Genomic DNA, 54,087 nt, shown 5'->3' with positions numbered 1-54,087 from the left:
GTGAGTGGGGTGGCGTGCTGGGTGTGGGGGGGGGGGGGGGGGGGGGGGGGGGGGGGGGGGGTGGGGGGGGGGGGGGGGGGGGGTGGGGGGCGGCGTGGGGGTGGGCTTCGACGATCTTGGTGATGCGGCGGGTGACCGCCTGGACCTGAGCGGGAGCGGCGCCCACGAAGGTGGCCCGGTCGGCCACCAACTCGTCGATCTCGGCCCGGCTCAGGTTGAGCCGGCCGTCGGCGGCGAGCCGGTCGAAGAGGTCGTTCTCCAGCGCGCCCTTCTCCCGCATGCCGAGCGCCACGGCCACCGCGTGCTCCTTGATCACCTCGTGGGCGACCTCCCGGCCGACACCCCGCCGCACCGCCGCCACCAGGATCTTCGTGGTGGCCAGGAAGGGCAGGAAGCGCTCCAGCTCCCGGTTGATCACGGCCGGGTACGCGCCGAACTCGTCGAGCACGGTGAGGAACGTCTGGAACAGCCCGTCGGCGGCGAAGAACGCATCCGGCAGGGCCACCCGGCGGACCACCGAGCAGGAGACGTCGCCCTCGTTCCACTGGTCGCCGGCGAGCTCGCCGACCATCGACAGGTAACCCCGGATGATCACGGCGAAGCCGTTCACCCGCTCCGACGAGCGGGTGTTCATCTTGTGCGGCATCGCGCTGGAGCCGACCTGACCGGGCTTGAAGCCCTCGGTGACCAGCTCCTGGCCCACCATGAGCCGGATCGTGGTGGCCAGCGAGGAGGGGCCGGCGGCGACCTGGGCCAGCGCGGCGATCACGTCGAAGTCGAGCGAACGCGGGTAGACCTGGCCGACGCTGTCCAGCACCCGGGCGAAGCCGAGGTGCCCGGCGACCTGCCGCTCCAGCTCGGCGACCTTCTCCGCGTCACCGTCGAAGAGGTCGAGCTGGTCGGCCGCGGTGCCCACCGGCCCCTTGATCCCGCGCAGCGGGTAGCGAGCGATCAGGTCTTCCAGCCGCTCGTACGCGATGAGCAGCTCCTCCGCCGCCGACGCGAAGCGCTTGCCGAGCGTGGTGGCCTGCGCCGCCACGTTGTGCGAGCGGCCCGCCATCACCACGCCGGAGTACTCGTGCGCGTGCCAGGCCAGCCGGGCCAGGGTGGCGACCACCCGATCCCGGATCAGCTCCAGCGAGCGGCGCACCTGGAGCTGCTCGACGTTCTCGGTGAGGTCCCGCGACGTCATCCCCTTGTGCACGTGCTCGTGCCCGGCGAGCGCGCTGAACTCCTCGATCCGGGCCTTCACATCGTGCCGGGTGACCCGTTCCCGCTCCGCGATCGAGGCGAGGTCTACGTTGTCGACCACCCGCTCGTACGCCTCGACGACCCCGTCCGGGACCGGCACCCCGAGGTCGCGCTGGGCCCGCAGCACGGCGAGCCAGAGCCGCCGCTCCAGGCGGATCTTCTCCTCCGGGGACCAGAGGGCGACCAGTTCGGGCGAGGCGTACCGGTGGGCGAGCACGTTCGGGATCGTTGTCACGTACCTCAGTCTTTCATGCCACGGACCTGCGCCCCTCCGGCAGCGCGGCCCGTCCGGCAGCGCGGCCCGCCCGGCAGCGCGGCCCGCCCGGCAGCGCGGCCCGCCCGGCAGCGCGGCCCGCCCGGCCACGGCGGAACGGATGGTATGCGCACCGCTGGGAATCGCTCAGCCCCGTGCGAGCCGGCCCGACTCCGTTCCCTGCGCGTTCAGGAGCACGAGCACCTCGCCGTCCATCCCCGCCCGCGTGGCCTTGGCGAGCCAACTCGCCAGCGGCACGTTGTCACAGCCGATCAGCGTGCTGGGCCCGGCCGTGGCGAGCAGGGCACCCTCAGCTCCGGCGACCCACCGTCCGCTCTGACCGTTGCAGCCGTCGGAGCCCCGCCACTCGCCGTCGTCGCGCAACTCCACGTGGGCGCGGCCGCTGTCGCGACCGGCCGGCACCCATCGACCGCGGAGGTCGTCGCGGCTCACCGGCCTCAGGTCCGCCGGCAGTACGGCGGCCGGCGCGAAGGCCTGCCGGACCTCGGGAGTGATCACGGGCGGCTCTGCCAGCGACGGCAACAGGTTCGGCCCGGGAGTGGGCTTCGCACCCGGCAGCAGCCGGGCGACCTGCCGGCCCTGCCCGTCGAGCAGCACCGGGATGTCCTTCTCCAACCGGAAGGCGGTGCTCTGATGCAGCCAGGCCGGCGTGCGCCCCGGACCGGGCCGGCACTCCGGCGCGTCGGACACCAGGTGTTCGGAGAGGTCGGCGACGAAGAGGCCGTCCGCGCCGGCCCGCCACATGCCCGACGACACGCCGCAGGGACCGAACCAGGAGAGCCCGCCCTGGTCGGCGGGGGCGATCCGCAGAATCCCGCCGGCAGCGCCGGCAACCTCGGTGACCGTCCAGGAGCCGATCAGTCCGACCGGGTCCGCCTGTGGTTGGTTCGCGGTGGGTCTCGCGCCGACGGAACGCGTCTCCTCGGGGAGCGCAGGTACCGGTCCGGACCCGTTCGCGCAACTCGTCAGCAGCAGGCCTGCCGCGACCACAGCTACCAGGTATCTGCTCCGGCCCATCGCCTCTCCTCGTCCACCGGCCCGGCCGATGGATCACCAGGCGTATGGCGGGTTGGACGAAGAGCCTCGACGATCCGTTCCGGCGTCCCCCCGCACCGCTGAGACGGCTGCCGTCAACGCTCCAGGATCGCCGTCACCCCCTGGCCACCGGCGGCGCAGATCGAGATCAGCCCGCGTCCGCTGCCCTTCTCGGCCAGCAACTTCGCCAGGGTGGCCACGATCCGGCCGCCGGTCGCCGCGAACGGGTGCCCGGCGGCGATGGAGGAGCCGGTGACGTTCACCCGATCCCGGTCGATCGCGCCGAGCGGGGCGTCCAGCCCGAGCCGGTCCGTGCAGAACTCCGGCGACTCCCAGGCGGCGAGGGTCGCCAGCACCTGCGAGGCGAACGCCTCGTGGATCTCGTAGTAATCGAAGTCCTGAAGGGTCAGCCCGGCTCGGGCGAGCATCCGGGGCACTGCGTACGCCGGGGCCATCAGCAGCCCCTCGTCGCCGTGCACGAAGTCCACGGCCGCCGTCTGCGACCAGGTGAACCAGGCCAGCACCGGCAGGCTCCGTTCCCGCGCCCACTCCTCCGACGCAAACAACACGGTCGACGCGCCGTCGGTGAGCGGCGACGAGTTCCCCGCGGTCATGGTGGCCTGCTCGGCGTCCGGCCCGCGCACGCCGAAGACCGGCCGCAACGCGCCCAGCTTCTCCAGGCTGCTGTCGGGGCGGAGGTTCTGGTCGCGGGTCAGCCCGAGGTACGGCGTGATCAGGTCGTCGAAGAAACTCCTGTCGTACGCGGCGGCGAGCCGCTGGTGCGATCGGAGCGCGAGTTCGTCCTGGGAGCGCCGGTCCACGTTCCAGCGCAGCGCGGTGCGGGCCGCGTGCTCCCCCATCGACAGGCCCGTGCGCGGCTCGGCGTTGCGCGGGATCTCCGGTTTGAACGGCTGGAGCGGGCGAAGCTTCGCGGCCACCTTCAGCCGCTCGCCGAGGGTGCGGACGCTGTTGAGCTTGAGCAGGGTTCGGCGCAGCTCCTCGTTGACCGCCAGCGGCGCGTCCGAGGTGGTGTCGACCCCGCCCGCGATGCCGACGTCGAGCTGCCCGAGGGCGATCTTGTTGGCGACCAGGATCGCCGCCTCCAGGCCGGTGCCGCAGGCCTGCTGGATGTCGTACGCGGGGGTGTGCGGGTCGAGCCGGGATCCGAGCACCACCTCGCGGGTCAGGTTGTAGTCCCGGGAGTGCTTCAGCACCGCCCCGGCGACCACCTCGCCGACGCGCTGACCGGCGAGGCCGTACCGGGCCACCAGGCCGTCCAGCGCCGCGCCGAGCAGGTCCGCGATGGACGCGTCCGCGTAGCGCGAGTTGGAGCGGGCGAACGGGATGCGGTTGCCGCCGATGACCGCGACCCGCCGGATGTTCTGCACGATCCGCCTCCTCGACAGTGTTGCCCGTACCCTACTCGCCAGTAGGCTACGCCTATGACCGACAGGTACGCGAGCTTCGTCCAATCGGCGGCCGGACGCGCGCTGGTCAAGCGCCTCGGGCTGCCCGACCCGCCGCGGCTGCGCCGGCACCGACCCGGCGACCCGCTCCTGCCCGGTCCGGTCCTGCTGGGCGCGGCCGCCGACGGCCGGCTCGCCGGCCCGGTGGGCGAGCTGCTCGCCGCCGCCGGGGTCGAGCTGCGCGAACCCACCGCCGCCGCCGACGCCCGCTTCGGCGCCCTGGTGTACGACGCCACCGGCATCACCGACTCGACCGGCCTGCGGCAGCTCTACGACTTCTTCCACCCGGTGGCCCGCTCCGTCACGCCGAGCGGCCGGGTGATCGTGCTCGGCACCCCGCCCACCGAGTGCGCCACGCCGCGTGAGGCGACCGCCCAGCGGGCCCTGGAGGGGCTGACCCGCAGCATCGGCAAGGAGTTCGGCCGGGGGATCACCGCCCAACTGGTCTACGTCACGCGCGAGGCGGACGAGGGCAGCCGGGTCAGCCTCGAAGCCACCCTCCGGTTCCTCCTCTCCGGGCGGTCCGCGTACGTCTCCGGGCAGGTGATCCGGATCGACACCGGCAAGGCCACCGCCCCGGCCGACTGGGAGCGCCCGCTCGACGATCAGGTCGTCCTCGTCACCGGGGCGGCCCGCGGCATCGGTGCGGCGCTCACCCGCGTCCTCGCCCGCGACGGCGCGCGGGTGGTGGCGCTGGACGTACCGGCCGCCGGAGACGCGCTGGCCGAGGTGGCGAACGAGGTCGGCGGCACCGCCGTCCAACTCGACCTGACCGCGCCGGACGCCCCGACCCGGCTCGCCGACCACCTCGCCGGGCGGTACGGCCGCGTCGACGCGGTCGTGCACAACGCCGGCATCACCCGGGACCGGACGCTCGGCCGGATGGACGCCGACCGCTGGGACCAGGTGATCGACGTCAACCTCTCCAGCCAGGAGCGGATCAACGACGAGCTGCTGGCGCGCGAGCTGATCCCGACCGGCGGGCGGATCATCGCGGTCTCCTCGATCGCCGGGATCGCGGGCAACCGCGGCCAGACCAACTACGCCACCAGCAAGGCGGGGGTGATCGGGCTGGTCGACTCGCTCGCCCCGGCGCTGCACGGACGGGGGATCAGCGTCAACGCGGTGGCGCCCGGCTTCATCGAGACCCGGCTGACCGCCCGGATCCCGCTGGTGATCCGCGAGGCGGGACGCCGGATGAACAGCCTGGCCCAGGGCGGTCTCCCGGTGGACGTCGCCGAGACGATCGGCTGGCTGGCCTGGCCCGCCAGCGGCGCGGTCAACGGCAACGTCGTACGGGTCTGCGGCCAGAGCCTGCTGGGGGCGTGATGAGCGACCACACCACCGAGCCGCCCGCCGGCGGATGGGCCACCGTCGAGCTGGCCGGGATGCCGGCCGCCGGGGCGCTCTACCGCCGGGCGCTCACCGGCGCGCTCCCCGGGACGGGTGGGCGGCGGGCCACCCAACCGCCGCCGGTCCGGCTCACCGTCTCCGGCGTGCCGGTCGACCTGCGCCACCTGGCCGAGTACGACCGGGTCTGCGGGTTCCGGCTCACCGACCGGCTGCCCGCGACCTATCCGCACGTGATGGGCTTCCCGCTGGCCCTGCGGCTGATGACCGCGCCGGAGTTCCCGGTGCCGCTCACCGGCGTGGTGCACGTGGCCAATCGGATCACCGTGCACCGCCCGATCCGCAGCGACGAGACGCTCGACTTCTCCGCGTACGCCGAGAAGCTGCGCCCGCACGACCGGGGGCGGCAGCTGGACGTGGTGCTCGTCGGGGCGAGCGCCGGGGAGGAGGTGTGGCGGGGCGTCTCGACGTACCTCAGCCGGGAGCGGCGGGGCGGCGGCGGTGAGCGGCGGGACCGAGGCGCGTCCCCACCGCCGCCGGCCCCCTCGGCGACCTGGCGGCTGACCCCGCGCGTCGGCACCGACTACGCCCGGGTCTCGGGTGATCACAACCCCATCCACACCTCGCGGCTCGGGGCGCGGCTCTTCGGTTTTCCGCGCCCGATCGCGCACGGCATGTGGAGCAAGGCCCGCTGCCTCGCCGCGCTGGAGAACCGGCTGCCGGACGCGTTCACCGCGTCGGTGGCGTTCAAGCTGCCCGTGCCGCTGCCCGGCTCGGTGGCCTTCACCGCCACTGCGGCGGACGCCGGCTGGACGTTCGCGCTGCACGACGCCCGCACCAACCGTCCGCAGCTGGTCGGAGCCGTGCACGGCTAGGAATGGCGTCTTTTGCCGGGGAAGCGGCCCTTTCTTCCGGTCTGCCCGGAAACATGAGGGCATGGACGGCGTCCTCGACCTGCTCCGGGAGACGATCACCTCACCGTGGGTGTACCTGATCCTCGTCGGAGTGACCGCGCTCGACGCGTTCTTCCCGGCCGTGCCGAGCGAAGCCGCCGTGATCACCGCAGCCGTCGTCTCCGCCGGCGGCGGACGGCCCAACATCATCGCCGTGGTCGCCGCGGCCGCGATCGGCGCGCTCATCGGCGACCACATCTCGTACGCCATCGGTCGCGGCGGTGGGGCCCGCCGTCTGGCCCGCCTGCCGGAACGGAGCCGGCGACGAACCGGCTCGGAGTGGGCCCGGCGCGCGGTCGACCGGCGGGGCGGGGTCATCCTGACCACCGCCCGCTACATTCCGGGGGGCCGGACCGCCGTCACGCTCACCATGGGTGCGGTCCGATATCCGCGCCGCTCCTTCCTCCTCTTCGACGCGATCGCCGCCTCCACCTGGGCCGTCTACTGCGGCCTGCTCGGCTACTTCGGCGGCCTGGCCTTCGAGCGCGACCCGATCAAGGGAGTGATAGCCGGCGTCGGCCTCGCGGTCGCCATCACCCTGGGCATCGAGGCCATCCGCGTGCTGCGCCACCGGGTCGCCGCCCGCCGCGCCGCAGCCCGACGGCCCCCCGCCCGCTGAGCCGCCGGGCGGCTCGGAGCAGGTCGGCTCAGAGCAGGTCGGCGTCGTGCACCAGGATCGCCGCCTGCACCCGGTTGGTCAGCCCGAGCTTGGCCAGGGCGCGGCTGACGTGCGCCTTGACGGTGGCCTCACTCATCCCGAGCCGGCGGGCGATCTCACCGTTGGCGTGCCCGCGCGCCACCTCGCGGACGATCTCCAGCTCCCGGCCGGTGAGCAGCTCGAGCCGGCCGCGGGCCGCCTCCCGCCGGGCCGGGCCCCGGTCAACGAAGGAGCTGATCAGACGCCGGGTCACCGTCGGGGCGAGCATCGCGTTCCCCGCCGCCACCGTCCGCACCGCGGCGGCCAACTCCCGGGGCGGGGTGTCCTTCAACAGGAAGCCCACCGCCCCGGCGCGCAGCGCCTCGTGCACGTACTCGTCGAGATCGAACGTGGTCAGCATGACGACCTTCGGCCCGGCGGCCACCACGGCCGGTGCGGCGGTCAGCCCGTCGGTACCCGGCATCCGCACGTCGAGCAGCACCACGTCGGGCCGGAGCCGTTCCGCCTCGACCAGCGCCTCGGCACCGTCCGCCGCCTCGCCCACCACCGTGATGTCCGGTGCCGCCTCCAGGATCAACCGCAGCCCCGAGCGGACCAGGTGCTCGTCGTCGACGACCAAAACCCGGATCACGGCGTTCCCGTCACCGGGATCAGGGCCCGGACCAGGAACCCGCCCGCCGAGGGCCCGGCCTCCAGGCGGCCGTCGAGCAGCTCCACCCGCTCCCGCAGACCGAGCAGACCCAGGCCCGCGCCGGGCAGACCCGGGCCCGCGCCGGATCCGGACGGCCCGCCCACCGGCGCCGTGTTGCGGACCACGACCTCCACCCCGTCCCGCAGGTACCGCAGGCAGACCGTCGTCTCGGCGTCCGGGGCGTGCTTGCGCACATTGGTGAGCGCCTCTCGGACCACCCGGTGCACGGTGCGGGCCACGGTCGCCGGCAGGGCACGCGGGATCCCCTCGTCCTGCCGCTCGATCCGCAGGCCGGCGGCCCGGGACTCGTGGACCAGGTCGTCCAGCGCGGCCAGCGGGTCGTCCTCGTACCGCGGCGGGCTGAACCCCGGCGGGGTGTGCCGACGCAGCACACCGAGCACCTCCCGCAGGTCGGTGAGCGCCTGCCGGCCGGTGGACCGGATCAGCGCGGCCGTCTCCACGGTCGCCGGGTCGCCGGCGGTGACCTCCAGTGCGCCGGCGTGCACCACCATCAGCGACACCCGATGCGCCACCACGTCGTGCATCTCCCGGGCGATCCGCGCCCGCTCCTCCGCCCGGACCCGCTCGGCCCGCTCCTCCTGCTCGCGTTCCAGCCGTTCGGCCCGATCCCGCAGGGCGGTGAACACGTCGCGCCGGGACCGGACCAGGAGCCCGGCGACGAGCGGGAACGCGACCAGCCAGGCGGCGGTGGCGGCCGCGTTGGCCGGGGTGGCCGTGGTGATCCGCCGTACCCCGCCCACCGCCAGCCCGACGAGAATCCCGACCGCCATCACCAGCACGGCGCCCACGACGTACGCCGTCAACCGGCGTCGGTCCCGCAGCCGGAGGCCCGCCTGGAAGGAGGCGACCAACCCCGCCGGCCAGGCGGCGAGCACGAGCCAGCCCAGGGCAGCGACGAGGAACAGCGGCCAGCGGCGCGTCCGGACGGTGGCGACCGCCCAGCCCGAAGCCACCGCGATCACCAGCAGCAGGCCGCCGGGGAGCGACGAGCGGAGACCGAACGCACCGGCACCGGACGCCAGGACGGCGGCGGCGACAACCACGGCGGCCACCGGCGGCGCGTACCGGTCGACGACGCGCCGGGGCACGACGGTGCTGAAGGCCACGAGCCGAGCCTATGGTCCGTACGCCGGTCGGGGCACCCGGGCAACCGCGGGACCCGGGTCGGTTGGGGGGTCTCCCCGATCGCCCTCAGGGCCGGGCGCTACCAAAGTCGCACCCGCGGGCTCACCAAGGGCCGATGGCAGGAGCGGACGGCCGCACCAGCATCAGAGTCATGGACCTGCTCGATCTTCTGCACCAGACCATGTCCTCACCCTGGGTGTACCTGGCGATCTTCGCGATCGCGGTGCTCGACGGGTTCTTCCCGATCGTGCCGAGCGAGACAGCGGTGATCACCGCGGGCGTGTTCGCCGCGTCCGGCGCGCCGTACCTCCCGGCCGTGGTCGTGGTGGCCGCCGCCGGCGCGCTCGTCGGCGACCACGTGTCGTACGCCATCGGCCGGGCCGGCGGATCCCGGCTGTTCGACCGGTTGCCGGCGGGCGGGAAGCGGCGGGCCGGCGTCGAGTGGGCTCGGCGCGGCATCGCCCTGCGTGGCGGGCTCATCCTGACCGTCGCCCGGTACGTGCCGGGCGGACGGACGGCCGTCACGCTGACCATGGGCGCGGTCGGATATCCGCGTCGGCGCTTCCTCGCCTTCGATGCTCTCGCGGCGGGCTCCTGGGGCCTCTACTCGGCCCTCGTCGGTTACCTCGGCGGGCTCGCCTTCGAACAGGATCCGCTGCGTGGGCTGCTGCTCGGCCTCGGGCTGGCGCTGACGGTGACCGTCGTGGTCGAGGGGGTGCGTGTGCTCCGACGACGTCGGGCGAAGCCAGCGCGGTCGATCCCTCCGGCGGCCGACCGGTCGCCGGAGGCGGTGCGGTGACGGCGTCCGGCCGTGCCGGGTTCGCCGCCGTGGCCTCAGCCGGCGGACGGGTGCCAGGTGACGCCGTTGAGCAGCTGGTCCGCGCCGAGCCAGGCGACGTTCATCATCCGCGTCGCGGTCCGCTCCGGGTCGGCCTCCGGATGGTCGGCGAGCCAGTCGGCCAGCGACTCGCTCGCGCCCACCAGGGCGTACGCGACCACCTCCAGCTCGGTGCCGGCGATCTCGCGCCCCTCGGCGCGCAGCGCGTGATCGAGCATGCCGGCGACCACCTCGACCAGCCGGGCCCGCATGGCGGCGAGCTCCCCGGCGAACGGCTGCTCGCCGCGGGCCTGCCGGTAGAGCACCGCCCACCCGTCGCGGTGCGCCCCGACGAAGCCGAAGAACGCCCGGAGTCCTCTCCAGAGCCGCTCGTCGGCCGGCAACTCCGGTGCGGCCGCACCGGCGATCGCCTCCGTCATCCGGGTGCCCTCGCGCTGCAGGCAGGCGACGAAGAGCTCCTCCTTGGTGCCCAGGTACGCGTAGACCATCGGTTTGGAGATGCCGGCGTCCTCGGCGATCTCGTCCATGCTGGCCGCGTGGTAGCCGCGCCGGGAGAAGACCTTGACGGCCGCGTCGAGCATCTGCTGCTCGCGTACGGCCCGGGGCAGGCGCTTGAAGCTGGGTGCGCTGGACACCTTGCGAGCATACCTACCCGTGCGTAAGGTTACGCCGGAGTAACCAAAGTGGCCTGCCCGGAAGGTGATTCGCATGACTGACTTCGACCCGGCCAACTTCGCCAACGTCGGCCCCAAGGAGTTCGCCCAGCTGGTCAAGTCCACCTCGGACGACAAGATCGCCCAGGTGATGTCCGGCGAGATGCGCGGCAAGGTCCTCGGCGAGGTCTTCAACCGGATGCCGTCGCTCTTCCGGGCCGACCGGGCCGGCTCCACCAACGCGGTCATCCACTGGGACATCACCGGCCGGCCGGACGGCGGCAGCGACACCTACGAGGTGGTCATCGAGAACGGTGCCTGCACCGTCTCCGAGACCCCGCAGCGCGAGCCGAAGCTCACCCTCACCATGGGCCCCGTCGAGTTCCTCAAGATCGTCTCCGGCGGGGCGAACCCGGTCATGATGTTCATGACCGGCAAGCTGAAGGCCAAGGGCGACCTGGGCCTGGCCGCCAACATCGCCAACCTGTTCGACATCCCGAAGGCCTGACATGCCCGAGTTCTCGCTCGACCTGTCCGAGGAACAGCGGGACCTCCGTGACTGGGTGCACGGCTTCGCCGCCGAGGTCGTGCGCCCGGCCGCAGCCGAGTGGGACGCCCGGGAGGAGACCCCCTGGCCGATCATCCAGGAGGCCGCGAAGGTCGGCCTCTACGGGTTCGAGTTCCTCGCCACCTGCTGGGCCGACCCCACCGGGCTCTCCCTCCCGATCGCCAGCGAGGAGCTCTTCTGGGGTGACGCCGGCATCGGCCTGAGCCTCTTCGGCACCTCACTCGCCGTGGCCGCCATCTACGGCGCCGGCACCCCGGACCAGCTCGTCGAGTGGGTGCCCCAGTGCTTCGGCACCGCCGACGAGCCGGCCGTGGCGGCGTTCTGCACCACCGAGCCGGAGGCCGGCTCCGACGTCGGGGCGATGCGCACCCGCGCCGTGCACGACGAGACCACCGACGAGTGGGTGCTGACCGGCCAGAAGGCGTACGCCACCAACGGCGGCATCGCCGGAGTTCACGTCGTCACCGCTGCGGTCGACCCCGCGCTGGGAGCCCGAGGGCAGGCCGCGTTCGTCGTACCGCCGGGCACCCCAGGGCTCACCGCGACCCGCAAGCTGCGGAAGCTGGGTCTGCGCGCGTCGCACACCGCAGACGTCTTCCTCGACGACGTACGGGTGCCCGGGCGCTGCCTGCTCGGCGGCAAGGACGCCCTGGACGAGCGGCTGGCCCGAGCCCGCTCCGGGCAGCGGGCCTCGGGCCAGGCGGCGATGCGTACGTTCGAGCTGTCCCGCCCCACCGTCGGCGCACAGGCGCTCGGCGTCGCCCGCGCCGCCTACGAGTACGCCCTCGACTACGCCAAGGACCGCGTCCAGTTCGGACGGCCGATCATCACCAACCAGGCGGTCGCGTTCGCGCTGGCCGACATGAAGATGGAGATCGACGCGGCCCGGCTGCTCGTCTGGCGCGCCGCCTGGATGGGGCGCAACAACCGGCCGTTCGCGGCCGGCGAGGGCTCGATGTCCAAGCTCAAGGCCGGCGAGGTGGCCGTTTCGGTGACCGAGAAGGCGGTGCAGCTGCTCGGTGGCGCCGGCTTCCTGCGCGACCACCCGGTCGAGCGGTGGTACCGGGACGCGAAGATCTACACCATCTTCGAGGGCACCTCCGAGATCCAACGGCTGGTCATCGCGCGCGCGATCTCCGGCCAGCGCATCTGAGCCCGTAGCACCACCGCTCAGTCCCTTCCCCGGCATCCTCGGCTGCACCTCGCCGGGCATCCCAATGCCGGTGCGCTGCGGGTCGTCCGTCGCCCGCCCGCGATGCGGCTCCCACCTACCGTGCCGACTTCGTCACTTGACGCACCCGCTCGTTGTGCCGAGTCATGGTGCCCCGGGCATGATCAGGACAGACACCCGGACGGGAACGCCTTCCTCCAACCCGTCCTGCCACACCCCTAGGAGGTCTGCGGCATGGACCTGCCCTTCATGGTCACCACGATGACCCGGCGAGGGCTGCTCACCCCCGGCCAGCCGATCCGGATCGCCTCGCAGCTCAACGCGCTGCGGCGGTGGGGTTGGAGCCTGGCCGGCGAGCTCCGCCAGGCCGCCGCCCGTGACCCCGGCCGGACCGCCGTCATCGACGAGCACGGCACCGAGCTGACCTACCAGCAGCTGCTCGACCGGGCGGAGCGGATGGCCCGTTCCCTGCGGACCGGGCACGGCCTGCAGGCAGGTGAGCGGATCGGCGTGCTCTGCCGCAACCACCACGGTCTGATCGAGACGATCGTCGCAGCCACCCTGCTCGGAGTCGACGCGGTGCTGGTCAACACCGGGCTCTCCGCCGCGCAGCTCGCCACCGTCGCCGAGGAGCAGCGCCTCCGTGTGCTGGTGCACGACGACGAGTTCACCGAGCGGGTGCTGGGCCTGCCGCCCGAACTGCCGCGCCTCGACGAGCGCGCCCGCGAGGAGCTGGTCGCCGGTGCGCTCCCCGGCGACCTGCAGCCACCCGAGCGGGACGGGCGGATCATCGTCCTCACCTCCGGCACCACCGGTGCGCCGAAGGGCGCCCGCCGCCCCACCCCGAGCGGCTTCGGCCCGCTGGTGTCCATCATCGACCGAATTCCGCTGCACACCCGGGACCGGGTGATGATCGCCGCACCGATCTTCCACACCTGGGGGTTCGCCGCCCTCCAGGTCTGCTTCGCGCTGCGGGCCACGATCGTGCTGCACCGCCGCTTCGACCCCGCCGCCACGCTGGCCGCGCTGGTCGCACACCGGTGTGACGCGCTCTTCGCCGTACCCGTGATGGTGCAGCGGCTGATGGAGGTGCCACCGCCCGCGCCCCGGCCCCAGCTCAAGGTCGTGGCGGTGAGCGGCTCGGCGCTGCCCGGCCGGCTCGCCACCGGGTTCATGGACGTCTACGGCGACGTCCTCTACAACCTGTACGGCTCGACCGAGTGCTCCTGGGCCTCCATCGCGGGACCGACCGAACTGCGGGCGGCACCCACCACCGCCGGCCGACCGCCGCACGGCACCCGGGTGTCCATCCTCGACGCCGCCGGGCGACCCGTGCCGGACGGGCAGGTCGGCCGGATCTTCGTCGGCAACGAGATGCTCTTCGAGGGCTACACCTCCGGTGCGAGCCGGGAGAGCCGCGACGGGCTGCTCGACAGCGGCGACCTCGGGCGGATGACCCCCGAGGGCCTCCTCTTCGTCGACGGCCGGGCCGACGACATGATCGTCTCGGGTGGCGAGAACGTCTTCCCGTCCGAGGTGGAGAACCTGCTCGCGCAGCTGCCCCAGGTACGCGAGGTGGCCGTCATCGGCGTGGCCGACCCCGAGTACGGCCAGCGCCTCGCCGCGTTCCTCGCCCTGCACCCCGCGGAGACGCTCGACCCGGAGGCCGTACGCGAGTACGTCCGGCACTACCTCGCCCGCTTCGCCGTACCGCGCGACGTGGTCTTCGTGAAGTACCTGCCGCGCAACGCCACCGGCAAGGTACTGGCCCGGGAGCTGCGCCGCTACTACGGCTGAGCGGGGCCGAGCGCCGGCGTGCTCGGGGACCGGAGAGGTCGAACCGGCGCGCCAGACGGGCCCCGACCGGCGGGTGGACGGCGTGCTCGCGCACCAGCCAGGCAGGCAAGCCGGCCGTCAGGCCCTCCGCAGGGTGCTCGGTGCCCCGTTCACCGGCCGGGTCTGCCGCATCTCCGGGCTCAGCCGGGGATCTCGACCTGCCCCTCGGCAGCGGCGGCGGCGATGTCGGTGCGGTGCTGCGAGCCGGCCAGCCCGATGGCGCGTACCAGGTCGTAGGCGGCGTCCCGGGCGGCGGCCAGGTCGGGGCCGGTGGCCGTGGCGGAGAGCACCCGCCCACCGGCGGAGAGCAACGCCCCGTCGTCGGCCCGGCGGGCGGTGCCGGCGTGGATGACGCCGGGGCGGTCCGCGCCGGTGATCACGTCACCGGTACGCGGCGTGCCGGGGTAACCGGGGGACGCGACCACGACGGTCACCGCGGCGCCGTCCCGCCAGCGCAGCGGCGGGTGCTCGGCCAGCGTGCCGGTCGCCGACGCGTGCAGCAGCCCGGCCAGCGGCGTCTCCAGCAACGCGAGCACCACCTGCGTCTCCGGGTCGCCGAAGCGGGCGTTGAACTCGATCACCCGGGGGCCGTTCGCGGTGATCGCCAGCCCGACGTAGAGCAGACCGGAGAAGGGCACGCCCCGACGGCGCAGCTCGGCCAGGGTCGGGTGGACCACGTCCCGCATGACCTCGTCGACCAGGTCGGACGGGGCCCACGGCAGCGGCGCGTACGCCCCCATGCCGCCGGTGTTCGGGCCGGTGTCACCGTCCCCGATGCGCTTGAAGTCCTGCGCCGGCAGCAGCGGCACCGCAGCCTCGCCGTCGGTGACCACGAAGAGCGAGACCTCGGGGCCCGCCAGGTACTCCTCGATCACCACCCGACCGCACTCGCGCGCGTGCTCCTCGGCGAGCGCCCGATCGTCGGTGACCACGACGCCCTTGCCGGCGGCGAGCCCGTCGTTCTTCACCACGTACGGCGCGCCGAACTCGTCCAGGGCGCGGGCGACGCTCTCCGGATCGGTGCAGGTGTAGGCGCGGGCGGTCGGCACACCGGCGGCGGTCATGACGTCCTTGGCGAACGCCTTCGACCCCTCCAGCCGGGCCGCCTCGCCGGACGGTCCGAACACCGCGATGCCCTTGGCCCGAACGGCGTCGGCGACCCCGGCGACCAGCGGCGCCTCGGGCCCGACCACCACGAGGTCGACCCCGGTCTCCACCGCGAGCGCGGCCACCGCCACCGGATCCGTCGGTTCCACCGCGCGCAGCTCGGCCACCTCGGCGATACCCGGATTGCCCGGCGCCGCGATCAGCTGCGTGACCGCCGGATCGGACGCCAACCCGAGCGCGAGCGCATGCTCACGCCCGCCACCACCAACCAGAAGAACCCGCACGCCCCCAGATCCTACGCACCCCACCCCCACCCCCACCGCCGCCTGTCGCGTGATCAAGAGGTTTGCGTCAGCGATGGCGCGATTGCTGACGCGAATCTCTTGATCACCGGCGGCGGGCGGGGGGATATGCGTTGATTGCTTGGCGGACGGTCCAGGGGATGTAGTCGGGGCGGAGCGTGTCGGCCCAGGTAAAGCGGAGGACGGTCCAACCGGCGTTGACGAGACGGTTCTGCCGGCGGCGATCGGCGAAAACCGCGGCCGGAGTGTCGTGCGCCTCTCGGCCGTCAGCCTCGGCGATCACCTTCGGCCCGCGCCAGCCGAGGTCCCCGACCCCGAGCAGGTAGCCGTCGTCATCGCGTACCTCCAGCTGAAGGGTGTCCGGCGGCACCCTGCCGTCGACACACCGCAGCCGGGCACGCGTCTCCAGCGGCGACTGCGCCCGGCCGTCCGCCTCGGCGAGGTGACAACGCGCAGCCGCCGCTCCGCGCCGCCCTCGGATCAGGGCCGAGACCAGTCCCAACTCCTCGGAGGCGAACCTGCCCGAGTTGAGCGCCGAGTCGAGAACCGATACCGCGGCGTAGCGGTCGGTTCTGAGGATGACGTCGGAGACCGTACGCATCGCCGTGGTGACCGGGATGCCGGCGACCGTGGACAGGTCACGCGGCCCGACGGTCAGCTGATGTACGACCAGCCACGGCACCGGCACACGCTGGGGCCGAGGTTGATCCACCGGTACCGACACGTGGACCTCGGAGGTGCGACGTAGACCCGCGACGCCGTGCAGTTCCAGTGCCGTGTCGAGGACGGCGAAGGCACCCGGCCCGAGGCTAGCGACAGCGGCCCGGATCAGAGCGCGACGCCGAGCTCGCGGGTGCGACTCTCCGTCGAGGAGGAAATACCCACGCAACAGCCGTACCCATCGACCGGATCGGCACAGCTGTCGGACCTGATCTCTGCTCAGGCCCGCCCGAAGCGCCTGCCCGAGGCTGACCAGACCGTCCTGCTCGGCAGCCACCTCGCGAAGCATGTCATGTGGTGTCACCACCCCACGATGCCCAGTTATCCACAGCGCCCGAAACGCCTGTGGATAACCACCCACCCCCTGTGGACAAGCCTCCGTCCCCCGTCCCCGCCCCTCCCTCCGCCGAATCAGTTGATCAAGAGGTTTGCGTCAGATCGAAGCGCAATCTTGACGCAAACCTCTTGATCAACGGGGCGGACCGGCGGGGCGACCGCCGAGGGGCCGGGGGCCGGGCGGGTTAGGGGATTAGGGGGTGTTGGACTACGTTTTCTTCGCGGCCGGGGCCTACGCCGATCACGCTGACCTGCGCGCCGCAGAGCTCCTCGACGCGGGCGATGTAGCGGCGGGCGTTCTCCGGCAGCTCAGCCACGGACCGGGCCTTGGTGATGTCCTCCCACCAGCCGTCCATCTCCTCGTAGATGGGCACGGCGTGGTGGAAGTCGGTCTGCGTCATCGGCATGTCGTCGACCCGCTTGCCGTTGATCTCGTACCCGACGCAGATCGGCACCTTCGGCAGGCCGGTGAGCACGTCCAGCTTAGTGATCACCAGGTCGGTGACGCCGTTCAGGCGGCAGGCGTACCGGGCCACGACCGCGTCGAACCAGCCGCACCGACGTTCCCGGCCGGTGGTGGTGCCGTACTCGTGGCCGATCTTGCGCAGGTGCGCGCCGTTCTCGTCGAAGAGTTCGGTGGGGAACGGCCCGGAGCCCACCCGGGTGGTGTACGCCTTGCTGACCGCGATCACCTTCGTGATGGCGGTCGGCGGGATCCCCGCACCCACGCAGGCGCCGCCGGCCGTCGGGTTCGACGAGGTCACGAACGGGTAGGTACCGTGATCCATGTCGAGCATGGTGGCCTGGGCGCCCTCCAGCAGGACCGTCTCACCCCGGTCCAGCGCGTCCCAGAGCAGCCCGCGGGTCTCCGTGATGTACGGCTTCAACCGCTCGGCGTACGCCAGGTACTCCTCGACGGTCGCCTCGACGTCGATCGCCTTGCGGTTGTAGACCTTGAAGAGGATCTGGTTCTTCTCCCGGAGCGCGAGCTCCAGCTTCTTGCGCAGGATGCCCGGGTCGAGCAGGTCCTGCACCCGGATGCCCATCCGGGCGACCTTGTCGCCGTAGGCCGGGCCGATGCCCCGGCCGGTCGTGCCGATCCGGGACGAGCCGAGGTAGCGCTCGACCACCCGGTCCAGCGCCCGGTGGTGCGGCATGATCAGGTGCGCGTCCCCGGAGATGCGCAGGCGGGAGACGTCCACGCCGCGCTCGGCGAGACCGTCGATCTCGGTGAGCAGCACCTTGGGGTCGACCACCACACCGTTACCGATGACGATCTTCGCGGTCGGGGAGAGCGCGCCCGAGGGCATCAGGTGCAGCGCATACTTCTGGCCGTCCGGGGTGATCACCGTGTGGCCGGCGTTGTTGCCGCCGGAGTAGCGCACCACGTAGTCGACCCGCTCACCCAGCAGGTCGGTAACCTTGCCCTTGCCCTCGTCGCCCCACTGAGCGCCGATGAGCACGATCGCTGGCATCTTCTCCGCCTCCAGAAGGCTCGGGTGCCAGGTGGCGACCGGTTGGCGAGCCCGGGGTGTCAGGCTAACAAGAGGTTACGGCGCGTCCGGCAGGGGTCGCGTCGAGAGGCAGGAGGCTCCTTCCGTGTACGACGTGGTGCTGCTCACCCTCGGTTCGGCGCGGGACGCCGCCGCGGGCTGCGGCAGCGGTGGAGCCTGTTGCGGCGGTGCCGACGAGGCCGCCGAGGAGAAGCCGGAGCGCTGCGAGACGCCTCGGGTGCCGGTGCTGGCCTGCGCGGACGCGCTGACCAGCCGCGGCGCCCGGGTGGAGATGGTCACCGCCCGCTCCGACGCGGAGATCGACGAGGTGCTGGCCCGGCTCGACGGCCCGGCCCGCCCGGACGGCCTCACCTGGCCGGACCCGGACTCGAAGACCCGGCTCGTGGTCGCCACGGCCAGCGACGCGCAGCTGCGCGCCGTGCTGCGCCGGCTGGTCCGGCGGTACGCCCCACCGCCGAGCCGCCGCCCGGAGGAGCTGCCCGGCAACCGGACGGTGCCCGACCTGCCGCCCGTCGGCGTACTGCCGCTGGATCCGGCCGGCAGCACCGGGCACCGTGACCTGGTCGCGCAGCTCGGGCTGCCGCGCGATCCGGCGGAGGTGGCCGCCGCGGTGCTCGACGGCGCGCCTCGCCGGCTGGACCTGCTGCGCAACGACGGTGGCTCGGTGACCCTGGACGGCGCGCTGATCGGCGCGGCCGACGACGCCGGTCGGCCGCTGCACTGGCGCGGGCGCGTCGAGGTGGACGACACCCTGCTCTCCGACGGCGACGAACCGCTGCTGGCCTGCGCGATCGGCAATGCCGGGGGGTATGCGACGTTGGACGACGTGACGCTGCTGGGCCGGCCGGACCCGACCGACGCGCTGGTCGAGGTCGCGGTGGCAGTGCCGGTGGTGACCCGCTCCGCGTTCGGCCGCAAGCGGGTACGCCTCGAGGTGCGCCGGGCCCGGGGACGGGCCGTGTCCGTGCTGCCCCGGGACGAGAAGGTGCCCTTCCTCGACGACGGCGCCGAGGGCGAGCTGAACCGGAAGCGCTCCTGGTGGACCGAGCCGGGCGCCTGGGCGGTGTGGGCCGCCTGACTCCCCGGCGCGCGCCGCGCTGACCAGCCATCGGCGACCGTTGCGCCTATCCTCGGCAGGAGACCTGGGGAGGGACCGTGGTGGACGACAACGCCGACCGGGTACGCGTACCCGGCCAGCAGCCGGTGCCGGAGCGGGACATCGAACCCCCCTGGCCCTCGGATCCGACCGAAGCCACCGCCGCGCCCTGGGCCACCGTGGGCGCGCCGACCTCCGCCGACGTGACCGCAGCCCGACCCGACGCACCGACCGCCGATCCGCTCCCCGGGCAGCCAACCTCGCACACGCCGACCGGGGCCGACACGGCCCAGCCGATCGCCGGGGCGGACGCCTACCCCTCGTTGACGAGCGCGCTGCCGCCGCACAACGGCTGGGCACCGCCCGGCGTCGCCTGGGCCCCCGCCCAGCCGGGCCGGCAACCGACGGCGGCCGACCCGCAGGTCGCCGGCACCGCCGCGACGCGCGACAGCGCCGGTGGCAGCACCCTCGGTACGGCGGGATCGGCCGGCGATGGTGACCGTTCCGGCGACAGCCCCCCTCAGCCCGGCGATCGTCTCGGCGAGGGCCAGCTCGCCGCCGCGGGACGGAGCAACGGCTCCACGGCCGGGCCCCACGCGGCGTTACACCCCCCGGCAGCGAAGCTCTCCCCCACGGCCGGTCCTGCGGCGACGAACGGCGTCCCGGCAGCTGCCGAGCACCCGCAGCTGCCCGGCACCGGGACGGCGAGCGGCCGGTCGACGGGCGCCCCGGCGGCGAGCAGCGGCTCCACGGCCGGAGCGGCCGCATCGGACGACGGGCACGGCACGGGCGCGGCGGCGGCCCGTGGGCCGGGCGGCGACCGCGCGGCTGCCGGTGGCGTCGACCTCAACCTGCCGTTCTCGCTCGACCCGGCCCCCGGTCTGGGTAACGGCCGCGCGGTCGTCGATCAGCCCTCGGGGCCGCCCGGGGCGGCCCGGCCAACGCCGTCGGCCACGGCCCAGCCGTCGGGCGGGGCGGCCGGCGGCGGGGCCGGCACCGACGTGGCGACCCGCACGCCGGGCACCGGTGGGTCGGCGTCGACCGACGAGGGGCACCGACCGCCTGGCACCCCCAACGGATCGGCCGGCTCCGGCCGGGCCGGCGAGTCCCCGTGGGCGTACCCGCCGCAGCGGGTCAGCGCCGACACCGAGCCGAACGGGTCCACAACCGCACCGGCCGCCCCCGCGGTTCCGGCTGCGGCCGGCCCCGCAGGCACCAACGACGACCCGACCGCGGCCGGAGGGCCCGGCGCGAGCCCGAACTCCGCCGACCCCGCCTGGTCCGACGTCGAGGAGGTCGAGCCGACCTCGGGGGACACGCCGGCACCGCCCGGTCCCTTCCCGCCCGATTGGCAGCCACGGCAGTGGCAGCAGGACACGGCCGGAGTCGCGGCGCAGCCGTACCAGCCGCAGCCAGCCGGGCCGGCCCCGACACCCGCCGGCTACCCGTCCGCCGGCCCGACACCGACGGCGGAGGACTTCGCCCGGCGGCGGCAGGTGCGTCCCGCCGACCCGCTCGCCACGATGGGCGTACGGGCGGTGGTGAACAAGATCGGCCTTCGGCTGCCCCCGGGGCGGCACGAGCAGGAGCTGAAACGGGACATCGAGACGGTCCGCCGCAACTTCGGCGGCCTGCGCCAGGTGACCGTGGTCAACCCGAAGGGCGGCGCCGGCAAGACGGTGGCGATCCTGCTGCTCGCCATGACGTTCGGGCAGAAACGCGGCGGCTACGTGCTGGCCTGGGACAACAACGAGACCCAGGGCACCCTCGGGATGCGGGCGCAGCAGGACTTCCACTCCCGTACGGTGCGGGACCTGCTTCGCGACCTCGGCCAGTTCCAGGCCGCGCACGGGCGGGTCGGCGACCTGTCACAGTACGTCCGTTCGCAGGGCGAGGGGATGTTCGACGTGCTCGCCTCGGACGAGTCGGCCACCGGCGGGGAGATGCTCACCGCGTCCGCCTTCGCCGAACTCCGCGAGGTGGTCAGCCGGTTCTACAAGCTGATCTTCGTCGACACCGGGAACAACGTCCGGGCGCAGAACTGGCAGGCCGCCATGGACGCGACGGACCAACTCCTGGTCACCATGTCGGCGCGCAACGACTCGGCGGAGACGGCCGCCCGGATGCTCGACCACCTGGAGCAGAGCGGCCGGCAGCGGCTGGTCCGGCAGGCGGTCACCGTGGTGTCGATGCCCCCGTCCCGAAAGGACATCGACCTGCCCGCGATCCAGGCGCACTTCGCCGCCCGAACCCGATCGGTGCTGTTGGCACCGTACGAGCGGCTCATCGACAGCGGCGAGCCGATCCGGTACGCCGGCCTCTCCACCGCCACCCGCGACGCCTGGCTGAAGATCGCCGCCGCGGTGGCCGAGGGGCTGTAGGCGCACGCCGGCCCGCGGTGGCCGGCGCGGCGCGCACCGGCCACCGAAGCGGGTTCAGTTGCTGGACAGGGCGTCCGCGGCGGCCGGGTCGCAGTCGCGGAGGAACTGGGCGCACCGGGCCGCCTCGTCCGCCTCGCCGATCTCGTCGGCGGCACGGGAGAGCACGTAGAGGCAGCGGAGGAAGCCCTGGTTCGGCTCGTGCGACCACGGCACCGGGCCGTGCCCCTTCCAGCCGCTACGCCGCAGTTGGTCGAGGCCGCGGTGGTAGCCGGTGCGCGCGTACGCGTACGCCGGGACGGCCTGACCCGCCGCGAACGCGCGGGCGGCGAGGGCCCCCCACGCCGCGCTGTACGTCGGGTACCGCGCCGCGACCTCGGCGAACGCCTCGTCGCCGCCATCGGTCTCGGCGGCGGCCAGCGCGGCGTAAGCCTCGTCGTGCGCGGGGAGGAGGGTGGCCGGTGGCTCCGGCATGAGGTTCTGCATCGCCCCATTCAACCCGCTTCGCACTGCGACACGCGAGCGGGTCGGCCCAGCTCGCTGGCTGAACGGCTGAGGAGTTGGTCACGCCTGCGGCCTATGCCGAAGGAGAGTGTTTTCCGTTACAACTATTGGTCCGGAGCCTCCCCAGGACCCGGTTACGCAGGAGCCCGACGGCCGCGGCCGTCGGGCTCCTGTCGGTCCGGGCGGAACGCGGGTGAGCTGCGGACACGGAGATCGGCGGCGCGTCGCGGTGGCGGCCCTTCCGAGCCGGTGGTCGTCCCGCCGCCGTTCGCGGGCCTGGACCGGCGGGGGCAGTATGGCCAGGTGCCCACGCCACCACCCGCGGATGTCATCGAACCGCAGCCCACGAACGAGATCGAGACCCGCGACGAGTTCGACCGGCGGCTGGCCGGTGGGGACCTGACCGGCCTGACCGTGCAGGGCCTGCGTCTCGACCTGGACCCGCCGCCCGACCTGACCCGCGTCACGGTGACCGGGACGCTCTTCGTCGGCTGTCGCTTCGCCTCCCGGGAGGTCGGCGCCGACCTGGTCCGGCGCGGCGCGAACGTGGTCCCACCGTTCTCCGGGCTGCCCTACCCGACCCAGCCGAGCCACCTCTACAGGCCGGAGGAGCTGGCCGCCGGCTTCGCCGAGGCAGGGTTCACCGGGATGTACGACACCCGGGTGTACGCGCACTTCCGGGCGCACGGCGGCGCGCTGCCGGACGTCCGGGAGGCGCTCGGCCAGCGACTGCACGACCACGGGGTCGACAACGCGCTCGCCGACGCGACCCGCGCCTGGTTGGCCGCGCACGGGCCGCAGTCGGTGGTCGGGGTCATGGGCGGGCACGCGGTGCCGCGCGGCAGCGTGCCGTACCGGATGGCTGCCGTGCTCGGCTGGCAGCTGGCACGGGCCGGCCGGCTCGTGGTCACCGGCGGCGGTCCGGGCGTGATGGAGGCCGCGAACCTCGGCGCGTACCTCGCCGACCAATCGGCGGAGGAGTTGACCGGAGCGATCGACCTGTTGGCCGCGGCACCCGACTTCACCGACCACGACCGCTACACGAAGGCGGCGCTACAGGTGCGCGAGCGCTACGCCCGACCGCCGGTGCCGCGGCAGCGCGGTGTCGACGACCTGGCGTGGGCGCGGGCGGGTGGACTCGCCGTGCCGACCTGGCTGTACGGGCACGAACCGGCGAACCTCTTCGCGGGCCGGATCGCCAAGTACTTCTCGAACGCGATCCGCGAGGACACGATCCTCCGGCTGGCCCGGGGCGGGATCGTCTTCGCGCCGGGGCGGGCCGGCACCGTGCAGGAGGTGTTCCAGGCGGCGACGAAGACCTTCTACGGCACCGACGGCTCCAGCGGGGCGTACGTCTTCCTCGACCGCACGTTCTGGACGACGGAGCTGCCGATCGAGTCGCTGCTGCGCCCGCTGCTGGCCGCCTCCCCGTTCGGCGATCTGTCGCCGACGATCCACCTCACCGACGACGTCCACGAGGCCGTCCGGGTGCTGACCGCGGGGTAGCGAGGGCGACCGGCGGAATACGCCGACGGCCGGCCCCGGGTGGGGGCCGGCCGTCGTGGTACCCGTCCTACTTGCTCATCTTGGTGCCGGTCGAGCGCAGCGCCTCGCAGGCCTCGACGACCCGGGCGGCCATGCCGGCCTCGGCGGCCTTGCCCCAGACCCGGGGGTCGTAGAGCTTCTTGTTGCCGACCTCGCCGTCGACCTTCAGCACCCCGTCGTAGTTGCGGAACATGTGGTCCGCGGCCGGGCGGGTGAAGGCGTACTGGGTGTCGGTGTCGATGTTCATCTTGACCACGCCGTAGTCGAGCGCCTCGCGGATCTCGGAGAGCAGCGAGCCGGAGCCGCCGTGGAAGACCAGGCTGAGCGGCTTCTCCTTGTTGTACTTCGCGCCGACGGCCATCTGGATGTGGTTGAGCACCTCCGGACGCAGCTTCACGTTGCCCGGCTTGTAGACGCCGTGCACGTTGCCGAAGGTCAGCGCCGCCATGTAGCGGCCCTTCTCGCCCAGGCCGAGCGCTTCGACCATGGCCAGGCCGTCCTCGACGGTGGTGTAGAGCTTGTCGTTGATCGCGTTCTCGACGCCGTCCTCCTCGCCGCCGACGACGCCGACCTCGATCTCGAGGACGATCTTGCCCTTGGCGGCCTCGGCGAGGAGCTGCTCGGCGATCTCCAGGTTCTCCGCCACCGGCACTGCCGAGCCGTCCCACATGTGCGACTGGAAGAGCGGCTCCTCGCCGCGCTTCACCCGCTCCTGCGAGATCCCCATGAGCGGCCGGACGAACTTGTCCAGCTTGTCCTTCGGGCAGTGGTCGGTGTGCAGGGCGATGTTGACCGGGTAGTTCTTCGCCACCTCGTGGGCGTACGCGGCGAAGGCCGCCGCGCCGCTGACCATGTTCTTCACCGACGGGCCGGAGAGGTACTCGGCGCCACCGGTGGAGACCTGGATGATGCCGTCGCTCTCCGCGTCGGCGAAGCCCTTGAGCGCCGCGTTGAGCGTCTGCGAGGAGGTCACGTTGATCGCGGGGTAGGCGAACCGGCCGTCCTTGGCGCGGTCCAGCATCTCGGCGTAGGCCTCGGGGGAAGCGATGGGCATGTCGAACGCTCCTTCTTACCGCTCTCGGCCGTGCTGGCCGCTGTTGTCCATTGGTACGCCGGACCGCACTGTCCTCCGCCGGGCAGTATCCCGCAGTGCGGCCGGCCGGCCGTCACCGACCCTGTGTGGGTCCACCGGTCGGTGACCGTCGGCGCCGGTGGTCACCGGCGCCTCCGCCGGTCCGGGAGCACGACGCTGATGAACCAGGTGACCACGGCCATCACGATGGCACCCCAGAACGCGGCCCAGAAACCGTCGATCCGGAACGGGAGGTCGAGCGCGTGGGCGATCCGATCGGTCAGCAGGAAGAGCAGCGCGTTGACGACCAGCGCGAACAGGCCCAGGGTCAGCAGGTAGAAGATGCAGCCGACGACCTTGATCACCGGCTTGAGGACCGCGTTCACGAGGCCGAAGATCAACGCCACGACGACCAGGGTGAGCACGGTGTTGGCGCCCGACCGGCCGCCGACGTGGACCCCGGGCACCACCACCGTGGTGATCCAGAGCGCCACCGCGGTGATCGCCCACCGGATCAGGAAGCCCACGGCCCCATCCTGGCATCGGCGGCACGCCCCGGTGGGCCGATTCCGTCGACTCGGCCTCGCCGTGCGGACGCGCCGGGAGCGGTCCCGCGGCAGGCGTGGGTGGTCGCCGGCGGACCACCCACGCCCTCGATCCGGGTGACGCCCGAAGCGGCGAGGCCCGTGTCGTCAGCGGAGCCGGTTGACCCCGTCCGGATTCGCCGCGGCCCACCGGTCCAACCGGTCCTCGCGCAGCGCGTCGAGGAAGGCCGGTGCGGCCCGGGGATCGGCACGCAGGCGTGGGACGTCGTCGACCACCGGCAGGCTCAGCCCGACCGGCTCGACCGACGCGAGCTCCGGCACCACTCGCAGCAGGTCCGGCACCGAGGCGCCGGCCACCGTGAGGTCCGGTCCGACCGCGGCGAGAAGTCGGGAGATCTGCACCGGGTCCGTCAGCACGCCCTTCTCCCCGGCCTGTCGCACCAGGCCGGCCACGAGGCGCTGGGCGTTGCGGTCGCGGTCCTGACCGCCGTCCGGCAGCCCACGCCGCTGCCGCAGCAGGTCCATGGAGGCGGGGCCGTCGAGGTGTTGACAACCGGCCGGGAAGACCCGACGGGTGTGGACGGAGCGCACCTGCTGCGGCAGGCAGACCTCCACCCCACCGAGCACGTCGGTCACCTTCCGCAGCGCCGGGAAGGTGAGGACAACGCCGGCATCGACGGGTACGCCGATCAGCTCGGCGACGACCCTCCGGGTCAGGTCGTACCCCTTGCTCCGGTCGGGGTGTTCGCGCCCGGCGCCGTACGCGAAGGCGGCGTTGAGCTTGTCCCGACGGAATCCGGGGATCTCCACCTCCAGATCCCGGGGCAGCGAGATCAGATAGGGCCGGCTGCGATCGGCGGGAAGATGCACGATCATCACCGAGTCGGCCGCCGGTGCGGCCGCGCCCGATCTCGTGTCGAGGCCGAGCACCAGCAGGTTCAACGCTCCGGTGGGCAGCCCCGTCGACGGCCCGGCGACGGTCGTGGCGTCCTGCGGATCCGGGCGGGGCGCGAGCTGCGGTATCCCGACTCCGAGCGCGCCGAGCACGGCGAGCGCGACACCCGCCGCCCCGAACCGCTGCCTGCGGCGGCGGCGCACGACGACCGCCCGGTCGATCGCCGCGCGTACCGGGCCGGCCGGCGGGGTCAGCGCCTCGTGCCGGGCGAACGCGGCACGCAGCTCGTTCTCGGTCACGAGCAGACCTCCACGTACTCGTTTCGAAGGGTCGCCAGGGCGCGGGATATCGACGAGCGCACGGTCCCGACGGCGCAGCCCAGGATGTCCGCGATCTCCGCGTCCGGCAGGTCCTCGTAGTAGCGCAGCACCAGGGTGGCCCGCTGTCGGCGGGGCAGCCTGGCCAGCCAGGACCAGATCTCGTCCCGGTCCACCGAGGACTGGGCGTGGTCGGTGCCGACGGGTGTCGACTCGTCGGGCTCGGCGCGCAGCAGCACCCGCCGCATCCAGGAACCGCGCCGCCAGTCGATGTACTGGTTGGTCAGCATTCGGCGCACGTAGCGCTCGGGCGAGTCCGCCCGGGCCACCCGTCGCCAGTGCAGCTGGACGCGGACCATCGTCTCCTGCACCAGGTCCTCAGCCTGATGCGGGTCACCGGTCAGCATGACCGCGTACCGCAGCAACGCGGCCAGACGCGAGTCGGCGAAATCCTCGTACGTCACCACACCTCCCGGTCTCCTGCTCCTGATGACGGGTACGGGTGGGCGGAACGTTGCGGTGATCTTGATCAGCCGTTCGGTTGATATCCGCGGTGGGCGGCTGACCTGGGACAGCGGCGGACCTTAACGGTTCCTTAAGATCGGTTGGCTGCTTCTTCAGCCCCCGACACACGAGGGAACCCCCAACATGCTCAACCACTCCACCCGGCGCTTGCTCGCCGGGCTGGGCGTCGCAGGCGCGTTCGTCGCCGCCTCCGCCACCCCGGCCGTCGCCGCCGAGGCACCCTTCAAGATCACCGCCCAGGACGTGCTGGTCGCGCCCGGCTTCGTGAAGCAGGGCTGGATCTATGTGAGCCCCTCCGACACGGAGAGCGAGCCCGCGTTCGGTCACACCACCCTGGACGTCGACCTTTCCAAGGTCGCGGACTTCGCCGTCGTCGAGCCTGCATGGGGTTGGACGTGCGACGTGTCACCGACCAAGCTGCACTGTGAAACCGACCTTGCGGAGAACGAACAGCCCTCCTTCGACTACAACGTCACCGCGAAGGACGACGCCGAGCCAGGGCAGCAGGGCGACCTGACGGTCACCCTCACGTCCGGCGGCAAGTCGGCCACCGGTACCGCGGGCATCACGATCGCCGAGGGCGTCGACCTCGTCAGCGACGAGAAGATCGAAGTCAGCGGGGCCCCCGGTACGCGGGTGGGAGTGCCGGCGGTCGTCCGCAACGTCGGCGAGGCCGCAGTCGACGGAGCGGTTCTCGTGGTGCAGGCCGAGTGGCTCGCCGGTTACGGCGGCGATTTCTCGAACTGCAAGTCCAGCGACGAAGGCGCGATCACCTTCTGCACCTTCGACACGAAGATCGAGCCGGGCAGGTCGTATCAGCTCTCGGAGGGGCTTCCCCTCAAGCTCCGGCCGGAGGTGCGGACCGGAGCCAAGATCCCCGCCCACCTCGACTGGTGGACCACCGACGACTGGGCACTCACCAGCTGGCCTGAGTCGGACGTCAAGCCCGGTCAGGGCGACGAGCTCCGCCTGGTCGAGCAGAAGACGCTCACTTCGCGCACGCCGCAGACCGACGTGGAAGGCATGAACAGCAGCACCATCGCGACCGTCCGCGTGACCGGCGACAATCCGGCGGACCTCGCAGCCAAGGGTGCCGCCGCGACCGGCAAGAAGGGTGACATTGTCACCGTCGAGCCGAGCTTCACCAACCTGGGCCCCGCCGTGCTGGAGTACCAGGGGCAGGGGACGCCGGAGATCCGGCCGGAGGACCTGCCCGTCCGGATCTCCATTCCGGAAGGCACCACGGCGGTCGGGGCACCCTTTGACTGCGTGCCCTACCTGCCGAATGAGGAGTGGGACCCGTGGAACGCGGGCTGGGGCGAACCGGGCGCGAAGGAGTACGCCTGCCAGGTCACCGAATCGCCGGAGGGCATGAACAACCCGTACGGCTTCGAGCTGCGCATCGACGAGGTACGTGCGGACGCTACCGGCACCATCACGACGAAGCTGGCCGGTGACCCGAAGTCGCAGAACGACACCGCGAAGATCATCATCAACCCGACCAACCCGGGTGGCGGCGACGGCGGACAGGGTGGCGGCGACGGTGACGGCGGTTCGCTGCCGATCACCGGGGAGTCCACCGCCCTGATCGGCGGCATCGGTGCCCTGCTGCTCGCCGCCGGTGTCGGCGGCTACGTGGTGGCTCGCCGCCGCAAGACCCGCTTCGTGGCCTGATCCGTAACACCACTGGTGCCCCGCCGACCGTCCGGTCGGCGGGGCATCGCCGTTCCCGGCCCGGCGGAGTCTCGGCAGCCCGGGGGCCCGGGCCGGCAGCGTGAGCTGCGACGGCCGACACAGGTGTGACGTCGAGCACCGGACGTTCCGGACGGCCACCTAGACTACGGACGTGCCGTCGCCGCCGGCGACTGAACGCCCCCACCGGTAGATTCGGAGGTCGCTCGTGCCGACGCCCACCACCACCCTGGCCCTGGGCCCTGACTGGCTCGACCCGGAGTGGTTGATCTCGACGTTCGGGCTGCTCGGCATCCTGGCCATCGTCTTCGCCGAATCGGGTCTGCTGATCGGCTTCTTCCTGCCCGGCGACTCGCTGCTCTTCACGGCGGGCCTGCTGACCGCGGACGGGCAGTACATCACCTACCCGCTCTGGCTGGTCTGCCTGCTGATCACGATCGCGGCGATCGCCGGTGACCAGGTGGGGTACGCGTTCGGCCGCAAGGTCGGGCCGTCGCTCTTCCGCCGGCCGAACTCACGGTTGTTCAAGCAGGAGAACGTGCTCAAGGCGCACGAGTTCTTCGAGAAGTACGGTGCCCGCTCGATCGTGCTGGCCCGCTTCGTGCCGATCGTGCGGACGTTCACGCCGATCGTGGCGGGGGTCAGCCGGATGAACTACCGCACCTTCGTTACCTACAACATCATCGGCGGGGTGCTCTGGGGCACCGGTGTGACGGTGCTCGGCTACTTCCTCGGCCAGATTCCGTTCGTGAAGGAGAACATCGAACTCATCCTGATCGCGATCGTTGCGATCTCGGTGATTCCGATCGCCATCGAACTGCTCCGGGCGCGGATCGCGGCCAAGCGCGGCACTTCCGCCGCGGAACGGGCCGCCGCCGAGGAGGCGATTCGGGAGACCCGACAGCACTACGGCAAGCACTGACCGGAGAGCCGCCGACCGCCGGCCGTCCGGCGCCGTCCCTGTTGAGGGAGGGCACCGGACGATCGGTAAGGCTCAGCGAGCCTTCTTGGTGGCCCGCTTCCGCGGCGGGGTCAGCAGATCGGCGATCGTGGCGATCGCCGACGGCACCAGCCGGTAGTAGGCCCACACACCGCGCTTCTCCCGCTCCAGCAAGCCGGCCTCGGTGAGGATCCGCAGGTGGTGGCTGACCGTCGGCTGCGAGAGGCCGAGCGGCGCGGTCAGGTCACAGACACACGCCTCGCCCTCGGGAGCCGATTGGATCAGGCTCAGCAGCCGCAACCGGGCAGGGTCGGCGAGGGCCTTGAGGACCCCGGCGAGACGCTCGGCATCGGCACGTTCGATCGGCTCGCCGGCGAGCGGCGAGATCTGAGGCATAGTCATTTCAGCCAACGCAGTTCCCACGTTTTCCATCCTTCCACCAGGAGCATCGATCCGCCTGCATATCAGCAGATCCGAATCGGCAGACTTTTACGCCACAAGGCCGAGGTCAGCCAACGTAAAGGCCGCCCGATAAGGCAGTCCGGCGGCTCGCACCGCGTCGCCGGCGCCTCGATCAACAATAACCGCCACACCGATGACCTCGGCCCCGGCCTCGCGTAGCGCCTCAACCGCGGCAAGCACACTCGACCCCGTCGTCGATGTGTCCTCGACCGCGAGTACTCGCCGACCCGCGACATCCGGACCCTCGATCCGTCGCTGCAAACCGTGCGCCTTGCCGGCCTTGCGCACCACGAAGGCGTCCAGAGGCCGGTCGGTCGGAGCAGCGGCGTGCAGCATCGAGGCCGCGACCGGATCGGCGCCCAGGGTCAGGCCGCCGACCGCGTCGAAGTCCCAGTCGGCGGTGAGGTCGAGCATCACTCGACCGACCAAAGGTGCCGCCTGGTTATGGAGCGTGACGCGTCGCAGATCGACGTACCAGTCCGCCTCGATGCCGGAGGAGAGCACCACCCGGCCGTGAACCACGGCCAGATCGGTGATGAATTTACGCAGGTCGTCGTGGTCCCCCATGGCGATAGAGGGTACTGCTCAAGTCTGTGAGCCGCGTGCGGGGTCCACCGGTATCCATCGCTCGGGCGACCGATGCATGGCGATGTACGACTACTCTGCGCGATCGGACCCGACCCGATCGCCACCGGCCCGGCGCAACCCGGACGGTGCCGGCGCCTCGCGACCGGTCAGCGTTCCTCGCGGCCGATCCGGCCCCGGGTACCGCGTGCGACCGCGTGCAGCAACCGCCGCGGCGCGTGGCGCAGACCGGCGACGGCGAACTTGTACCTCCACGCCGGAACGCTTACCGGCTTACCTTTTCGCAGGTCACGCAAGGCTTCGTCGACCACGTCGTCGGCGCGCAGCCACATCCACTCCGGCGTCTTCGACATGTTGATGCCCGCCCGCTCGTGGAACTCCGTTCGCGTGTAGCCGGGGCAGAGCGCCATCACCCGTACGCCGAACGACCGGGTGGACTGCCCGACCGACTCGCTGAAGTTGGTCACCCACGCCTTGCTGGCCGAGTAGGTCGAGCCGGGCATGACGGCACCGAAACCCGCAACGGAAGAGACATTTATCACTGCCCCACGTCGCCGCTCGGTCATTGTTCGCAGTGCGGCGAGGGTCAGGCGCATCACCGCGTGCACGTTGAGCCGCAGCAACCGGGCCTCGGCCTCGGCCGACGAACGCAGGAACGGCTTGTTGAGGCTGATCCCGGCGTTGTTGACCAGCAGGTCGATCGGGGTCCCGCCGGCCAGCCGGCCCTCCACCACGGCACAACCGTCGTCCGTGGACAGGTCGGTCGAGATGATCTCCACCTCGCGCCCGTGGTGCTCCCTCGCCTCGGCGGCGACCTCGGCCAGCCGATCGGCGTCGCGGGCGACCAGCACCAGGTGCCATCCGTCGGCGGCCAGCCGACGGGCGAACGCCGCGCCGATCCCGGCGGTCGCACCGGTGACCAGGGCCCGCTGCTCGGTGGGCGCGGAGTGCAGCGTCACTGGCGGTCCTCAACTGGCGGGTGCGGCGGCATGATCGGTAGCGATTGCTGCGGGTGCGGTACGGGTCGGGTGGGGAACCCGGGGTGTGCGACCGGCGCGGGTCGACGGTGGAACCATGCGTTCGCCGCCGGCAGCGCCAGCAGCGCGGCTACCACAAGGTAACCGAGTGTTTGGCCGACCGAAAGCCCCCCGCCCAGTGGGATCCACCATCCCGGATAAGCATCGGCGATCAGGCCGAGGAGTTCGGTGGACGCCGGATCGTCGGCGCCCGGCTGCAGCGGCACCGACCGCTGGCCGACCAGCAGCGCCAGGCCGCAACAACCACCGAGGACTCCGAGCCCGCAGACGACCCAGACCGCCACCCGGGCACCGGCTCGCCCGCTGCCCAGACCGAGCGCGAGACCGGCGAGGAGCACTCCGACCAGCAGGCTGACCACCGCGGAGACCACGGCGGTGGTGTGCAGCAGCGCGACCGTACCGCCGACCTGATCGGCGGAGGCGGCGGTGCCGGTCGCGGCGGCGCGGAACCGGTCCACGGTGCCGCCGACCACCAGCAGCCCGGCCACGGCATACCCGATGGCGACGACCGCCATCAGCAGCAGTGCCGCCATCGCCAACCTGACCGTCGTGGGACGGCGGGCCGGAACCGGATGCGGGTACGACACGACGGGTCCCTCCGATAGGCGTCGACTGCAACCTATCGGAGGGACCCGTCATCGTCGGTCTTCTCGGGCCGTCAACTCATCGGCGGCGGCGGGGTCGTGCCGGGCCGGTCCGACGGAGGCGCCTGGTCGCCGGGCTGACCCGGGACCGGGGGCTGACCGGCCGGCGGCTGACCCGGAGTAGCTGGATAGCCGGGCGTCGACGGGTAGCCGGGGTCGCCGGAGGACGGGTAGCCGGGCTGGCCCGGAACCTGCGGGTAGCCCGGGTAGGCGGCGCCTGGCACCGGCGGCTCCCAGGCGGGCTGCGGCTTGCGGAAGAACTCGTTCGCCTTCGGAAGCGCGAGCAGGATCAGCGCGGCGAGCAGCGCGAGCACCCCGATCAACGAGAGGGCGGTGCTGAGCGGAGTGAACCAGCCGGGCAGCGCCGCGTCGAGCTGACGCTGGACCTCGTCCGCGCTCGGCGCGTTGGCGCTGGTGCCACCGGTGGCACCACCGGTGAAGCCACCTGCGGCGCCGCTGACCAGGTTGCCGCCGCTGCAGCAGATCATGATGCCGCCGAGGACCCAGGTCGTGATCCGGGAACCGTTCTTGCCACGGTTGTTGAGCAGCGCCAGCACCACCAGGCCGACCGCGATGAGCAGCGCGAAGATCGCGCCACCGATGCCGATCGCGTAGGTGATGCCACCGACGGCGTCGGCGGCCTCGGGATCCGTGCTGGCGTACGCGTCGCGCAGCACGTCCCGGATGGTGCCGATGGTGGACAGCGTGATGATGAGGCCGACGAGCTGAAGAACGGCGAAGAGGATCAGCAGATAGCTGGAAATCGTCACTACGCCCGGCCGTGACCGGGCCGGCGTGCTGGGGGAATCGACCACGATGCTCCTTCCCTAGGTCGGGTCCACACCGTATCGGCAATCGGCCAGCGCGGCAGGCCGCGACGCCACCGCGCGGCGTCCGACGTGATGCCCAGGGGGCCCGGCTCAGTAGCCACGCCACTCCATCCGGGCGTACTCGAGGACCCGGGGTCGCAGCAGGGTCGACGCGGGCACCACGATGCGATCCCGGTCGGCGGGGAAGGTGGCCGCCGCGGCCAGCGTCGCCGGGCTCAGGAAACGCAGCTCCGGCGCGTCGGGCGGCAGCGCCAGCGCGGGCGCGACAGCGTCCGGGGCGGCGAGCACGAAGCCCCAGTCGCCGAAGGACGGCACGTCCACGTGGTACGGCACGGTGGCGAAGCCGGCCTCCCGCACGGACGCCTCGATCGACCAGTAGGACCGGGGCGCGAAGTACGGGGATCCGGCCTGCACGACCAGCCTGCCGTGCTCGGCGAGCACGGCCCGGATCAGGGCGTAGAACTCGACCGTGTAGAGCTTCGCGGTGGCGGTCTCGTCCGGGTCGGGCAGGTCCGCGACCACGGCGTCGAACCGGCGCGGATTGCCGCGCAGCCATCCGAAGGCGTCCCCGTTCACCACCTGGACCCGCGGATCGTCGAACGCGTCCGCGTTGAGCCGGCGCAGCTGCGGCTCGGCACGCGCCAGCGCCACCACAGCCGGATCCAGATCGACGACCGTGATGTGACGGATGTCGGGATAGCGGAGCAGCTCCCGTACAGCGAGGCCGTCGCCCGCGCCGAGCACCAGCACCTCGGCGCGCGGGCCGTTCAGCACCGGATGCACGAGCGCCTCGTGGTAGCGGTACTCGTCCACCGAGCTGAACTGGAGGTCACCGTTGAGGTAGAGCCGCAGATCGGTCCCCGCGTGGCCGACCTCGCGTACCGAGCGGGTCAGCACGATCTCCTGGTAGCGGCTGCGCTCGGCGTGCACCACCGGATCGCGGTAGAGCTGCTGGCGGGCGGTCACCTCGAAGTCGTGCGCGGTCACCCAGGCGTACCCGAGACAGAGGGCGACCGTCAGGGCGCCCGCGCCGAGCGCGACCCGAGACCGGAATCCCAGCTCCTTGCGGAAGACCGTGCCGACCAGGGCGAGCCCGGCCAGCGCGTTGACCGCGCCGACGACGATCGCTCCCTTGAGCTGACCGAAGACCGGCAGCAGCAGGAACGGGAAGGCGAGACCGCCGAGCAGCGCGCCGACGTAGTCGGCGGCGAAGAGGTCGGCCACCGCGCTGCCCGCCGCCTGTCTCCTGATCCGCTGCAGCAGCACCATGAGCAGCGGGATCTCCGCGCCGATCAGGAGGCCGAGCAGGAACGCGGTGCCGACGAGCGCCGGGCCGTAGAGGTCCAGCCAGGCGAACGCCGCGTACAGGCCGAGTACGGAGAGGCCGCCGAGCAGCGCGAGGGCCAGTTCGATCGCGGCGAACGCCGCGGCGGCCCGGGATTGCAGCGGCTTGGCGGCGAGCGCGCCGACCCCCATCGCGAAGACCATCACGCCGAGCACGATCGACGCCTGGCCGACGCTGTCCCCGATGAGGTAGCTGCCGAGGGCCACCAGGGCCAGCTCGTACACCAGGCCGCAGGCTGCGCAGACGAAGACCGCGGCGAGCACCGCCACCCGAGCCACCCGCCGCCGGGGAGGCTCCGGCGCGCCGGTGGTCACCGAACCCCCGGCGTACGTCCGGACGCCGCGCCCGTCCTGGGCGCCACCCCGGCTCGTTCCCGACGCCGCTGCACCAGCCCGACGGTGACCAGCAGCACGGTGACCAGCAGCATCCCGGCTGCGGCGAGCAGGTAGCCCCACCGGTCCCGCCACAGGTCGTTACCGGCGGCCGGCAGCGGCGGTGGCGGACCGGCCGAGGTGGCCGTGGTGACCGGCACCGGAGACACCCCGCCGGCCTCGGCGAGCAGCAGCGGCAGGCTGACGGCGGCCCGGGTCACCGCCCAGCCGGGGTCGTCGAGGAACGCGTCCTCGGTGAGCCCGAACCGCTCCAGCCCGGAACCGACGGCGAGCAGGCCGCTCGGATCCAGGTCGGCGGAGCCCTCGACCGTCACGTACGCGTAGTCGTTCGACTCACTGCTCTCCGAGACGTAGGTGACGTCCGCGACGACCCGCACCCAGCTCGGACACCGAGGGTCGCCCTCGACGCCCACCCCTTCGCCCAGGTTGGAGCCGGCACTGACCACCTCGGCGGCGGCCTGAAGCGTCCAGCCGTAGCAGATCCCCTGCACGGCGGTCGCCTGCTGAAGGATCGGCACGGTGTCGGCCCGCTCAGTGCTGGTCGGCGGGGCGACGGCGAGACCGTCGTCCCCGCTCAGCGCGCCGGCGACGCAGATGCCCACCAGCACGACCACGCCACCGAGGCCCGCGGCGATCTTCCACCCGATTCGTCTCGCCGGTCCGCCCGTGGCCTGCCGTGCCGGTCGACCGCCCGCCATCAGCTGATCGCGGCAGCGATGATCGCGCCCGTGGCCAGGTGCACGACGGCCGAGACCCAGACCGCCGGGTGCGGCTCCGGGTCGACCAGGATCTGCCCCAGTCGTCCCGGGGTGAGGGCGTCGAGCAGGAGGAACGCGGCCGCCATGATGACCAGCCCGAGGATCCCGTACGCGGTCGCGCCGACGATCCCGAGCACGAAGTCGTCCTCGCTGGCGGCGATCGCGGCGACCACGATCACGCCGACGGCGGCCAGATTCGAGGCGAGCAGCACCGCGGCGTTGCGGTTGCGATCGGTCCAGATCAGCTCCTTGAGCCGGCCGGGGGTCGCCAGGTCGACCAGGACGTAGCCGATGCCCATCAACAGCACGCCGATCATCCCGTAGGCGAGGGTGACCAGGAGGTCGGTGACGAGGGTCTGCACGGGCGCTCCAGGGGTGAGGGGGGTTCGGGTTCACCGCTACTTGCCGGCGCCGGGGCCGCCACCCCGGACGGTGCTGCCACGCCCCCAGCCCCAGTACGAGCCGACCGTGGAGTGGTAGCGCGGATACGCGGTCCGGAGAGGTTCCAGCAGGATCACCGAGCCGGTGGCGATCGGCAGGATCACCACCGAGTCGTCGTCGTAGCGCAGGTAGACGCCGCTGCCGTCGACGTACTGGTCGGCCGGCTGCCAGGCGTCGGTGATCTCCTTCGCCACCCGGCTGGGCGTACCGGCCGAGGTGTAGGCGACCGCCTCCCGGCCGATGTCCCGGCCGGCGTCGCGGCCGTAGTGGTCCTCGACGTAGCCGCGTGGGGAGAAGCTGCCGTAGAAGATGGCGAAGGCGGCGACCAGTGCCCCGATGACCGCGAAGGCCAGGCCGACCACGAACCAGCGCCGGTACGTCATCGCAGCGTCACCACCGTCTCGGTCAGGACCAGTTCGTTTGTCTGCGGGTAGGCGTGCCAGGTCCGCCAGGCCACGGCGCCGCCGCCCGGCTCGGGCCGGACCGCGAGGGCGGTCACCGCGTCCGCGTCACCGGGGAAGACACCGACCAGGGCGAACGCGTCGTCGGCCAGCTCCGCGCGGAGTGCGGCGACCCGATCACGAAGACCAGCGGCGGGCGGGCGAAGCACCGTCGCGGCGAACCGGTAACCGGCCGCCTCGTCGAGCACCGTCGCCGGCAGCTCCGGGGGTCGTCCGGGCAGGCAGGCCACGGTCTCGGTCAGCACGACGTCGCCCGCGCGCAGCACCACCTGGTGCGAGGCGCCGAGCAGCCGCAGCTCGAGCCGGATCGCTCCGGGCAGATCGAGGTCGAGCACGTGCAGCGCGGGTCGCTCAGCGTCGTCGCGGGCCAGGCTGAGGTCGGCCGCGCTGGTGTCGACGTACGGGGCGTCCAGAGTGACCAGCACTCACTGCTCCCCGGTCCGGTCCTCGCCTGCCTGCGGATAGATCATCACTTCGGCGCGGTGCAGAAGCTCGCCGCGCGCCACCTCCCAGCCCGCCTCTCCGTACGCCTCGAAGGAGAGCCGTGCCCCGCCGGTCGCCTGGTAGTCGTGGTAACGCATCGTGCCGGCCGGGTCGAGGCCGGTGGTGCCGGTAGCCGTGAACCTGGCCTGACCGGACTCCTTCCAGCTGTAGGTCCGGCCGGCGAAGTCGATGGTCGGCGCGCCGGGCGTCACGGTGGCGCCGGGCTCGGCGTTCCAGAGCACCAGTTCCAGCTCCGGATCCTCCTCGACGGAGAGCCAACGCCGTACGCCCTGCGCGTCGTCGAGCAGGTGCTCGACCCAGCTCCAGCCACCCTCGACGAGCCGGACCGTGCCGCGCACCAGGTAGGACACCTGGCGGATCTCGACGAGGTCACCGGGGCGCAGCCGGCGCGGGTCACCACGCAGCGCGTCGGCGTCGTGGTCCCGAAGTGGATCGGTCGGCGCCGCCTCCAGCGGTCGCTGCCGGGACCGACGCAGCGCCACGACGGCGATCGCCACCCCGGCCGCCCCGACCAGGCAGCCCACCGCCGTCACCAGCCACGCCACGGACCCGTTCACCAGCACCCTCCCCGGTACATCGGCGCGAACGGTAACAAGCCCGCGCACCTGAGTGAGGTCGGCGAAGTTCGAGTGAGCACTCAGTCACCCGAGCGTGAATTCACGCCTCGGTGAGGCGGCCCGCGGCGTACTCGCCCAACGAGGAGCGGCCCATGAGGCAGCCGCTGTACGTGGTGAACTCGCCCGGGTCGCCGCGCATCGCCGTCCATGCCGCCCGCGCGGCCGCCGGGTCGACCTGTTCCAGCAGCGTCGCCGCGTACGCCCGACCGGCCGGCGAGCCGTGCGTGAGCAGCCGATCGAGCTGCTCGCGTACGACTTCGGGCTGCTCGGCGAGGACGGCCTCGACGGTGCCGTACGCCTCGGTCACCGGCAGCAGCGTTCCGGCGAAGCCGACCCCGCCGAAGGCGAGCGTGTCCGCCCGCGCCAACTCCTCGACCGCGTCCGCGATCTCACGGTCGCGCTTCTTCCCGATCCCGAACATGCCCCCTACTTTCCCCGCCCCCACCCACCCCACCCTGTCGATCAAGAGGTTTGCGTCAACGGAAGACGGTTCCGCGACGCAAACCTCTTGATCACGAGGGCTAGGGGTGGGGGTGGGGGGTGGGGGTTAGGCGGGGGTGACGGTCAGGGCTTCCTTGGTGGGGGTCAGGTCGACCTTGACCGTCTGACCGTCGCGGATCTGACCGGCCAGCAGGGCCTTGGCCAGCTGGTCGCCGATTGCCGTCTGTACCAGGCGGCGTAGCGGGCGGGCTCCGTAGATCGGGTCGTAGCCGTGCTCGGCCAGCCAGCCGCGCGCGTCGTCAGTGATGTCCAGCGCCAACCGGCGATCGGCGAGGCGGCTCCGCAGCCGGGACAGCTGGATGTCCACGATCGAGCGCAGATCGTCCCCGCGCAGAGCGGCGAAGACCACCACGTCGTCGAGCCGGTTGAGGAACTCCGGCTTGAAGTGCGCGCGGACCACCGACAGGACACCCTCCCGACGCTGCTCCTCGGCGAGCGTCAGATCGCTGATCACCGACGACCCGAGGTTGGAGGTGAGGATCAGGATCGTGTTGCGGAAGTCGACGGTCCGCCCCTGGCCGTCGGTGAGCCGGCCGTCGTCGAGCACCTGGAGCAGGATGTCGAAGACGTCGGGGTGGGCCTTCTCCACCTCGTCGAGCAGGATCACCGAGTACGGCCGGCGGCGCACCGCCTCGGTGAGCTGACCGCCCTCCTCGTAACCGACGTAGCCGGGCGGAGCACCGACCAGGCGGGCGACGGAGTGCTTCTCGCCGTACTCGCTCATGTCGATGCGGACCATGGCCCGCTCGTCGTCGAAGAGGAACTCGGCGAGCGCCTTGGCCAGCTCGGTCTTGCCGACGCCGGTCGGGCCGAGGAAGAGGAAGCTGCCGGTGGGCCGATCCGGGTCGGCGACGCCGGCCCGCGCCCGGCGTACGGCATCGGAGACCGCGCCGACCGCCTCGGGCTGGCCGACCACCCGCGCCCCGACCGACTCCTCCATCCGCAGCAGCTTCGCCGTCTCACCTTCGAGCAGCCGGCCGGCCGGGATACCCGTCCAGGAGGCGACCACGGCCGCGATGTCGTCGGCACCGACCTCCTCCTTCAGCATCGCGCCGTCGGCCTGGAGCCGGGCCAGCTCCTGCTCGGCCTGCGTCAGCTCGGTCTTGAGCGCCGGGATCCGGCCGTACCGCAGCTCGGCGGCGCGCTCCAGCTCGCCGTCGCGCTCGGCCCGCTCGGCCTCGCCGCCCAGCCGCTCCAGCTCCTCCTTGGCCGTGGAGAGCTTCGTGATGTGGCCCTTCTCGAGCTTCCAGCGGTCGGAGAGCGCGGTCAGCTGTTCACGCTTGTCGGCCAGCTCCCGGCGCAACCGCGCCAGCCGCTCGACGGAGGCGTCGTCCGGCTCCTTGGCGAGCGCCATCTCCTCGATCTCCAGCCGGCGGACCGCCCGTTCGATCTCGTCCACCTCGACCGGCCGCGAGTCGATCTCCATCCGCAGCCGGGACGCCGACTCGTCGACCAGGTCGATCGCCTTGTCGGGCAGGAAGCGGTCGGTGATGTAGCGGTCCGAGAGGGTCGCGGCGGCGACCAGGGCGGCGTCGGTGATCCGTACGCCGTGGTGCACCTCGTAGCGCTCCTTGAGCCCGCGCAGGATCCCGATGGTGTCCTCGGTGGTCGGCTCGCCCACCAGCACCGGCTGGAAGCGCCGCTCCAGCGCCGGGTCCTTCTCGATGTGCTCGCGGTACTCGTCCAACGTGGTGGCGCCGACCATCCGCAGCTCGCCGCGGGCCAGCATCGGCTTGAGCATGTTGCCGGCGTCCATCGAGCCCTCGCCCTTGCCGGCGCCGACGACGGTGTGCAGCTCGTCGAGGAACGTGATGACCTGCCCGTCGGAGTTCTTGATCTCCTCGAGCACCGACTTCAGCCGCTCCTCGAACTGCCCGCGGTACTGCGCGCCGGCCACCATCGCGCCCAGGTCGAGCGAGACGAGCTTCTTGTCCCGCAGCGACTCCGGCACGTCACCGGCGACGATCCGCTGGGCGAGCCCCTCGACGATCGCGGTCTTGCCCACGCCGGGCTCGCCGATCAGGACCGGGTTGTTCTTGGTACGCCGGGAGAGCACCTGGATCACCCGGCGGATCTCCGAGTCCCGGCCGATCACCGGGTCGATCTTTCCTTCGCGGGCGCGAGCGGTGAGGTCGACGCCGTACTTGGCGAGCGCCTGGTAGGTCTGCTCCGGGTCGGCGGTGGTGACCCGCCGGTCTCCGCCGCGCACCGTCGGGAAGGCGGCGACCAGGTTCTCCTCGGTGGCGCCGGCGGCCTTCAACGCGTCCGCCACCGCGCCGCCCACCCGGGCCAGACCGGCCAGCAGGTGCTCGGTGGAGGTGTACTCGTCGCCCAGCGGCCGGGCGATCTGCTCGGCGGCACCGATGGCGTTGACGAACTCGCGGGCCAGGGTCGGCTCCGCGATGCTGGAGCCGCGCGCCGCGGGCAGGGCGTCGACGGCGCGCTGGGCGGCCCGGCGCAGCTCGACGGGTTCGGCCCCGACGGCACGCAGCAGGCCGGCGGCGGTCGAGCCCTCGGTGTCGAGCAACGACAGCAGCAAATGCCAGGGCTCCACGGTGGCGTGACCGCGCTGATTCGCCAGGGCGACGGCACCGGTGATGGCTTCGCGGCTCTTGGTGGTGAGACGTTCCGTGTTCATGACTCCCCCGGATCGACAGGTCCGCTAGGAAGGACACAACCAGACTTGAGCCTATTCCGCTCAACTCTACGGATGTGACTCCCGTCACCTCCGGAGTCGCAGTCGCCGGCCTGGCCCGCGCCGCCGGCCACGGGATTCAGGATCTGAGCAGACGGTGCGGCCCCGGGCCCAGTTCGGCGAGCGCGTCGCCCGGATTGACCAGGGCGCACTCGTCGAACGACAGGCAGCCGCAGCCGATGCACCGGGTGAAGCGGTCGCGCATCCGCTCCAACCGGGCGATGCGTGCGTTGATCTCCTTGCTCCAGCACTCCGATGCCCGCTCCCAGAACTCCTTCGACGGTGACGCGCCGGCCGGCAGCAGCGCGAGCACCTCACCGATGACGGCCAGCGGTACGCCGGTGTGCTGCGAGGCCCGGATGAACGCGATCCGGCGCAGCGTGCCACGGTCGTAACGGCGCTGGTTCCCGGTGGTCCGCCGACTGTGGATTAGCCCCTGCCGTTCGTAGAACCGCAGGGCGGTGTGCGGCACGCCGCTGCGTCTGGACAGCTCGCCGATGGTCAACAACTGCGCGCTCGTCGGAGCCGAATCCGTCACGCCGACCACCGTAGCTTGACCTCCACATTTGTGTAGGTATCAGCCTTGGCGGGTGGCCGGATGCCGGCCACGATCCACTCGTCGACGTCGGGAGTCGCCATGACGCGTCAATCACTGCAACTCGCGGTCATCCTCGGGAGCGTTCGCCAGGGCCGCTTCGGCCCGACCGTCGGGAACTGGTTCGTACGCCAGGCCCGCGAGCGCGACAACCTCACTGTCGACCTCATCGATCTCGCCGAGGTCGCCCTACCGATGACGCTGCCGGCGTTCGGCGCGCAGCCCGCGCCGGAGGCGCTCCTCGCGCTGCACGACCTGACCCCACGACTCTCCGCCGCCGACGCGTTCGTCGTGGTCACTCCAGAGTACAACCACAGCTTTCCGGCGGCGTTGAAGAACCTCGTCGACTGGCATCACGAGCAGTGGCACGCCAAACCGGTCGGCTTCGTCTCCTACGGCGGGATCAGCGGCGGGCTGCGGGCGGTCGAGGCCCTGCGCCTGGTGTTCGCCGAGCTTCATGCCGTGACCGTTCGGGAAACGGTCAGCTTCCACGACGCCTGGCGCCAGTTCGACGCCGAGGGGACACCGCTGAGCCCGGACGGGTGCAACCGGGCCGCCGGCAGCCTGCTCGACCAGCTCACCTGGTGGGCCCATGCCCTGCGGGACGCGAAGGCGCTCGTTCCGTACCTGGGCTGATCCAGCCGAGACCATCCGGACCGTTTCAGAGGAGAGCACATGGAAGCCCACGTCCCCGCATCCGCGCAGACCGCCCCCGCCCACCCGGGCGTGGTGGTGACCAGCCGCTGGCAGGTCGCGGATCGCCACGCTCAACGCGCCACCGCCGACAGCGCGATGGCTCGGTGGCGGCACCTGCCCCGGCCCGAGGGCTGCCTCTCGGTGACCTGCCTGCTGAGCACCGACGGCCACCTCGTCATGTTCTACAGCCGATGGGAGAGTGAGCAGGACTACCGGCTGCACGCCGGGAACGTCGGCGAGCGGGACACCGCGGACCGGGTCGCGGCGCACGGCTCCGGCGTCACACACCTCGACGCCGTCGTCTCCAGCCTCGCCACCCCGCCGGGCAGCCTCTCCGGCGACGCACCCCACCCCGGTTGCGTCGCGCTGATCAGCATCGCGACCGACGGCCCCGAACTCCAACAACAGGCCGCGGAGCGGATCGCCACCTTCCGGGCGGACGCGCACCCGGGCGCGATCGGCGGGCACCTCCTGTTCAGCCTCGACGGCACCCGGCTGACCCTCTACGCGGAGTGGACCAGCGAGGAGGCACACCGGGAGGCGATCGCCGGCTCCAGCTTCGGCGGCGAGCGCGGGATCTTCGACGGTGTGCCCGGCATCCGCGGGCTCAGCATGCACCGCTACCAGCGCTACCGCACCGCCGGACGGTGACCGCTCCGAGCGGGCGGCCGAGGGCGCGAGACGAGCCGTCCCGCCCGTCGACCAGGGAAGAGACATCGGCTGACGTCAACGGGGCAGGGATAGACGGGCCTGGACGCGGTAGCGTTGGCTGGGTGCGAGTACGTGTCGAACAGACCGCGCTGCCGGGTATCGGCGTACGTCATGACCTCGTGACGGAATCCGGACGCCGCGTAGGCGTGGTCTCCCACCGCAACGGTCGTCGTGACCTTGTCCTTTACGACCCGGATGATCCTGATTCGTGTCAGGCCGACATCCCGCTGACCGACGACGAGGCGGAGGCGCTCGCCGACATCCTCGGCGCGTCGCTGATGCTCGGTCAGCTCTCCGGGCTACGCGAACAGGCCGCCGGGCTGCTCACCGAGCAGATCCTCATTCCGGCGGGCTCTTCGTACGTCAACCGGAAGCTCGGCGACACCAAGGCTCGCACCCGGACTGGAGCCTCGATCGTGGCGGTCCTCCGCCAGGGCGAGGTGATCGTCTCGCCGGACCCGGCCTTCCGTTTCGCCGCCGGTGACGTGGTGGTCGTGGTCGGGACCCGCCAGGGTCTCGACGGAGTGACCGCCATCCTCGCCGACAGTGACCCGGACGGCTGAGGCGCGGATGCACGAGACCAACACCCTGCTCATCGAGGTCGGCGCACTACTCTTCCTGCTGGGTCTGCTCGGCCGGTTGAGTCGCCGGATCGGCCTCTCACCCATCCCCCTCTACCTGCTCGCCGGGCTCGCGTTCGGGCACGGTGGGCTGCTGCCCCTCAACGCCAGCGAGGAGTTCTTCGCCGTCGGCGCCGAGATCGGCGTGATCCTGCTGCTGGTGATGCTCGGCCTGGAGTACTCGGCCAACGAGCTCGTCGGAAACCTCCGCTCCGCGGCGCCCGCCGGGCTGATCGACGCGCTGCTCAACGCCCTGCCTGGGGCGGCGTTCGCGCTCCTGCTCGGCTGGGACTGGGTGGCCGCGCTGGTCCTCGCCGGCATCACCTGGGTCTCCTCCTCCGGGGTGATCGCCAAAGTCCTCGGCGACCTGGGCCGGCTCGGTAACCGGGAGACCCCGGTGATCCTCTCGGTCCTCGTGATCGAGGACCTGGCCATGGCGCTCTACCTGCCGCTGGTCACCGCCGTACTGCTGGGTGCCGGCCTGATGGGCGGCGGTATCGCGCTCACCATCGCGGTCGCCACAGTCCTGGTGGTGCTGGTGGTCGCCATCCGCTACGGCGGGCTGATCTCCACCCTGATGTCCGCGAAGGACGCCGAGGCGCTGCTGCTCGGGGTGCTCGGGTTGACGCTCCTGGTGGCCGGCTTCGCCGCCGAACTCCAGGTGTCGGCGGCGGTCGGCGCGTTCCTGGTCGGCATCGCGCTCTCCGGTCCGGTGGCACACCACGCCACCCAGCTGCTCACCCCACTGCGGGATCTCTTCGCGGCGGTGTTCTTCGTCTTCTTCGGGCTGACGACCGACCCACGGGAGATCCCACCCGTGTTGCTGCCGGCGCTCGCGCTGGCGATCGTCACGATGGCGACGAAGACCCTCACGGGCTACCTGGCCGCGCGAAGGGTCGGCATCGCCGAGCCCGGTCGTTGGCGGGCCGGACTCGCCCTGGTGCCCCGGGGTGAGTTCTCCATCGTCATCGCCGGGCTCGCGGTCTCGGCCGGCAGTGTCGAACCGCGGTTGGCCGCGCTGGCCACGGCGTACGTCCTGATCACCGTGGTGACCGGGCCGCTGCTGGCCAGATTGCCGGACTTCCCGTGGTTCAAGCGTTGGCTGCGCCGTCGCGCGTCGGTGCAGCGGCGGGAGCCGGTGCGGGTCGCGGACTGATCCTGCTCGATAGGTGCGGAGCCGGGTCGACCGTACGGTCGGCCCGGCTCGGCCGACAGTCGGCCAATTGCTCCTGGAGGGTCTACCCCTACTGACCGGTACCGCGTTACCGTGTCGCCCCAGCAGCCAGGTCTGCGGGCGGCCGCGCCAGCAGCGGGCAAGATCGGAAGGTTGGCCGGTGAGCGTGCAGGAGTCGACGTTCCACGGTTTCGCCAACCCTGTCGACCCGTCGCCGGCGGAGATGCGTGCGTGGGCGTACCACCCCGACTCGGTTCCGTTGAGCTCCATGCCGCCGGACTGGGACCTGTTGGTCTCCGGTGACCGGCTGGTGATGACGCTCTTCGACCTGGCCATCGACCCCTCGTGCCCGGCCCGCCGGTTCGCCCTGCACTGCCTCTACATCTACGCCGCGGACGGCATCCGCACGAACTTCAGGGCGCACCCGAAGCGCCGCTTCCGGAAACTGGTCGAACAGGCCGAGAAGAACGGCGACGAGCTCATGCGGGTCTGGGCGCACAACGGCCGGGTCCTCCTGGCGCGGCCGGAACTCTTCGTCTACCGCGACTGGTGCGAGGGCGGGCTGGTCCGGGAGAACCGCCGCCTAGCCTGAGCCCGCCCCACCGGCACCTTTATCCCGCCGCCCGGTCGCCGGTCGCGTCGCCGGGTTGATCATGAGGTTGACGGGACCTCAGGCGTCCGTTCGCCCCGCAAACCTCATGATCGACGCTCGGTTAGCGCCGGGCGCCGGGCGCCGGCGAACGGGCCGGGACCCCCCGTGGTTCCCGGCCCGTTCGTCGGTGTCCGGTGCTCAGCCCGGCCCGTCCGGTCTTCCCTGACGGGTCTCCGCCCTCTCCCGGTCCGACTCCTGGTCGGGCCGGTCGGCGAAGAGCCCCTGTTGCGCCAGATCGGCGAAACGCCGCTTGGTGATCTCCTCGAACTGCCCCCGGACCGTCTCGGACACCTTCTCGAGCCGGTCCTCCGTCCGCTGGGCAAGCTGTCTCGCCGCCTCCGTCATCGCTCCCCCTGCCATGCCGGTAGGTCCACATTTGCGCGGAAAGGACCTCATTTGCAGGCTAACGGGAACGGCCCGGCCCGCGCCGGAAAACCGGCGAGCGGACCGGGCCGTCAGGCTCCGGGAGAGAGGTGGATCAGCGATCGGGCCCGCGGCGCGGGCGCCAGACCACCAACGCCGTGGAGGTGCGGTTGGTCGGCACCAGGTCGCGACCCGGGAAGCGGGCCAGCGTCTCCAGCTCGGCGATCCGGTGGTACGCGGCGTCCAGCTCCGCCTCGAGCCGGGCCACCCGCTGCTGGGCCTCCTCGAGCAGACGTTCGAGGCCGATGATCCGCTTGACCCCGGCGAGGTTGATGCCGTCGTCCTGACTGAGCCGCTGCACCTCGCGCAGCAGCACCACGTCCCGGACGCTGTACCGGCGGCCACCTCCGGCCGCCCGCCCGGCCTGCACCAGGCCGAGTCGGTCGTACTGGCGCAGGGTCTGCGGGTGCATCCCCGCCATCCGCGCCGCGACCGAGATCATCAGCACCTTGGCCTCGTAGGCAGGGTCATTCGACGAAGCGGCGTACTCGCCCGACATCCTGCTCACCTCCGCCTCCATCCACCGCGTCAACTGACTCGACGCACCCGGGCGTCGAGATGTTCCCGGCCCGCCGGCGGCGTCTGCTCGGCGAACGTCTCCAGCGCCGCCCGCGCCTCGTCCGACAGCCGCGCGGGCACCACCACGTCCAGTGTCACCAACAGGTCGCCCGCCTGCCCGTCCCGGCGGACCACTCCCTTGCCCCGGGCGCGCAGGATTCGCCCGCTCGGCGTACCCGGCGGAACCCGCAGGGTCACCGCTCCGTCGAGCGTGGGTACCCGCAGGTCCGTACCGAGCACGGCCTCCGCGTAGGTGATCGGCACGGTCAGGGTGAGATCGTCGCCAGTACGACCGAAGATCTCGTCGGGCCGCACCTTCGCCTGCACGAACAGGTCGCCGGGCTGGCCGCCACGCTCACCCGGCTCACCCCGCCCGGCCAACCGGATCCGCTGGCCGTCGGCCACACCCGCCGGGAAGCGGACGTTCATCGTCCGGGTCTTGGTCACCCCGCCGGTGCCGTGGCACTCCGGGCACTTCTCCTCGACGACCGTGCCGACGCCCTGACAGTTGCGGCACGGCTCGGAGAAGCTGAACGATCCCTGATTGCGGTTCGTCACCCCGGCACCGTGGCAGACCGGGCAGGTACGCGGCTCGGTGCCGGGCTTCGCCCCGTTGCCGTGGCAGGTGTCGCAGACACCGGGGGCGCGCAGGGTGAGCGGCAGGGTCACGCCTCGTACCGCGTCACCGAAGTCGAGCGCCACCTCGGTCTCCACGTCCCGCCCCCGGGCCGGGCCGCGCGGCGCGGTCGGGCCGGCCTGGCCGCCCGAGAAGATCGAACTGAACAGGTCGGAGAAGCCCGCGCCACCACCGAAGCGGCGCTCCCCGCCGCCGGCGGCGCCACCGAAGAGGTCGGAGACGTCGAACGGCACGCCCCCCGGCTGCCCCGCGCCCCGCGCGTTACGGCGGAACGCGCCCGAACCGAAGAGCGAGCGCATCTCGTCGTACTCCCGGCGCCGGCCGGAGTCCGAGAGCACGTTGTACGCCTCGGAGACGGCCTTGAACCGCTCCTCGGCCGACGGGTCACCCGGGTTGTGGTCCGGGTGCGACTCCCGGGCCAGCTTGCGGTACGCCTTCTTGATCTCGTCCTCGGAGGCGCTCTTCTCCACGCCGAGCACGGCGTAGAAGTCCTTCTCGATCCAGTCCTTGGAACTCACCGGTCCACCCCCTCCCCACCGGTTCGCCCGGGTCGCCCCGCCCGTCGCCGTGCGGCGACGGGCGGGGCAATCGGGTCACTGCCTGGCACTATTCCGGGTCCGCGACCGCAACCAGCGCCGGCCGCAGCAGCCGCTCACCGAGCTGGTAGCCGCGCCGCATGATCTGCACGCACGTCGGCTCGGTCACCTCGTCGGAGGTCTGGTGGGCCACCGCCTCGTGCCGGGTCGGGTCGAACGGGTCGCCCTGTTCGCCGAACGGGGTCAACCCGAACTTTCCGAGCGCCGCGGTGAGCTGCTCCGCCACCGATCCGAACGGCCCGACCAGGTCGCCGTGTTCCCGCGCCCGGTCCAGGTCGTCGAGGATCGGGAGCACGGCGGCGAGCACCGAGCCGGTCGCCTGCTCGGCGACGGTGGCCCGGTCCCGCTCCACCCGCTTGCGGTAGTTGGCGTACTCCGCCGTCACCCGCTGCAGGTCCCGGGTCCGCTCGTCGAGGTCGGACCGGAGCGCCTCCAACTCGGCGCCGAGGGTCGAACTGGTCGCGGCGTCCACCGGCTCGGCGGGCGCGTCGACCACGGGTGGGCCGTCGGGCGTGGCCCCGTCCACCGTGCCGGCCTCGACCTCGATCTCGTCGACGACGATCTCGGCGTCCTCGATCAGCCCCTCCGCCGGGACATCCGTCCCGGCGTCGGCGGCCGTACCCTCCGGTTCGGCGGGCTGGCTGAGCTTCCGGTTGTTACGGATGACGACCCGCGGCGCGTCGCCGGTTGCCGGCTCGGCGGGCGCGGAGCCACCCGGCGTCGCCCCGGTGTCGCCCGGGTCGGCGGCTCGTGGCTTCTGCGTCATGCGGCTACCTCATCCCTTCGCCGTGAGTCCGTGGGGATCGGGACGTCACTTCTTGTCCTCGTCCACGATCTCCGCGTCGACGACGTCGTCGGCGCCACCGGCCTTCGCGCCGCCGGTCGCACCGGCACCCGGGCCGGCCTGGCCGCCCGGCTGCTCGCCGGCCGGGCCGCCCTGCTCGGCCTGCTGCTGCGAGTAGAGCAACGAACCGGCCTGCTGGGAGACCTGCGCCAGCTTCTCGTGCGCGGCCTTGATCTTGTCGATGTCCTGGCCGCCGAGCGCGCTGCGCAGCTCGCCGAGCGCCTCGTTGAGCTGGTCACGGTTCTCCGCGGGCAGCTTGTCGCCGCTCTCGGCGAGGAACTTCTCGGTCTGCCACTGGAGCGCCTCGGCCACGTTGCGGGTCTCGGCGTCGTCGCGGCGGCGCTTGTCCTCGTCCGCGTGCTCCTCGGCGTCCCGGCGCATCCGCTCGATGTCGTCCTTCGGCAGCGAGGAGCCGCCGGTGATCGTCATCTTCTGCTCCTTGCCGGTGCCGAGGTCCTTCGCGTGGACGTTCACGATGCCGTTGGCGTCGATGTCGAAGGTGACCTCGATCTGCGGCACGCCACGCGGTGCCGGCGGGAGCCCGGTCAGCTCGAAGGTGCCGAGCTTCTTGTTGTAGGCCGCGATCTCGCGCTCACCCTGGAAGACCTGGATCAGCACCGACGGCTGGTTGTCGTCCGCCGTGGTGAAGACCTCGGAGCGCTTCGTCGGGATGGTGGTGTTGCGCTCGATCAGCTTGGTGAAGATGCCGCCCTTGGTCTCGATGCCCAGGCTCAGCGGGGTCACGTCGAGCAGCAGGACGTCCTTGACCTCGCCCTTGAGCACACCGGCCTGCAGCGCGGCGCCGACGGCGACGACCTCGTCCGGGTTGACGCCCTTGTTCGGGTCGCGGCCGGTCAGCTGCTTGACCAGGTCGGTGACGGCCGGCATCCGGGTCGAGCCGCCGACCAGGATCACGTGGTCGACGTCGGAGACCTTGATCCCGGCGTCCTTCACGGCCTGCTCGAACGGGCCCTTGCAGCGGTCCAGCAGGTCCTGCGTCATCCGCTGGAACTCGGCGCGGCTCAGCGTCACGTCGAGGTGCAGCGGGCCGGCGGCGCCGGCCGTGATGTACGGCAGGTTGATGTTGGTGGTGGTGGCGGCGGAGAGCTCGATCTTGGCCTTCTCGGCGGCCTCCTTGAGCCGCTGCATGGCCATCTTGTCCTGGGAGAGGTCGATCCCGTGCTCGCCACGGAAGGTCTTCACCAGGTGGTCGATGACCCGCTGGTCCCAGTCGTCGCCACCGAGGTTGTTGTCACCGCTGGTCGACTTGACCTCGATGACGCCCTCGGCCAGCTCCAGCAGGGAGACGTCGAAGGTGCCACCGCCGAGGTCGAAGACCAGGACGGTCTGCTCCTTGGAGCCCTTGTCCAGCCCGTACGCCAGGGCGGCGGCGGTCGGCTCGTTGACGATCCGCAGCACGTTGAAGCCGGCGATCTCACCGGCCTCCTTGGTCGCCTGCCGCTGGCCGTCGTTGAAGTAGGCCGGAACGGTGATCACCGCGTCCGCGATCTGCTCACCCAGGTACGCCTCGGCGTCCCGCTTGAGCTTCATCAGCGTACGGGCGGAGATCTCCTGGGGGGTGTACTTCTTGCCGTCGATGTCCACGGTCCAGTTGGTGCCGATCTCCCGCTTGACCGACCGGATGGTCCGGTCCGGGTTCGTCACCGCCTGCCGCTTGGCGACCTCACCGACGAGCACCTCGCCGTTGCGGGCGAACGCGACGATCGACGGAGTCGTCCGCGAGCCTTCGGCGTTGGCGATGACGGTGGGCTCACCGCCCTCGAGAACGCTGACGCAGGAGTTCGTCGTGCCGAGGTCGATACCGACCGCACGTGCCATCTTCGCTTCCTCGCTTCGTAACGTTTGAGCAGGTGACGGGCACCGCCCGCAGCACACCCACCACAAGTTGAGTGAACTTGACTCAATAGTGCCACGCCCGCGCAGATCGTCAAGTCGGCCTTGAGTCGACCCGGCGCAACCCCTGATGCTACTGATCGGTTGTCGTGAGTTGCGTCGGTCGGGCACGCTTTAGCGGTGACGACGCACGGCGACCCCGCCAGCCACTCCGGCACGCCCGCCGTCGCAGCCCGCCCCGGCCCGCCGGACCCCCCGGCGGACCCGTCCGCCGCCACCGGCGAGGAGAGCCTCCCCGCCGCCCTGCAGGCGCTCCGGGCCGCGATCGGGGCAGCCCGGTTCCCGCTGGCCCTGCCCTCGGCCGAGCCGGCCCGACGGGCCGCCGACTCGCTCACCGACCAACTCGACGACTACCTGCTCCCGCGGCTCTCCCGACTCGACGCGCCCCTGCTGGTGGTGGTCGGCGGCTCCACCGGGGCCGGCAAGTCGACGCTGGTCAACAGCCTGGTCAAGGCCCGGGTGAGCGCCGCCGGTGTGCTTCGTCCGACCACCCGCTCACCGGTGCTCGTCTGCAGCCCGCCCGACACGTCGTGGTTCCGGCAGGGGGAGCTGCTGCCCGGCCTCACCCGTACCAACGAGCCGAGCGAGGACCCGGGCACCCTCCAGATCGTCACCGCCCCCGCCCTCCCGGCCGGGCTCGCCCTCCTCGACGCGCCGGACATCGACTCGGTGGTGGACGCCAACCGGGCGCTCGCCGGCCAACTGCTCGCCGCCGCCGACCTCTGGCTCTTCGTCACCACCGCGGCCCGCTACGCCGACGCCGTTCCGTGGGAGCTGCTGCGCGGCGCCCGCGCCCGGGGCACGGTGATCGCCATGGTGCTGGACCGGGTCCCGCCGGAGGCGGTCGACGAGGTCTCCGCCCACCTCGCCGAGATGCTGGCCGAGCAGGGGCTCGGCCAGGCACCGCTCTTCGTGCTCCCGGAGACCCGGGTCGACGGTCAGGGGCTGCTCCCCGAGCGGGTCACCAGCCCGCTGGCCGACTGGTTCACCCGGCTGGCGGCCGACGCCAACGCCCGGGCCGCCGTGGTCCGGCAGACCCTGGACGGGGCGCTGGCCGCGCTGCACCCGACCGTCGAGGGGCTCGCCGACGCGGCCGCCGAGCAGCTCACCGCCGTCGACGCGCTGGACGAGCGGGTACTGGCCGCGTACCGGGGCGGGCACCGCACGGTCGAGCAGGGGCTGAGCGACGGCCGGCTGCTCCGCGGCGAGGTGCTGGCCCGCTGGCAGGAGTTCGTCGGGACCGGCGAGTTCTTCCGCACCCTGGAGGCCCGGATCGGGCGGCTGCGCGACCGGATGGTCGCCGCGCTCACCGGCCGCCCGGCACCCGCCGCCGGACTGCGCAGCGCGATCGAATCCCAGCTGGTCACGCTGCTGCGCGGGGTGGCCGCCGAGGCGGCCGAGCAGGCGTACGCCGGCTGGAACGCGCATCCGGCCGGGGCGGAGCTGCTGGACCCGTCCCTCGGCCGCCCCGGCGAGGACCTGCCCGCCCGGGCCGAACGGCTGGTCCGGGAGTGGCAGCGCGGGGTGCTGGAACTCGTCCGGACGCAGGGCGGCGACAAGCGCTTCGTGGCCCGCACCGCCGCGTACGCGGTGAACGCCACCGGCCTGGCCGTGATGATCGCCGTCTTCGCCTCGACCGCGTTCATCCCGACCGGCCTGGAGGTCGCCACCGGCGCGGGCACCACCGTCGCCGCGCAGGCCGTGCTTCAGGCGATCTTCGGCGACCAGGCGGTGCGTACCCTGGCCCAGAAGGCCCGGGCCGACCTGCTGGAGCGGGTGCGGGCCCTGCTCGACGACGAGGCCGAGCGCTACCTCACCCGGAGCGCGGCGGCCCGGCTCGACGCGGAGATCGTCGGCGCGCTGCACACCGCCGCGGACCAGGTGGAGAGCGCACGGCGGCGCAGCGGGCTGACCACCGGAGGGGCGACCCGGTGAGCACGAGGGGCAGGAGCGCGAACCCGGCGGTCACGAGCGGAAGGTCCGGGCGGTGAGCAACGTGGTCGGCCGGATACGCGAGGCGTTCCGCGGCGGCGACCAGCGGGTCGACCCGGACGTGCTGCTCGCCCGCCTGGAGGCGGTGCGCCGCTTCCTCGCCGCGGCCGACGGGCGCCTGCCGGCCAGCCGGCTCGTACCCGCGCACACGCTCGTCGAGCGGGCCGGCACCCGCCTGACGCTCTCCCGCGACCACACCGTGGTCGCCCTGGCCGGCGCCACCGGCAGCGGCAAGTCCAGCCTCTTCAACGCGCTGGCCCGGCTGGATCTCTCCCCGGTCGGGGTGCGCCGCCCGACGACCGGGGTCGCGCACGCCTGCGTCTGGGGTCCGCAGGAGGGTGCGGCCCGGCTGCTCGACTGGATCGGGGTGCTGCCCCGGCACCGGTTCGTCCGGGAGAGCGCCCTGGACGCCGACGACGAGGCCGCGCTGCACGGCCTGGTCCTGCTGGACCTGCCCGACTTCGACTCGGTGCAGTGGTCCCACCGGCTGGAGGTGGACCGCCTACTCGGCCTGGTCGACCTCGTGGTCTGGGTGGTCGACCCGCAGAAGTACGCCGACCGGGTGATCCACACGAACTACCTCGGCGAGTTCCACCGGCACCGCGACGTCACGCTGGTCGTGCTCAACCAGGCCGACCGGCTCCCTTCGGCCGAGCTGCCCCGGGTCGTGGCCGACCTGCGCCGGCTGCTCGACGACGACGGGCTGGACGGCGTACCCCTGCTCGCCACCACCGCGACCGACCCGGACGGCATCGTCGAGCTGCGCGCGGCGCTGGAGCGGACCGTCGCCGAGCGCCAGGCGGCGCTGCGTCGCCTCGCCGGTGACGTGGAGACGGTGGTCGCGGGGCTGGACGAGCTGGTCGGCCCCGACCGCCCGGCCGCCGGCCCGGACGAGGCCACGGCCGGGGAGCTGACCCGGGCGCTGGCGGGCGCTGCCGGCGTGCCGGCCGTGACGGAGGCGGTGCGGGAGGCGTACCGGCACCGTGCGGTCGCGAGCACCGGGTGGCCGCTGGTCCGTGGCTGGCGGCGGCTGCGACCCGACCCGCTGCGTCGGCTGCACCTGTCGGGCGCACCGGTCGAGGTCACCGACCCGGCGGAGAGCCTGGTGGGGGCGACCTCGGTGCCGGATCCGACCGCCGCGCAGCGGTCCGCGCTCGGGCTCGCGATCCGGGCGGTGGCCGATCGCGCCGCGGCCGAGCTGCCCGCCGGCTGGCCGGCCGCGGTGACGGAGGCGGCCCGGTCCCGCCTCGCCGACCTGCCGGACGCGCTGGACCGGGCGGTCGCCGCCACCGACCTCGGCCTGGGGCGTCGACCGCTCTGGTGGCGGTTCGTCGGAGTAGTTCAGTGGCTGGTGACGCTGGCGGCGTTGGGCGGGCTGGCCTGGCTGCTGCTCGGCTACGTGCTGCGCGCGCTCGGGCTGCCCGACCCGGAGCCCCCGATGGTGGGCGTGGTGCCGCTGCCGACGCTGCTGCTGCTCGGCGGCCTGCTCGCCGGTCTGCTGCTCTCGGCGCTGACCCGGCCGATCGTCCGCTGGGCGGCCGGGCGGGCCCGCCGCCGGGCGGAGCAGCGGCTCGCCGCAGCCGTGGCCGCGGTCGGCGACGAGTACGTGCTGGCCCCGGTCCGGGGCGTCCTCGCCGACTACGCGGTGGCGCGGGAGGCCCTCCGGGACGCCGCCCGGCGCTGATCGTTCCCCTGTCGCTACCGCTGCCCGGTACGCCGGAACGAGCGTAGGGTCGGGTGCATGGCCCCTCCCCGGACCCCGTACGACGCAGTTCTGCACGCCGCGCGCGACGTGACGCGGCTGGACAGCGCCCTGGACGCCGAGATGCTCGGCGCGGCGTTGCTCGGCAGCGTCTACGCCATCGCGGAGAGCGACCGCAACGCCGCCATCCGGGAGTTCGTCACCGGCTTCCTCGCCGCCACCGCCCGTCGGCGTACCGCCGCGGCGACCACCATCCGTTCCGTCTTCGCCGCCCTGGTGCCCGACGCCGACGGCGCCGAGCGGGTCCGGCCCGGCAGCCAGGC

The 54,087-nt window shown here is 72.5% G+C and carries 53 protein-coding genes and 1 pseudogene (1 of these 54 only partly in view); 20 read left to right on the top strand and 34 right to left on the bottom strand.

The window, feature by feature from the left end; all coding sequences use genetic code 11:
• From purB to D7147_RS30100, 3 genes are all read right to left on the bottom strand, one after another.
• A partial coding sequence (purB, locus tag D7147_RS30110) for an adenylosuccinate lyase (RefSeq protein ID WP_233563576.1) occupies positions 1–1,486 on the bottom strand: 1,486 nt, incomplete at its 3' end.
• 165 nt (positions 1,487–1,651) lie between these two features.
• Positions 1,652–2,542, bottom strand: a complete 891-nt coding sequence (locus tag D7147_RS30105; RefSeq protein WP_147437469.1) for an META domain-containing protein — start codon at positions 2,540–2,542, stop codon at positions 1,652–1,654.
• Positions 2,543–2,655: 113 nt separating this feature from the next.
• The gene (locus D7147_RS30100; RefSeq protein ID WP_120683753.1) at positions 2,656–3,948 is read right to left on the bottom strand and encodes an acetyl-CoA C-acetyltransferase; all 1,293 of its coding nucleotides are present in this window, start codon (positions 3,946–3,948) and stop codon (positions 2,656–2,658) included.
• 54 nt (positions 3,949–4,002) lie between these two features.
• Here D7147_RS30100 and D7147_RS30095 point away from each other — a divergent pair, with 54 nt between their 5' ends.
• From D7147_RS30095 to D7147_RS30085, 3 genes are all read left to right on the top strand, one after another.
• Positions 4,003–5,355, top strand: coding sequence for a 3-oxoacyl-ACP reductase (locus D7147_RS30095; RefSeq protein WP_120683751.1), 1,353 nt, complete (start codon positions 4,003–4,005; stop codon positions 5,353–5,355).
• The gene (locus D7147_RS30090) at positions 5,355–6,251 is read left to right on the top strand and encodes a MaoC/PaaZ C-terminal domain-containing protein (RefSeq protein WP_120683749.1); all 897 of its coding nucleotides are present in this window, start codon (positions 5,355–5,357) and stop codon (positions 6,249–6,251) included. Before D7147_RS30095 ends, D7147_RS30090 begins: the two co-directional genes overlap by 1 nt.
• A gap of 61 nt (positions 6,252–6,312) precedes the next feature.
• On the top strand, positions 6,313–6,948 hold the full coding sequence (locus D7147_RS30085; protein ID WP_120683747.1) for a DedA family protein: 636 nt from the start codon (positions 6,313–6,315) through the stop codon (positions 6,946–6,948).
• Positions 6,949–6,976: 28 nt separating this feature from the next.
• Here the strand turns inward: D7147_RS30085 and D7147_RS30080 are convergent, their stop codons facing one another.
• Complete coding sequence (locus D7147_RS30080; protein ID WP_120683745.1) at positions 6,977–7,618, bottom strand: response regulator; 642 nt, start codon at positions 7,616–7,618, stop codon at positions 6,977–6,979.
• Positions 7,615–8,805: a sensor histidine kinase gene (locus tag D7147_RS30075; RefSeq protein ID WP_120683743.1), complete on the bottom strand. Its 1,191-nt coding sequence runs from the start codon at positions 8,803–8,805 to the stop codon at positions 7,615–7,617. The genes D7147_RS30080 and D7147_RS30075 overlap by 4 nt, the downstream gene beginning before the upstream one ends.
• Positions 8,806–8,975: 170 nt before the next feature.
• Here D7147_RS30075 and D7147_RS30070 point away from each other — a divergent pair, with 170 nt between their 5' ends.
• Positions 8,976–9,623, top strand: a complete 648-nt coding sequence (locus D7147_RS30070) for a DedA family protein (RefSeq protein WP_199734299.1) — start codon at positions 8,976–8,978, stop codon at positions 9,621–9,623.
• 35 nt (positions 9,624–9,658) lie between these two features.
• On the opposite strand, the gene D7147_RS30065 is transcribed toward D7147_RS30070, so the two are convergent.
• Positions 9,659–10,297 carry a TetR/AcrR family transcriptional regulator gene (locus tag D7147_RS30065; RefSeq protein ID WP_120683739.1) on the bottom strand — a complete coding sequence of 213 codons (639 nt, stop codon included), beginning with the start codon at positions 10,295–10,297 and terminating at the stop codon, positions 9,659–9,661.
• 73 nt (positions 10,298–10,370) lie between these two features.
• Between D7147_RS30065 and D7147_RS30060 the strand changes: the two genes are divergently transcribed.
• From D7147_RS30060 to D7147_RS30050, 3 genes are all read left to right on the top strand, one after another.
• Entirely contained in the window at positions 10,371–10,823 is a 453-nt protein-coding gene (locus D7147_RS30060) for an SCP2 sterol-binding domain-containing protein (protein ID WP_120683737.1), read from the top strand.
• A 1-nt stretch (position 10,824) separates the two neighbouring features.
• A complete protein-coding gene (locus D7147_RS30055; RefSeq protein ID WP_120683735.1) occupies positions 10,825–12,036 on the top strand; it encodes an acyl-CoA dehydrogenase family protein in 1,212 nt (403 codons plus the stop codon).
• A gap of 252 nt (positions 12,037–12,288) precedes the next feature.
• Positions 12,289–13,851 carry an AMP-binding protein gene (locus D7147_RS30050; protein WP_120683733.1) on the top strand — a complete coding sequence of 521 codons (1,563 nt, stop codon included), beginning with the start codon at positions 12,289–12,291 and terminating at the stop codon, positions 13,849–13,851.
• Positions 13,852–14,030: 179 nt separating this feature from the next.
• Here D7147_RS30050 and purD read toward each other — a convergent pair whose 3' ends face one another.
• The 4 genes and pseudogenes from purD to D7147_RS30035 form a co-directional block, all read right to left on the bottom strand.
• Complete coding sequence (gene purD / locus D7147_RS30045; protein WP_120683731.1) at positions 14,031–15,281, bottom strand: phosphoribosylamine--glycine ligase; 1,251 nt, start codon at positions 15,279–15,281, stop codon at positions 14,031–14,033.
• A 103-nt stretch (positions 15,282–15,384) separates the two neighbouring features.
• Positions 15,385–15,981: a DUF559 domain-containing protein gene (locus D7147_RS33290; protein ID WP_233563577.1), complete on the bottom strand. Its 597-nt coding sequence runs from the start codon at positions 15,979–15,981 to the stop codon at positions 15,385–15,387.
• A 201-nt stretch (positions 15,982–16,182) separates the two neighbouring features.
• Positions 16,183–16,308 (bottom strand): annotated as a pseudogene (locus tag D7147_RS33465) (type IV toxin-antitoxin system AbiEi family antitoxin domain-containing protein); the annotation flags it as partial.
• Positions 16,309–16,540: 232 nt separating this feature from the next.
• Complete coding sequence (locus tag D7147_RS30035) at positions 16,541–17,830, bottom strand: adenylosuccinate synthase (RefSeq protein ID WP_120683728.1); 1,290 nt, start codon at positions 17,828–17,830, stop codon at positions 16,541–16,543.
• A 124-nt stretch (positions 17,831–17,954) separates the two neighbouring features.
• Here D7147_RS30035 and D7147_RS30030 point away from each other — a divergent pair, with 124 nt between their 5' ends.
• Together D7147_RS30030 and D7147_RS30025 are read left to right on the top strand one after the other, a co-directional pair.
• The gene (locus tag D7147_RS30030) at positions 17,955–18,947 is read left to right on the top strand and encodes a diacylglycerol kinase family protein (RefSeq protein ID WP_120683726.1); all 993 of its coding nucleotides are present in this window, start codon (positions 17,955–17,957) and stop codon (positions 18,945–18,947) included.
• Between the two features lie 80 nt (positions 18,948–19,027).
• Positions 19,028–21,346, top strand: coding sequence for a chromosome partitioning protein (locus D7147_RS30025; protein ID WP_456084724.1), 2,319 nt, complete (start codon positions 19,028–19,030; stop codon positions 21,344–21,346).
• A 54-nt stretch (positions 21,347–21,400) separates the two neighbouring features.
• On the opposite strand, the gene D7147_RS30020 is transcribed toward D7147_RS30025, so the two are convergent.
• Complete coding sequence (locus D7147_RS30020) at positions 21,401–21,829, bottom strand: DUF3151 domain-containing protein (RefSeq protein WP_120683722.1); 429 nt, start codon at positions 21,827–21,829, stop codon at positions 21,401–21,403.
• Between the two features lie 321 nt (positions 21,830–22,150).
• Here D7147_RS30020 and D7147_RS30015 point away from each other — a divergent pair, with 321 nt between their 5' ends.
• On the top strand, positions 22,151–23,353 hold the full coding sequence (locus D7147_RS30015; protein ID WP_199734298.1) for an LOG family protein: 1,203 nt from the start codon (positions 22,151–22,153) through the stop codon (positions 23,351–23,353).
• Positions 23,354–23,420: 67 nt separating this feature from the next.
• Here the strand turns inward: D7147_RS30015 and fbaA are convergent, their stop codons facing one another.
• The 4 genes from fbaA to D7147_RS29995 form a co-directional block, all read right to left on the bottom strand.
• Positions 23,421–24,446 carry a class II fructose-bisphosphate aldolase gene (fbaA, locus tag D7147_RS30010; RefSeq protein ID WP_120683718.1) on the bottom strand — a complete coding sequence of 342 codons (1,026 nt, stop codon included), beginning with the start codon at positions 24,444–24,446 and terminating at the stop codon, positions 23,421–23,423.
• Between the two features lie 161 nt (positions 24,447–24,607).
• A complete protein-coding gene (locus tag D7147_RS30005) occupies positions 24,608–24,991 on the bottom strand; it encodes a phage holin family protein (protein WP_120683716.1) in 384 nt (127 codons plus the stop codon).
• A 165-nt stretch (positions 24,992–25,156) separates the two neighbouring features.
• Entirely contained in the window at positions 25,157–26,203 is a 1,047-nt protein-coding gene (locus D7147_RS30000) for an LCP family protein (RefSeq protein WP_120683714.1), read from the bottom strand.
• Positions 26,200–26,685 (bottom strand): SigE family RNA polymerase sigma factor, encoded by a 486-nt coding sequence (locus D7147_RS29995; RefSeq protein WP_120683787.1) that lies wholly within the window; start codon positions 26,683–26,685, stop codon positions 26,200–26,202. Before D7147_RS29995 ends, D7147_RS30000 begins: the two co-directional genes overlap by 4 nt.
• A gap of 184 nt (positions 26,686–26,869) precedes the next feature.
• Between D7147_RS29995 and D7147_RS29990 the strand changes: the two genes are divergently transcribed.
• Together D7147_RS29990 and D7147_RS29985 are read left to right on the top strand one after the other, a co-directional pair.
• Entirely contained in the window at positions 26,870–28,420 is a 1,551-nt protein-coding gene (locus D7147_RS29990; RefSeq protein ID WP_120683712.1) for an LPXTG cell wall anchor domain-containing protein, read from the top strand.
• Positions 28,421–28,646: 226 nt separating this feature from the next.
• Entirely contained in the window at positions 28,647–29,360 is a 714-nt protein-coding gene (locus tag D7147_RS29985) for a DedA family protein (RefSeq protein ID WP_120683709.1), read from the top strand.
• Between the two features lie 72 nt (positions 29,361–29,432).
• Here D7147_RS29985 and D7147_RS29980 read toward each other — a convergent pair whose 3' ends face one another.
• The 14 genes from D7147_RS29980 to soxR form a co-directional block, all read right to left on the bottom strand.
• The gene (locus D7147_RS29980; protein WP_091081602.1) at positions 29,433–29,810 is read right to left on the bottom strand and encodes an ArsR/SmtB family transcription factor; all 378 of its coding nucleotides are present in this window, start codon (positions 29,808–29,810) and stop codon (positions 29,433–29,435) included.
• Between the two features lie 57 nt (positions 29,811–29,867).
• Positions 29,868–30,407, bottom strand: coding sequence for an orotate phosphoribosyltransferase (gene pyrE, locus D7147_RS29975; RefSeq protein ID WP_120683707.1), 540 nt, complete (start codon positions 30,405–30,407; stop codon positions 29,868–29,870).
• 167 nt (positions 30,408–30,574) lie between these two features.
• Entirely contained in the window at positions 30,575–31,384 is an 810-nt protein-coding gene (locus D7147_RS29970; protein WP_120683705.1) for an SDR family NAD(P)-dependent oxidoreductase, read from the bottom strand.
• The gene (locus D7147_RS29965) at positions 31,381–31,995 is read right to left on the bottom strand and encodes a hypothetical protein (RefSeq protein WP_407663401.1); all 615 of its coding nucleotides are present in this window, start codon (positions 31,993–31,995) and stop codon (positions 31,381–31,383) included. The genes D7147_RS29970 and D7147_RS29965 overlap by 4 nt, the downstream gene beginning before the upstream one ends.
• Before the next feature lie 125 nt (positions 31,996–32,120).
• Complete coding sequence (locus D7147_RS29960; protein ID WP_233563575.1) at positions 32,121–32,921, bottom strand: hypothetical protein; 801 nt, start codon at positions 32,919–32,921, stop codon at positions 32,121–32,123.
• A gap of 105 nt (positions 32,922–33,026) precedes the next feature.
• The gene (locus tag D7147_RS29955; protein WP_120683699.1) at positions 33,027–34,595 is read right to left on the bottom strand and encodes a polyamine aminopropyltransferase; all 1,569 of its coding nucleotides are present in this window, start codon (positions 34,593–34,595) and stop codon (positions 33,027–33,029) included.
• Positions 34,592–35,308 (bottom strand): hypothetical protein, encoded by a 717-nt coding sequence (locus tag D7147_RS29950; RefSeq protein ID WP_120683785.1) that lies wholly within the window; start codon positions 35,306–35,308, stop codon positions 34,592–34,594. The genes D7147_RS29955 and D7147_RS29950 overlap by 4 nt, the downstream gene beginning before the upstream one ends.
• Positions 35,309–35,370: 62 nt before the next feature.
• Entirely contained in the window at positions 35,371–35,793 is a 423-nt protein-coding gene (locus tag D7147_RS29945; protein WP_120683698.1) for a DUF350 domain-containing protein, read from the bottom strand.
• A gap of 36 nt (positions 35,794–35,829) precedes the next feature.
• Positions 35,830–36,255, bottom strand: coding sequence for a DUF4247 domain-containing protein (locus D7147_RS29940; RefSeq protein WP_120683697.1), 426 nt, complete (start codon positions 36,253–36,255; stop codon positions 35,830–35,832).
• Entirely contained in the window at positions 36,252–36,758 is a 507-nt protein-coding gene (locus D7147_RS29935) for a DUF2617 family protein (protein WP_120683696.1), read from the bottom strand. The genes D7147_RS29940 and D7147_RS29935 overlap by 4 nt, the downstream gene beginning before the upstream one ends.
• Positions 36,759–37,394, bottom strand: a complete 636-nt coding sequence (locus D7147_RS29930; protein WP_120683783.1) for a DUF4178 domain-containing protein — start codon at positions 37,392–37,394, stop codon at positions 36,759–36,761.
• A gap of 100 nt (positions 37,395–37,494) precedes the next feature.
• Complete coding sequence (locus tag D7147_RS29925; RefSeq protein ID WP_120683695.1) at positions 37,495–37,875, bottom strand: hypothetical protein; 381 nt, start codon at positions 37,873–37,875, stop codon at positions 37,495–37,497.
• Positions 37,876–38,001: 126 nt separating this feature from the next.
• A complete protein-coding gene (clpB, locus tag D7147_RS29920) occupies positions 38,002–40,593 on the bottom strand; it encodes an ATP-dependent chaperone ClpB (protein WP_120683694.1) in 2,592 nt (863 codons plus the stop codon).
• 136 nt (positions 40,594–40,729) lie between these two features.
• Entirely contained in the window at positions 40,730–41,188 is a 459-nt protein-coding gene (soxR, locus tag D7147_RS29915) for a redox-sensitive transcriptional activator SoxR (protein WP_120683780.1), read from the bottom strand.
• A gap of 99 nt (positions 41,189–41,287) precedes the next feature.
• Between soxR and D7147_RS29910 the strand changes: the two genes are divergently transcribed.
• The 5 genes from D7147_RS29910 (at position 41,288) to D7147_RS29890 (ending at position 45,038) form a co-directional block, all read left to right on the top strand.
• On the top strand, positions 41,288–41,881 hold the full coding sequence (locus tag D7147_RS29910; RefSeq protein WP_120683693.1) for an NADPH-dependent FMN reductase: 594 nt from the start codon (positions 41,288–41,290) through the stop codon (positions 41,879–41,881).
• Between the two features lie 39 nt (positions 41,882–41,920).
• Complete coding sequence (locus D7147_RS29905) at positions 41,921–42,592, top strand: antibiotic biosynthesis monooxygenase (protein ID WP_120683692.1); 672 nt, start codon at positions 41,921–41,923, stop codon at positions 42,590–42,592.
• Positions 42,593–42,714: 122 nt separating this feature from the next.
• A complete protein-coding gene (locus tag D7147_RS29900) occupies positions 42,715–43,215 on the top strand; it encodes a cation:proton antiporter regulatory subunit (RefSeq protein WP_120683690.1) in 501 nt (166 codons plus the stop codon).
• A 7-nt stretch (positions 43,216–43,222) separates the two neighbouring features.
• Positions 43,223–44,428 (top strand): cation:proton antiporter, encoded by a 1,206-nt coding sequence (locus tag D7147_RS29895; RefSeq protein WP_120683778.1) that lies wholly within the window; start codon positions 43,223–43,225, stop codon positions 44,426–44,428.
• 178 nt (positions 44,429–44,606) lie between these two features.
• Positions 44,607–45,038: a hypothetical protein gene (locus D7147_RS29890; protein WP_120683688.1), complete on the top strand. Its 432-nt coding sequence runs from the start codon at positions 44,607–44,609 to the stop codon at positions 45,036–45,038.
• A 198-nt stretch (positions 45,039–45,236) separates the two neighbouring features.
• Here D7147_RS29890 and D7147_RS29885 read toward each other — a convergent pair whose 3' ends face one another.
• The 5 genes from D7147_RS29885 to dnaK all read right to left on the bottom strand — a co-directional run bounded on the left by D7147_RS29885 (position 45,237) and on the right by dnaK (position 49,995).
• Positions 45,237–45,458 carry a hypothetical protein gene (locus D7147_RS29885; protein WP_147437468.1) on the bottom strand — a complete coding sequence of 74 codons (222 nt, stop codon included), beginning with the start codon at positions 45,456–45,458 and terminating at the stop codon, positions 45,237–45,239.
• A gap of 118 nt (positions 45,459–45,576) precedes the next feature.
• On the bottom strand, positions 45,577–46,020 hold the full coding sequence (locus D7147_RS29880; protein WP_120683684.1) for a heat shock protein transcriptional repressor HspR: 444 nt from the start codon (positions 46,018–46,020) through the stop codon (positions 45,577–45,579).
• A gap of 29 nt (positions 46,021–46,049) precedes the next feature.
• Positions 46,050–47,234 (bottom strand): molecular chaperone DnaJ, encoded by a 1,185-nt coding sequence (gene dnaJ, locus D7147_RS29875; protein ID WP_120683682.1) that lies wholly within the window; start codon positions 47,232–47,234, stop codon positions 46,050–46,052.
• Positions 47,235–47,322: 88 nt separating this feature from the next.
• Positions 47,323–48,078: a nucleotide exchange factor GrpE gene (grpE, locus tag D7147_RS29870; RefSeq protein ID WP_120683680.1), complete on the bottom strand. Its 756-nt coding sequence runs from the start codon at positions 48,076–48,078 to the stop codon at positions 47,323–47,325.
• A 45-nt stretch (positions 48,079–48,123) separates the two neighbouring features.
• A complete protein-coding gene (gene dnaK, locus D7147_RS29865; protein WP_120683678.1) occupies positions 48,124–49,995 on the bottom strand; it encodes a molecular chaperone DnaK in 1,872 nt (623 codons plus the stop codon).
• Positions 49,996–50,190: 195 nt separating this feature from the next.
• Here dnaK and D7147_RS29860 point away from each other — a divergent pair, with 195 nt between their 5' ends.
• The 3 genes in view from D7147_RS29860 to D7147_RS29850 are tightly spaced (at most 57 nt apart) and all read left to right on the top strand, a layout consistent with a single transcriptional unit that may run on beyond the window.
• A complete protein-coding gene (locus tag D7147_RS29860) occupies positions 50,191–52,005 on the top strand; it encodes an ABC transporter (protein ID WP_120683676.1) in 1,815 nt (604 codons plus the stop codon).
• Between the two features lie 52 nt (positions 52,006–52,057).
• Positions 52,058–53,746 carry a GTPase gene (locus D7147_RS29855; protein ID WP_120683674.1) on the top strand — a complete coding sequence of 563 codons (1,689 nt, stop codon included), beginning with the start codon at positions 52,058–52,060 and terminating at the stop codon, positions 53,744–53,746.
• A 57-nt stretch (positions 53,747–53,803) separates the two neighbouring features.
• On the top strand, positions 53,804–54,087 hold the beginning of the coding sequence (locus D7147_RS29850) for a hypothetical protein (RefSeq protein WP_120683672.1). It continues 934 nt past the right edge of the window; the window shows 284 of its 1,218 coding nt (coding positions 1–284); the start codon lies at positions 53,804–53,806; its stop codon lies beyond the right edge, outside the window.

The sequence above is a fragment of the Micromonospora musae genome (assembly GCF_003626545.1).
GTDB lineage: Bacteria > Actinomycetota > Actinomycetes > Mycobacteriales > Micromonosporaceae > Micromonospora > Micromonospora musae.
The sequence above is the reverse complement of the archived record's forward strand: the minus strand, read 5'-3'. Positions and strand labels throughout refer to the sequence as shown.

Coding starts and splice junctions, on each gene's coding strand:
- D7147_RS29905 (WP_120683692.1), top strand. CDS start 41,921: ATGGAAGCCCACGTCCCCGCATCCGCGCAGACCGCCCCCGCCCACCCG.
- D7147_RS30105 (WP_147437469.1), bottom strand. CDS start 2,542: ATGGGCCGGAGCAGATACCTGGTAGCTGTGGTCGCGGCAGGCCTGCTG.
- D7147_RS30035 (WP_120683728.1), bottom strand. CDS start 17,830: ATGCCAGCGATCGTGCTCATCGGCGCTCAGTGGGGCGACGAGGGCAAG.
- D7147_RS30050 (WP_120683733.1), top strand. CDS start 12,289: ATGGACCTGCCCTTCATGGTCACCACGATGACCCGGCGAGGGCTGCTC.
- D7147_RS29895 (WP_120683778.1), top strand. CDS start 43,223: ATGCACGAGACCAACACCCTGCTCATCGAGGTCGGCGCACTACTCTTC.
- D7147_RS30090 (WP_120683749.1), top strand. CDS start 5,355: ATGAGCGACCACACCACCGAGCCGCCCGCCGGCGGATGGGCCACCGTC.
- D7147_RS29910 (WP_120683693.1), top strand. CDS start 41,288: ATGACGCGTCAATCACTGCAACTCGCGGTCATCCTCGGGAGCGTTCGC.
- D7147_RS30055 (WP_120683735.1), top strand. CDS start 10,825: ATGCCCGAGTTCTCGCTCGACCTGTCCGAGGAACAGCGGGACCTCCGT.
- D7147_RS30070 (WP_199734299.1), top strand. CDS start 8,976: ATGGACCTGCTCGATCTTCTGCACCAGACCATGTCCTCACCCTGGGTG.
- dnaK (WP_120683678.1), bottom strand. CDS start 49,995: ATGGCACGTGCGGTCGGTATCGACCTCGGCACGACGAACTCCTGCGTC.
- pyrE (WP_120683707.1), bottom strand. CDS start 30,407: ATGGGGGACCACGACGACCTGCGTAAATTCATCACCGATCTGGCCGTG.
- D7147_RS30020 (WP_120683722.1), bottom strand. CDS start 21,829: ATGCAGAACCTCATGCCGGAGCCACCGGCCACCCTCCTCCCCGCGCAC.
- D7147_RS29885 (WP_147437468.1), bottom strand. CDS start 45,458: ATGGCAGGGGGAGCGATGACGGAGGCGGCGAGACAGCTTGCCCAGCGG.
- D7147_RS29925 (WP_120683695.1), bottom strand. CDS start 37,875: ATGTTCGGGATCGGGAAGAAGCGCGACCGTGAGATCGCGGACGCGGTC.
- fbaA (WP_120683718.1), bottom strand. CDS start 24,446: ATGCCCATCGCTTCCCCCGAGGCCTACGCCGAGATGCTGGACCGCGCC.
- D7147_RS29940 (WP_120683697.1), bottom strand. CDS start 36,255: ATGACGTACCGGCGCTGGTTCGTGGTCGGCCTGGCCTTCGCGGTCATC.
- D7147_RS30060 (WP_120683737.1), top strand. CDS start 10,371: ATGACTGACTTCGACCCGGCCAACTTCGCCAACGTCGGCCCCAAGGAG.
- D7147_RS29880 (WP_120683684.1), bottom strand. CDS start 46,020: ATGTCGGGCGAGTACGCCGCTTCGTCGAATGACCCTGCCTACGAGGCC.
- D7147_RS30085 (WP_120683747.1), top strand. CDS start 6,313: ATGGACGGCGTCCTCGACCTGCTCCGGGAGACGATCACCTCACCGTGG.
- clpB (WP_120683694.1), bottom strand. CDS start 40,593: ATGAACACGGAACGTCTCACCACCAAGAGCCGCGAAGCCATCACCGGT.
- D7147_RS29990 (WP_120683712.1), top strand. CDS start 26,870: ATGCTCAACCACTCCACCCGGCGCTTGCTCGCCGGGCTGGGCGTCGCA.
- grpE (WP_120683680.1), bottom strand. CDS start 48,078: ATGACGCAGAAGCCACGAGCCGCCGACCCGGGCGACACCGGGGCGACG.
- D7147_RS30095 (WP_120683751.1), top strand. CDS start 4,003: ATGACCGACAGGTACGCGAGCTTCGTCCAATCGGCGGCCGGACGCGCG.
- D7147_RS29965 (WP_407663401.1), bottom strand. CDS start 31,995: ATGGCGGCACTGCTGCTGATGGCGGTCGTCGCCATCGGGTATGCCGTG.
- D7147_RS29980 (WP_091081602.1), bottom strand. CDS start 29,810: ATGGAAAACGTGGGAACTGCGTTGGCTGAAATGACTATGCCTCAGATC.